The sequence below is a fragment of the Rhizobium sp. 862_C5_N1_2 genome, assembly GCF_051811205.1.
Lineage (GTDB): Bacteria > Pseudomonadota > Alphaproteobacteria > Rhizobiales > Rhizobiaceae > Rhizobium > Rhizobium leguminosarum.
Genome location: NZ_JBPWPT010000001.1, coordinates 4,723,651 through 4,779,440, shown reverse-complemented (window position 1 = coordinate 4,779,440; position 55,790 = coordinate 4,723,651). Strand labels below are relative to the sequence as shown.

Here is a 55,790-nt window from a genome sequence, read left to right as displayed (position 1 = left end):
GTTTTCCAGATCCGCCATACGCACCGCCTCCTCGGCGTTGCGAAGCTCGCTGGGATTCCTGATTTCGTATTCGATCGCGCTCATCGTTCCGTTCCGCCTCAGAAGCCGCTGTTGCTGTCGGCAACATCTTCGATGGTCGATGTCGTCGTCCGGTATTCCTGGATCGCATTATTGCGCCGCTGCGCGTCGATCGGAGTCATGCCGCGGGGTGCCACCAGATCCTCCGGATTGGCGATCTGGGCGGCCAGATTGTTCTGCGAGGCGCAGCCGAAATTATAGTAATTCTGGTTGGTTAAATCGTTCGAGATGTCCTTGGGCCACTGACCGCATTGCGTGGTGACCGCGGTGGTGCCGGTAAAACTCAGCCGGATCGGCGCCGCATCGCCGGGACCGGCGGCGGCATAGGAAGTGTTGACAATCTTCGAGCTTGCGATCCCCCGCGACGCCAGCTCGGCACGGACCTGATTGCGCAGCTGATAGGCTGCCGCCGAATTGGGCGAACCTTGCGGCGACAGCACGTAAACCGGGCCTGAGGCGCGCGAGATGTAGTTTGCGGCAAAGCCGCGTATGAGATCGCGCTGGGCAATGGTCAGGCGTCGATCGGTGGAGGCGACGGGTATATCAACCGTCTGCTCCGCCTCCGTAACGATGATCGGGTGGCGGGCGCGGTAGTCATCTGGAATGCCGCCAGTCGTCAGTTGGTCGTGCGGGCCGGCACATCCGGAAAGGACGGCCAGCGAAATGACGGCTGCGGCCAGAAGGGCCTTCGAGATACCGAGGTGGGGTGTCATCGAATTCATATGGGCCATCGCCTGATCTCTGTTTTCTGACATTGCTGCCGATCGCGTCCCGCTCATTTGTAGATGAACCCGATCGAGCCGTGGAACTGAGCGTCGGCGACGGGCGCCTCACGACGGCCATAGACCTTGTTGACACGGTTGAGGAAGAAGGTCGCACCATCATTCTCAGGGCTGAAATTGTCGTCGGGCCGGTTGAGCTGATTGCGCGCTACAGGACGCACCAGATAGGGCGTTGCGATGATGACGAGCTCGGTTTCCTGACGCTCGAAACCCTTCTGGCGGAAGAGCGTACCGAGCAGCGGGATCTTCGAGACGCCAGGGGTGCCACCCATCGTTTGAGAAACGTTGTCGCGGATAAGGCCGGCCAGCGCAATCGAACCGCCCGAGGGCAGCTCCACCGAAGTCTCGGCAGAACGGCGCTGATAGGTGGCGTTGCCGCTGCCGGCCACCGGCTCGGAGACGTTGGTCTTGATCTGCAGGCTGATGCGTCCCGATGACAACACGACCGGCTTGAAGGCAAGATTGATACCGTAGTTGAACGGCACGACGGTGACGTTGCCGTCGCTGTCGGTCGTCGAATAAAGCTGCTGGCCGCCGGAATTGAAGGTCGCGGCCTGACCCGATATCGCCGTCAGCGTCGGTTCAGCAAGCGTCTTGACGACCTTGGCCTGCTCCAGCGCGTTGAGGTAGGTCGAAATGTCATATTTGCCGATCGAGCTCTTGAAGAGCGCCGCCAGGCCACCGCCAACCGTCGATGTCGCGCTGTCGGTGCTCGGACTGCCGAGCTGGGCGACCGTCATACCGGAGGAGTTGGAAACCAAATTGTCGAAGCCGAGCTGCTTCAGCACCTCGCGGCGGACCTCGGCAATCGTCACCTTGAGCGTGACCTGGTCCTCGCCCTCAATCTGCAGGAGGTTGACGACCTGCGAGGTCTGACGGTTTTCGGCAAAGAGCGCCACCGAGCTGTCGCCGCCGGTGCCGGATGCCGTCTCGGTTCTGGTCGTCGCCTCGCCGCCCTTCAGGAAGACCTGCGCCAAATCGGCGGCCTGTGTGGCATCCTGCGGCGTGCGCACGGTGCCGGTCAGCACGATGTTGTCGGAGACGATTTCGACGTTGATGTTGGAGTCGGGAATGAAGCGACGGAGATTGACTTCGAGACCGGAGACGTCGCGCTCGATCTCGATATCGAGATTGACGATCTCCTGTCCGCCGGCGCCGAAGATGAAGATGTTCGTCTGGCCGACTTTCTTGCCGAACAGGTAAATGCGCCGCGAGGTGCGGGTGACGGCATCGGCCATGCTTGGATCGGAGACGAGGATATCATGCGCATCCTCCGGCAGATCGACGACGACAGCCTTGTTCAGCCCGAGCTTCAGCCGACGGTGAGCGTCGCGGCCGGTCTGCGAGATGCGGACCAGGCTTTCGGAATCGGCACGCGCCTCACCTACACCGAGAACCGGAACGAAAGAGGCCGGCGCCGTGCCGGAAACGCCGAGTGCCAACGAGAGGCAGCCTGTCAGGAGAAGTCCGGCGTGCCGCGTTGAATTGCCCATTTGCACGTCCTTCTACTCCGCCTTCGGTGCTGCGCTGGCATCCGTGACGATGGCGCCCGATTTGATGACCTGGATGATCGCACTGCCGTTGTCACCGCTCAGGAGGTAGTCGGCGGCGCTGGTATCCTGCTCCTGCGCATCGGCGACTGAGCGCAACGCGAGCGACAGCCGGTCCGCCATCTGCTGGGCGACGGCGAGAACCTTCGTTTGATCAGGGGTGAGTTCGAGCGTCGCGGTCGTGCCGACCACCGATTTCGAGCCGTCGTCCTTTTCCTGGATCTGCTGGTCGATGGCGAGGACGCGGACATTGCTCAACACGGTTTCAGTGATGAGCTTGTCAGCCTCAGTGCCCTTGCGGACCATGATGACATCGACGCGGTCGTTCGGCAGGATGAAACCGCCGGCGCCGGTTGCTACCGATATCTCGGTCGCGACGGCGCGCTTGCCGGCCGGCAACAGCGAGGAGAGGATACGGCTGCTGGAATCGGCGATCTTTTCCGGCCGGATCGGTTCGCCTTCGAAGATCGGCAGACGCACGACGGCGCCCTGCAGATCCCTGATCGCATCCGGCCTATCGGCTTCGCTGATGAGGCCCGGGACGACGCCGCCCTGCGGCCAGGCCATCCAGTGCACCAACTTGTCGTCCAGCCGTGCGCCGACCGGCAGATTGGCGCTCGAGACGAGGATGTTGACGGTGGGTTCCTTCTCGACGACCGAGCGGACCTGGGTGACGACACCGCCACTGCCCGCCATGCGCATTGCCAGGAGGCCGGCGAGGCCGGCTGCCACCACGGCGACAGCTAGGATTATAAGGCGGGCCGGTTTCATCGATCATTCCTCGGGGCACGATATGTTCGCCCTGTAGAATGCTCAGCAATTGGTATAATTATGGTTAATGGAACGCTTACATTTTAAGTTAACGGGCATTTAAAATGCCGTCATTTCAGGCTTTCCAGCGCGGCGATGAAGAGCGGCGAGGAGGGGAAGGCCATGAAACCGCCGATCGCGATCGCGATGCCGTAAGGAACCTTCTTGGCAAGCAGCAGCGAATTGGGGATCGGAAGGCCGATGGCCAATATCGTATTTGACTGTGACCGGATCAACAGGATCGCCAACGTGACCAAGCCGCCGATGGCACTGACATAGGCCAGAAAAGTCAGCAGAGCAGGCTCGCAACCGAACCAGAGCGCGGCTGCGCTCAAAAGTTTCGCATCTCCACCGCCCATCACATTGAGCGCAAACAGGGCAAAGCAAATGCCGAACACTATGGCGGCGCCCAGCGCATGCATTCCGATTGCCGGAAGAGCCACTCCACTCAATGGCGCCAACACGGCGAATGAAATCACTATGATCAACGATACCCTGTTCGGGATCGTCATCGTCAACAGATCGGATATGGCCGCAAAAGCAAGGCAGAGCGGAAAAACCAGAAGGATTGCGGCTACGATCATCTTCTCACCTGCCTCAAATTCTTATCTGCCCAATACAGATAGGCTCACGGCATTTCGCTCGTGAGCCCGATCTTCTAGACAGAGCTACGCTCTGGCCAATCAGGGGGTGACAGCGTCGTCCAGCTTGGTACCCAGCGTGGTGAACGTGCTGTTGAGCTTGTTACCGAGCGTGGTTGCGCCAGTAACGAGCGCTACGGAAATGAGGGCGGCGATCAGGCCGTATTCGATTGCGGTCGCGCCGGATTCGTCCTTGAGAAAACGGCTAAAAAGCTTGGTCATGGTAACTCCTAACTCCAGTTGATGTTCAGCACGTCCGCCAACTGTTTGCCGTTGATCGGATGACTGCAACCTAGCGAATGGCCGTTTCCATCGGCTTAAGGAAAAGAGTTAACGACATGTGAACGAGACAACAGGCCTTTGTAGAGTCAGTATTTCCTTACACACTTACCTCAATATTTAACAATATTCCGGGAATAATCGCTGCATTCATCCGGAAATAGCACAAATTGCGTCTCCAACCGCGGCGTGCGCCGTCCCGAAACCGTGCCAGATCGGAGCATTACGCTTCATCCTGGAACAGAGCGGCAAGCTTAAGGCTTCGTTCACCATTTTTTTCCATTCTATGCGCATATTGCGCTGTGATCGTGAAAGAGGACCAAATGTCATCGAGCGGCAAAACCATTTTCTTTGCCGGCATGATCGCCGTTTTCGGTATTTCGGGAGTTTCCGCGGCCGCAGACGATGAGATGCTGCGCGTCTATATGGATCACGCGCGCGTATTGAAGCTCGACCGCCCCGTCAGCAAGGTGATCGTCGGCAATGCCAAGGTCGCCGATGCGACCGTCGCCGACGCCAAGACCATCGTGCTGACAGGACGCAGCTTCGGCACCACCAATCTGGTCCTTCTCGATGCCGACGGCAATGCGATCCTCGACGAGCGCATCCTGGTGTCGATCGACGAGGGCAATACGGTGCGTGTCTACCGACAGACCGAGCGCTCCGTGCTGTCCTGCACGCCGAACTGCGAGCAGCATGCGCAGCAAGCGGCCACCACGACCGCCTCACCCTGAGTACTATCTGGAGCTTCCTCGACCATTCGTTAAAATCGTCGTGTCAGGTTGAAACGGAAAATCAACGAACAGACCGTAGTCTGCCGAGTGGAAATTATCGCTCGGGTCCAGGCAATGACGGCAATTGATCAGCAGACGGATAAGCGGCGCGCCTTCGCTCCGTTCCGTTCCTCACGGTTTCGCGCTCTCGCCCGTTCGCGCGACGGCGCGGCGGCGATCGAATTCGCTCTGCTCGCCATTCCCTATTTCCTGGTGATTTTCGCAATCCTCGAAACTTTCGTCGCCTTCGCCGCCGAAGAACTCGTCTCCAACGGCGTTGATACGATGAGCCGCAGGATGCGAACCGGACAGATCACCTATAATCTCGGCCGCACGACCGATATGAACCAGGCGCAATTCCGCCAGGCTTTCTGTAACGAGATCTCAATCCTGGTCCGCTGCTCGGCGAGCGAAGTCGCCACGCCGAGCAAGCTCTACCTGGATGTGCAGACGTTCAGTACCTTCTCGGCCATTCCGACGACGATCCCCAAGCTTTCCGCCGACAAATATGCCGATATCAATACGGCGGCCTTCAAATATGGGCCGGGCGGCGCCGGCACGATCAATATGGTCCGCGCCTATTACCGCTGGGAAATCATCACGGATCTGGTCCGGCCCTATATCACCACGATACGCCCCTCCGACGGTTCGATGCCGAGCCAATATCTGATCGTCGCAACCGCGGCCTTCCAGAACGAACAGTATCCATAATGGCGTTGCGCAACCCGTTCACCAGATTGGTCCTGACGGCGCGGCGACTGGCCCGAGACCGCAAGGGTGCCGGAGCGATCGAATTCGCGATCCTCTTTCCCGTGCTGATCATGCTCTATATCGGTGCTTTCGAGATCACGATCGGCCTCAGCGTCAGCAAGCGCGCGACACGCGCTGCGGGGACGGTGGCCGACCTCATCACCCAGCAACAATCCGTAACGAAGAGCACGCTCGCGCAGATGCCATCGGTCGCAACCGCGATCTTCATGCCCTACAACTCGACGTCGCTAACGCTGAAGATCACCGGCATTAGCATCGATGCCAGCGCCAATGCGAAAGTGCTTTGGTCCTGGGCACGGGACGGGACGGTGCCCTATGCCAAGAATGCCACGGTGACCAACGTGCCGTCTGATATGAAGACGGCGAACAGTTTCCTGGTCCGGACCGAGCTCAGCATCCCCTATACGATGTTCCTGTTCGCCCCGAACTTCATGCCGGACGGCATGCGCACGATCACCATCAGCCGCAGTTATTTCTACCGCCAGCGGCAAGGCGACTCGATCCCCTGCGGCGACTGCTGACGGCCCTTCCCACTTCTCGAATTTGCCAAGCCGGCCGCAGCATTATATGGCTGGATTTCAGCCGCCTCCGACATTCCAGAGGCCGGCGATCGGCTCTCTCGGGTGTAAAATGGCGCGTGCCTTTCTTTTCGTTCTGGATTCCTTCGGCGTTGGCGGAGCGCCGGATGCGTCGGCCTATGGTGACGAGGGCGCCGATACGCTCGGCCATATCGCCGAGTTCTGCGCAGCCGGCGCCGGGGACCGCGCCGGATTGCGCGAAGGGCCGCTTTCCCTGCCCAACATGTCGGAACTCGGGCTGATGCACATTGCACGGTCGGCCTCCGGCCGGTTTCCTGCCGGCATGCCCGTCCCGGAGAAGGTCTACGGCATTTATGGCGCCGCCACCGAAATCTCACGCGGCAAGGACACGCCATCGGGCCATTGGGAGATCGCGGGAACACCTGTCAATTTCGATTGGGGTTATTTCCCGATCGAGGGCGACGCCTTTCCTCAGGAATTCATCGAGGCGCTATGCAAGGAAGCCGGGGTGTCCGGCATTCTCGGCAACTGCCATGCCTCGGGAACAGAGATCATCGCCCGGCTCGGCGAGGAACATATCCGCACCGGCAAGCCGATCTGCTATACCTCCTCGGATTCGGTCTTCCAGGTCGCTGCGCACGAGGTGCATTTCGGCCTCGATCGTCTGCTCGCCTTCTGCCGTTTGGCCAGGGGGCTGCTCGATCCCTACAATATCGGCCGCGTCATCGCCCGGCCCTTCATCGGCCAGTCCGTCTCTACCTTCCAGCGCACAGGAAACCGGCGCGACTTTTCTGTGCTGCCGCCGGAGCCGACGTTGCTCGACCGGCTTATCGAGCACGGCCGGCACGTGCATGCTGTGGGAAAGATCGGCGATATCTTCGCGCATCAGGGTATCTCGCGGGTCATCAAGGCGAACGGCAACGAGGCGCTGATGGATGCGTCGCTTTCGGCGATTGACGAGGCTGAGGACGGCGATCTCGTCTTCACCAATTTCGTCGATTTCGACATGATCTACGGCCATCGCCGCGACGTGCCGGGTTATGCCGCAGCCCTCGAGGCCTTCGATGCGCGCTTACCCGAAGTCCACAAGAAACTGAAGCCCGGCGATCTCGTCGTGCTCACCGCCGATCATGGCTGCGATCCGACCTGGCGCGGCACGGACCATACGCGCGAACGCGTGCCTGTTATCGCCTATGGCCCGGGCATCCGGTCGCGTTCGATCGGCGTGCGCCGCAGCTATGCCGATATCGGCGAGAGCATCGCACGGCATCTCGGCATCACGGCCGGACCGCACGGAAGGAGCTTTCTGTGACATCGCATTTGAAGAAGGTCGAACTGCACTGCCATCTGGAGGGTGCGGCCCCTCCAGCTCTGACCGCGGCGCAGGCGCAGAAATATGGCGTCGACATCAGCGCTGAACTTCGCGACGGAGCCTATGTCTGGCATGATTTCGCAAGCTTCCTCGAATGTTACGACAAGGTTTCCGAGGTCTACAGGACCGAGGAGGACTATGCGCTTCTGACCGAAACCTATCTCGACGAACTCGCCGGCATCCATACGATCTACAGCGAACTCATCGTCTCGCCCGATCACGGCAAGCGCATCGGCCTGGGGGCCGACCCCTATATTGCGGGTATCTGCGAAGGCATCCGGCGGGCCAGGGAAAAGAGCGGCATCGAGGCCCGGCTGATCGTCACCGGCGAGCGGCATTTCGGTCCGGAGAGCGTGATTGGTGCTGCCGAATATGCTGTTAAGGCCGGCAATCCTCTGATTACCGGCTTCAACCTTGCCGGCGAGGAGCGCATGGGGCGCGTCGCCGATTATGCCCGCGCCTTCGATATCGCCCGCGATGCCGGCCTTGGGCTAACCATCCATGCCGGTGAGGTCTGCGGCGCCTTCAGCGTCGCCGACGCGCTCGATGCGGTGCGCCCCTCGCGCATCGGTCATGGCGTGCGCGCCATCGAGGATCTCGACTTGGTGAAGCGGCTTGCCGATCTCGGCACCGTGCTCGAGATCTGCCCAGGCTCCAATATCGCGCTCGGGGTCTTTCCCGATTTTGCTTCCCATCCGCTGCGCCGGCTGAAGGAAGCAGGCGTGGGGGTGACGATCAGCTCGGACGATCCGCCTTTCTTCCATACCTCGCTTAAGCAGGAATACGAATTTGCCGCAGGGGTTTTCGGTTTCAGCGACGCCGAGATCGACGCGATGACACGCACTGCGATCGAGGCGGCCTTCGTCGACGAGCAGACGCGCAAGGTCTTGCTTGCCCGGCTTTGAGGGTAGAGGTTGGGGAAGATCGGCGCAAATTGACCACCACTCTTGCGGTCAGGCCGATTTCCGTGAAAGAAACATTCGATAGAAAGAATGAAAGGCTTCCCCATGGACGGCGTCACGGTCATCGATCATCCGCTTGTGCAGCACAAGCTCACCATCATGCGGCGCAAGGAGACATCGACGGGAAGTTTCCGGCGCCTGCTGCGCGAAATTTCGACACTGCTCTGCTACGAGGTGACCCGCGATCTCGAACTGACAATGGAAACGATCGAGACACCGCTGCAGACGATGGAGTCGCCGATCCTCGAAGGCAAGAAGCTGGTCTTCGCCTCGATCCTGCGCGCCGGCAACGGATTGCTCGAAGGCATGCTCGATCTCGTGCCATCCGCGCGCGTCTCGCATATCGGCGTCTATCGCGACCACGAGACGCTGCAGCCGGTCGAATATTACTTCAAGGCGCCGGAGGACGTGGCCGAGCGACTGATCATCGTCGTCGACCCGATGCTTGCAACCGGCAATTCCTCGATCGCGGCGATCGACAAGCTCAAGGAGCGCGGCGCCCACAATATCCGCTTCCTCTGCCTGCTTGCCGCGCCGGAAGGCATCCGCAACTTCCGTGCGGCGCATCCCGATGTTCCGGTTTTCACCGCCTCGATCGACAGTCATCTCAACGAGAAGGGCTATATCGTGCCCGGTCTCGGCGATGCCGGCGACCGCATGTACGGCACCAAGTAATTTCAGCCTTCCTTTACCAAATCGAAAGACTTTACGGCCCGGTGGTTCGCTACGGGCCTTTCGGCGTCGATATTAGCAACTTATCAGCACTTGAGGTTTAGGAGGTCTGAAGCATGAGGCCCCGCATGAAGCGGGGTTTATACAGGAAGGATTTCTGTTTCATGCTCGTGCGTACCGTCCTATTCGCCAGCATCGCCGCGGTGCTCGCCACACAGGTGCCTTCCTTCTTCGGAGGCACCAGCCAGCAGCCTGCTGACGCTCTCTCCGCCAATTATGTATCGACCGAAACCGACAAACCGGCCGCACCGGAGCCCGTCTACGGCAGCAATGCGATCCGCCTGCAGGCCGATGCACAGGGCCACTATACCGGCAGCTTCAAGATCAACGGCAAGTCGGTGCAAGGCCTGATCGATACCGGCGCCACCTATGTGGCGCTCAACGAGACGCTCGCCCGCCGACTGGGCTTCACCGCCAACCAACTCGATTTCCGTTATGGGGTGAACACTGCGAACGGTCAGACGAAAGCCGCGCATGTGACACTCGACCGGGTCGAAATCGGCGGCATTCGCGTGCGCGATGTCGAAGCCTTCGTCCTGAGGGACGATGCGCTGACGACGACGCTGGTCGGCATGAGTTTCCTGCAGAAGCTCGCCTCCTATTCCGTCGCCGACGGTTCGCTCAGCCTCAAGCAGTAAACTGCGTCAAACAAGGCCTGCAATCACCGGCGTCGTCTCCGGCTTGTCGTCAGTAATGCGGTAGTGCATGGCAAGCGCCGCAGCCGCCCTCTCCGCCGCGGCTTCGTCAGCGGCATGAACGAGAGCGATCGGTTCGCCCGCGGTCACACGGGTGCCAAGCGGCAGAAGTTCGGAGAAGCCGACGCGATGGTCGATCCGATCCGACGGATGGCGTCTTCCGCCGCCGAGATCGATGACGCTGAGGCCGACACCGCGCGCATCACAAGCGGAGAGCCAGCCGGACCGGGCGGCCAGGACAGGTTTTTCCACAGGCGCCCTGACCAGATATCGGTCGGGATTTTCGATGAGATCGGCCGGGCCGCCGAGCATCGATACCATACGCGCGAAGACTTCAGCCGCCTTTCCCGATGACAGGGCCTGACGTGCCATCCCCTCGGCTTCATCAGGCGAAGCGGCGATGCCTGATTTCACCAGCATCTCGGCGGCGAAGGCGAGAACGACGATGTCAAGCCGCGTGTCTCTTTTCCTGCCTGCTAGGAAATCCAGGCAGTTGCGCATCTCGACGGCATTGCCGGCACTATCGGCGAGCGGCTGGTTCATGTCGGTGATCAGGGCCGAGGTCTTCACGCCTGCGCCATTGGCCACCTCGACCAGCGACTGCGCCAGGATCTCCGCCTGGCCGCGGTCAGCCATGAAAGCGCCGTTGCCGACCTTGACGTCGAGCACCAGCGTCTCGAGCCCGGCCGCAAGTTTCTTCGAGAGAATAGAGGCGGTGATGAGGGGAATGGAATCGACGGTGGCGGTCACATCGCGCACGGCATAGAGCCTGCCGTCGGCGGGCGCCAAGGTGCCAGTCTGGCCAATGATGGCGCATCCCGCCTTCTTCACGACCTTGTGGAACAGGTCGGCGTCCGGGGTAATCCTATAGCCGGGAATGGATTCGAGCTTATCCAGCGTGCCGCCGGTATGGCCGAGACCGCGTCCGGAGATCATCGGAACGGCGAGGCCGCAGGCGGCTGTGATCGGCGCCAGCATCAGCGAAACATTATCGCCGACGCCGCCGGTCGAATGTTTGTCGGCGATCGGACGGTCGATATCGGCCCATTGCAGCCTGTCCCCGGAATCGGCCATCGCCAGCGTCAAGGCCACGATTTCGGCCCGCGACATGCCCTTGAACCAGACGGCCATGGCGAATGCGCCGATCTGGCCTTCCGACAATTGACCGGCAGCGAGTGCCGCGATGAAGGACCTGATATCGGCGGCGTCAAGTTCGTCGCCATCGCGCTTACGCCGAATGATCTCCTGCGGAATCATTTCAGTAGCTCGACGCCGCAGCCGGTGCTGACTGTGTTCCGCTTAGAACCGCCAGGATATCGTCAAGCAGGTCGGAAGCGCCGAAGCGGAACGTCGACGGCATCGCCCAGTCCGGTGTCATGATAGTTTCGGCAAGGCTCAGATAGAGTGCGGCATCGGCCACCGAGCCGATACCGCCTGCCGGCTTGAAGCCGACCTTGCGGCCGCTTTCGCGGATAGCTCGGATCATGATGTCGGCGGCTTCGAGCGTCGCATTGACGGCGACCTTGCCGGTGGAGGTCTTGATGAAATCGGCGCCGGCTTCAATTGCGAGTTCGGAGGCACGGCGGATCAATGCCGCATCCTTCAGCTCGCCAGTCTCGATGATGACCTTCAGAAGAACCGGGCCGGCGCATTCGGCGCGCACGGCCTTGACCATGTCGGTCACCGCCTTCTCGTTGCCGGCGAGCAGCTTGCGGTAGGGAATGACCAGATCGATCTCATCGGCTCCATCGGCAATCGCCTCGCGTGCTTCAGCAGCGACATCGGCCACTTCCATATCGCCGGAGGGGAGGTTGACGACCGTCGCGATACGCACGGCGTGGCCTGTGCCAAGGATATTGCGGGCCTGAGCGACGAACCGCGGCCAGATGCAGATCGCAGCACTGTTGCCGTAGGGCGTCTGCGCGCGGGTGCAGAGCGCGTCGATCTGCGCCTCGGTGCAATCATCCTTCAAATTGGTGAGGTCGAGAAGAGAAAGGGCGACAGCCGCCGTTTCCCGGTTGGAATAGCTATTCATCTTCGCTTCCTCTAGAGCATGATGCCGAAAAGTGTGCGCGGTTTTCGGACGACATCATGCTCTAACTGTATAATTTAGAACAGGATTCAGATTTTAGGCCGACCCGGCCTAAAATCATCCTGTTCTAGCCGCAATCATGTCTTTCAGGATCGCGGCGAGACGGGCGCCGCCGATGGGCGCCATGTCCTTGGTTTCTTCATGGCTAAGCTCATTGCCGGTCATGCCTGCCCCATAGTTGGTGATAACGGAGGCGGCGGCAACCCTCAGGCCCAGCATTCTTGCGATGATCACCTCGGGCACCGTCGACATGCCGACGGCATCGGCGCCAAGGATGCGCGCCATGCGGATTTCCGCCGGCGTTTCAAAGCTTGGACCGGAGAACCACATATAGACACCCTGCGCCAGCTCGATTTTAAGCTTTGCCGCTGCCCTCTGCATCGCCGCGGCAAGTCCGGCATCATAGGCATTGGTCATGCCGACGAAACGATGATCGCTTTCCTCACCGATCAGCGGGTTCATGCCGGAATAGTTGATATGATCGGTGATCTGCATCACCGAACCGGGCGGCATGTCGTCACGCAGCGATCCGGCCGAATTGGTCAGGATCAGCGCTTCGACGCCGAGCGCCTTCAGCACCTCGATCGGCAGGCGCATGGCGTTGGCATCGCCCTTCTCGTAATAATGCACGCGGCCGGAGAGCATGACGACAGGCACGCCGCCGAGGCGGCCGGCGACGACTTCGCCTGCATGGCCGGAGACCGCGCTGACGGGAAAGCCCGGCAGGTCGCGATAGGGAACACGGACGGCGCCGTCCAGCTCACCGACGAGGGAGCCGAGACCGGAGCCGAGCACGATGCCGTGGCGCGGCTTGATTCCGCCGAGCAGTGCGGCGAGCAGGCTGACCGTCGCCTTCATCCGAGTTCAGTCTCGAAGCTGAAGGGAAGAAGCTCTTCCATCGTCATGGTCTTCTTCACGCCTGTTTCATCGCAGAGGTAAATCTTCGTCCCCTTGGAGGCGAATTCGGAGATCTTCTGGCGGCAGCCGCCGCAGGGCGGGCAGAGCGGCAGCTTCTCGGCAATGACGGCCATTTCAACGATCTTCTTCGCGCCACCCATGATCATGGCGCTGATCGCCGTCGGCTCGGCGCACCATCCTTGCGGAAAGGAGAGGTTTTCGATGTTGGCGCCGGTATAGACCTTGCCGTCCTCGGCGCGGATCGCCGCGCCGACCGGAAATTTCGAATAGGGCGCATGGGCAAAGGCCATGGCGCCGCGGGCGGCTTCGAACAGATCGTGAGACATATCAACGCTCCTTCGTATAGGGCACGCCACCGGCCTTTGGCGGAGTCGCAACGCCGATGAAGCCAGCAAGCAGGACGCAGGTCAGGACATAGGGCAGCGCCTGGAAAACCTGAACCGGCACTTCGCCGATTAGCGGCACCTGCTTTCCCTGCATGAAATTTGCCAGCGCATCGAGGAAGCCGAAGAGCAGGCAGGCAAACATGACGGGTACAGGCTTCCACTTGGCGAAGACGAGAGCTGCGAGCGCGATGTAGCCCTTGCCGGCCGACATGTCCTTGATGAAGGCGGCGGACTGAGCGATTGCCAGATAGGTGCCGGCAAAGCCGCAGAGAATGCCGGCACACATGACGGCGCGGTAACGCAGCCAGGCGACCGAGATGCCGGCCGTATCGACCGCACCCGGGTTTTCGCCGACGGCGCGCAGCCGCAGGCCGAAACGTGTGCGGTAAAGCACCCACCAGGAAAACGGCACGGCGAGGAAGGCGAGATAGGTGAGGACATTGTTGCCAGATATGACGTTGGCATAGATCGGGCCGATGATCGGTATGTCGCGAGCAGTATCGGCGCCCGGCAGGATGATCGGTGCGAAACGCGACTCCGGCGACAGCTGCGGCGTGCGTCCGCCCTGGCCAAACCAGGCCTGCCCAAGCACGATGGTGATGCCGGCGATGAAGAAGTTGATCGCGACACCGGAGACGATCTGGTTGCCACGGTTGGTGATCGAGGCAAAACCATGCACCAGGCTCAGTGCCACCGAACAGAGGATGCCGGCACCGAGCCCGAGCCAGGCCGAATCGGTGAGATAGGCAACGCAGGCGGCGGCAAAGGCCGAGCCCAGCATCTTGCCCTCAAGGCCGATATCGAAGATGCCGGCGCGCTCCGAAAACAGACCGGCAAGGGCAGTGAAGATCAGCGGGATCGACAGGCGGATGGTCGAGCTCAGAACGCTGATGAAGATGTCATAATAATCCATCGCCCGCTCCTTAACCGCGCTTGAACTGTTGGTAGAGGCGCACCATTGCCGGCCGGAACATGTATTCCAGCGCGCCGGCAAAGAGGATCACCAGACCCTGGATGACGAGGATCATCTCGCGGGTGATGTTCGGCATTTCGAAGGAAATCCAGTCACCGCCCTGGTAGAGAATACCGAAGAGGATCGCCGCCACGATGATGCCGAGCGGATGGTTGCGTCCCATCAGCGAGACGGCGATGCCGACGAACCCGGCACCACCGACGAATTCCACCTGCAGGCGGGCCGACGAGCCCATGACGGGGTTCAGCGCCATCATGCCGGCAAGCGCTCCGGAGAGCAGCATGGCGATGATCACGGTGCGGGCATAGGGGATGCCGGCATAGGCCGCCGCCGTCGGGCTGACGCCCAGCGTGCGCATCTCGAAACCGAGCTTGGTGCGCCAGACGAGCAACCAGACGAGGTAGCTGACAACGAGCGCAATGATGAAGGAGACGTTGAACGGGGCAGCCCCCAGCTTGGCGCCGAACAGCTGCATAACCCAGCCGAGCTTCGGCAATTGGCCGCCTTCGAGGAAGGTGCGGGTTTCCGGCGCCATCTTGCCGGGCACGATCAGCACATGCACCAGGAGATACACCATCAGTGTCGCGCCGATATAATTGAACATGATCGTCGTAATGACGATGTGGCTGCCGCGTTTTGCCTGCAGGAAGGCCGGGATGAAGGCCCAGGCCGCACCAAACAGGCCGGCGCCAACGACGGCGATCGGCATCGTCACATACCATGGCACGTAACGATCGAGCGCCAGCGCCACCAGCGCGCAGCCGAGGCCGCCGACATAGGCCTGGCCTTCGGAGCCGATGTTGAAGAGGCCGGAATGGATCGCCACCGCGACGGAGAGGCCGGTGAAGATGAAGCTCGTCGCGTAATACAGCGTGAAGCCGATGCCTTCGCCATTGCCGAGCGCGCCCTGGATCAGCAGCGACAGCGCATCGAGCGGGCTTTCCCCGATTATCCAGACGACGAAGCCGGAGATCAGGAAGGCGACGACGAGGTTCAAAATCGGGATGAGGCCGTAATTGATCCAGTTTGGTAGTGGAACGGAAGCAGTGCTCATAAAGGCCTCACGCGGCAATGCCGGCCATCATCAGGCCGAGGGTCTGTTCACCGGCATCGGGCGTCTTCTCGCCGACGATATGGCCGGCAAACATGACAAGGATACGGTCTGAAAGGGAGCGGATTTCATCGAGTTCGACGGAGACGAGCAGGATCGCCTTGCCTGCGTCACGCATTTCGATAATCCGGCGGTGGATGAATTCGATGGCGCCGATATCGACGCCGCGTGTCGGCTGGCCAATGATCAGCATCTTCGGATCGCGTTCGATCTCACGGGCAACGACGATCTTCTGCTGGTTGCCGCCGGAGAAATTCGCCGTCTTCAGCCGCGGGTTCGGCGGTCGGATATCGTATTTTTCGATCTTTTCCATTGCATCCTTGCGGATCGCATCGAGATCGAGCAGCGGGCCTTTGCTGTAAGCCGGGCGGCGATGGTAGCCGAGCACGGAATTTTCATATTCCTCGAATTTCAGCACTAGGCCCATATGGTGGCGATCCTCGGGAATATGAGCGAGGCCGAGATCACGCAGGCGGGCGGGATCGGCCTTGTCGATCGTCTGACCGTCGAGAAGAATTTCACCGGAGGTCGGCTTGCGGATGCCGGCAATCGCCTCCAGCAATTCGGACTGGCCATTACCGGCGACACCGGCGATGCCGACGATCTCACCGGCGCGCACGTCGAAGGAGACGTTGTCGACCATGGTGACGCCGCGATTATCCTTGACCGTGAGGTTGCGGACGGACAGCACGGCGGCTTGCGGGTTCGCCTCGCCCTTCTGCACGCGCAGCAGCACGCGGCGGCCGACCATCAGCTCGGCCAGTTCCTCCACCGTCGTCTCCGACGTCTTGCGGGTCGCGACCATTTCGCCGCGGCGCATGACCGAGACCGTATCGGTGATTGCCATGATCTCGCGCAGCTTGTGGGTGATGAGGATGATGGTCTTGCCCTGATCGCGCAGCACCTTGAGGATGCGGAAAAGGTGATCGGCCTCGGCCGGGGTCAACACGCCTGTGGGCTCGTCGAGGATCAGGATCTCGGCGCCGCGATACATGGCTTTCAGGATCTCGACACGCTGCTGCAGGCCGACCGGGAGTTCCTCGATCAGCGTGTCGGGATCGACCTCCAGGCCATATTCCGTTTCCAGCCGCTTGAGCTCGGCGCGGGCCGAGGCAACACCCTTGGCCAGCAACATGCCGCCTTCGGCGCCAAGCATGATGTTCTCGAGCACCGTGAAATTGTCGACCAGCATGAAATGCTGGTGCACCATGCCGATGCCGGTGGCGATCGCCGCCTGGCTGTCACGGATGGTGACGGGATTGCCATTGACGCGGATCTCGCCGCTGTCGGCATGGTAGAAACCATAGATGATCGACATCAAGGTCGATTTGCCGGCGCCGTTTTCGCCGATGATGCCGTGGATCGTCCCCTTGGCAACGGTGAGGTTGATGTCCTTGTTGGCGTGGACGGCACCGAATTTCTTGTCGATGCCGACAAGCTCGATAGCGGGCTTATCTGTCACTGCAGACTCCAAATAGGAAAAGGGCGTATGGCGAAAGTCCCCTCCGCCATACGCCCGATCTCAATCGTCGATCACATTCGGGCGAGGATCACTTCGGGCAAGCGTTGTCCGAGGTGTAATCGTGAACCTTGATGGTTCCCGCAATGATGTCGGCCTTGGCCTTGTCGACGGCAGCCTGCATTTCCGGCGTGATCAGAGACTTGTTGTGCTCATCGATCGCCGCGCCAACACCGTCTTCCTTGACGCCGAGCGCCTGGACGCCACCGGTGAACTTGTCGTTCTTGGTGTCGTTATAAGCATTGTAGACGGCGAGGTCGACGCGCTTGACCATCGAGGTCAGGACCGAGCCCGGATGCAGGTAGTTCTGGTTGGAGTCGACGCCGATCGACAGCTTCTTGTTGTCGGCGGCCGTCTGCAGAACGCCGAGACCGGTGGCACCAGCTGCCGCGTAAACGACGTCAGCGCCCTGGTCGATCTGGTTCTTGGTGAGCTCACCGCCGCGGACCGGGTCGTTCCAGGCAGCGCCCGTGGTGCCGGTCATGTTCTGGAAGACTTCGATATCGGCCTTGACGGAGCGTGCGCCCTGCTCGTAGCCGCATTCGAACTTGCGGATCAGCGGAATGTCCATGCCGCCGACGAAGCCGACCTTGCCTGACTTCGACGCCATGCCGGCGAGAACGCCGACGAGGTAGGAGCCTTCTTCTTCCTTGTAGACAACCGAGCGGACGTTCGGCTTGTCGACGACGGAGTCAACGATGATGAACTTGGTATCCGGGAATTCGGCTGCAACCTTCTCGATGGCCGAAGTCCAGGCGAAGGAAACAGCAACCACCGGATTGAAACCGCGGCTTGCGAAATTGCGGATGGCCTGTTCGCCCTGGGTGTCGCCCGTCGGCTCGAAGTCGCGATAGGCAATGCCCGTCTCGGCCTTGAACTTCTCGGCACCGTTATAGGCCGCCTCGTTAAAGGACTTATCGAACTTCCCGCCGGTGCCGTAAACCAGCGCCGGCTTGACATCGGCGGCAAGCGCCGTCGTCGACATGGCAGCCACGGCAAAGAGAGTGAGAAGGGATTTTTTCATTGTGCAGCCCTGTTGTTGCTATTCGTTAGGGGTCCTCCCGCAAGCCCTTTCCGGGCATGTCTGCGGAACCACCGACCTCCCCCCGGAGGCCTGGCTGCGCGCATCCTTGCATGGCTCACGGAAAAATTCACCAGAAATTTTTCAGCTGGTAAAGATTTGCAGCGATTGCCGAAAATCAGCTCTTCGGGGCTGATTTTTGGACATTCCTTGCATCAGAATGCGGATTTTCTAGCCAATCCGACGGCAGATACCGAGGTCGAAGAGCTGGCGATGCCCAACGGGATTTCCCGCCGGATCGTGCCGGTAAAACCACCTTGCTATGCGGTGAAGCGACCGGCCACCGGCGGCTTCTTGTAGCCGATCATCCACAGAAGCAGCGCGATCACCAGGAAAACGGCAAAGGCCGGCTGGAGCATCAGCCACTGGAAGATCAAGGTGTAGAAACGCGGGTGGATATAATAGGAAAGGGAGGATTGCAGCGACGTAAGGGTTGTCGGACTCACATCCTGCCAGGCATCGGAGATCGGCGTCATCACCACGGAGGACGCCGCAACCGACTGGATCGAATCGATGGTCCCGGCAATAACCGCCGCCGCAAGCGCGACAAGACTCGCCAGACGCAACAGGAAACGCATCAATTCCTCCGACGCTCGATATGCCGGACAATTCCGGCCGGCCGCGCCATTCTCCACCTTAGAGAATTACATAGTCGTCGATGAGGTGAAGCACAATGGAGTGGCCGAGGCGAGTTTTATCGGAAGAAGTCAAAAAACTGTTAGATTTCGGTTGATCGACAAAAATTCATCGGTATATATCGCGCCGTTCCGACGATTTGCTCCTATCCGGGCGCGAACGCCAAAAAAGGACAGGTGGCCGAGTGGTTTAAGGCGCACGCCTGGAACGCGTGTGTACGTGAAAGCGTACCGTGGGTTCGAATCCCACCCTGTCCGCCATATCCCTCATTTTCAATATTGATTCAAACCGTATCGAGAGCGGGACGCGGAAGCGTTGTGGCGGCACGCTTCGCTGGAACAAGCCGGTCGTCCGCATATTCTCAAGGGCGCTGAAGCAGGGCGCGTCCAATCGGCTTCGGATTCTCGCTGCGCAACACGAGAGATGTCGTCACGGCCCCAAAACGCGCGATCGTGTCAACGATCGTTTCCAGCTCTCCCGGCGACGGAACCAGCACCTTCAAGAGAAAACAGTCCTCTCCGGTGAGGCGCAATACTTCCATGACCTGCGGCATCTCCGCGAACTGTTTCAGGCAGGCTTTGATATGCTCATGCGTCGTGCGCAGGCGAAGCACAGCCGTCATTCCAATTCCCAAAGCGGTGGGGTCGATACGGGCCGAGTAACCGACAATGATGCCGCGGTCTTCCAGCCGCTTGACCCGTTCCGATGCTGCCGGCTGAGAGAGCCCGACCCTTCGACCGAGTTCGGAAATCGCAATGCGGCCATTTTCCTGCATCGCTTCGATAATGGCGATATCGGTTGGATCGAGCAGTACCCGATTGTTTTCCTGAAAAGCCATGGGATCACCTTGAAATCATCGGAGAGAGACGCGGTTTTCCGATGATCATTCATTCCGAAGCAAATGAAAATGCATCATTTTCACCTGCACGGACGATCAGAGGAAAAGACATGAAGGACATCATCATATTGCCGGGGATTGGCGGTTCGGGCGAGGCTCATTGGCAAACACGCTGGGAAAAGTCGAACCCGGAAATGCGACGTTTTCAACCAGCCGATTGGGAAAAACCCGATCTGGCGGACTGGATTTCAGCCCTGGAGCGCGCCGTCGGCGCATCGGCAACCCCTCCCCTGCTGGTCGCCCACAGCCTTGCCTGTCTGCTGGTATTGGCAGCAGGCTTCTTCGCTTGCCGTTGCCGGAGCATTTCTTGTGGCGGTCCCGGATCCGCAGTCCGCGTCATTCCCTGAGGAGGCTGCCGGATTCGCCGATCCGCCGCCGCAAAAGATGCGCTTCCCCACTCTGATCATCGCAAGCGCCGATGATCCTTTCGGCACGCTCGATCATGCCCATGCGCGAGCGGATCTGTGGGGCAGCGGTCTTGTCGCGATCGGTCCTTTCGGCCATATCAACGGGCAAAGCGGCCTTGAGGACTGGGGCCAGGGAAAGGCCTTGCTGACGGCGTTTTCCGCCGGATTGGCAAAATCTGATCGGCCTTGATCTTGTTTTCGAGATCACGATCAAATGGCCCAAACAGGCCTTACCTGTGCTGGACGTGTCGGGACGGAGCAACGAAATGCCCCGCTCGCAAGCGTGCGTTCGGGGCTCGTCGAACCCGTCGCTCCGGCGGCGCGGCGAGGTTCAAAGCGTCGAAAGATTCCTGATTTTTTACCATGCGAGTTCACCGCGTCTTTGCACGTTTGGGTTTACCTTCTGCCAAATTTAAAAAAACAGAGGTAAAACAGGTGGAAGAACTTTCGGTAAAGTCGAAGATCATCAAATCCGTCTATTTCAGCCAGGAAGACGGGCGGCTCAGGATTTGTTTCAAGAATGGCGAGGAGCGTCTGTTCGAAGGCGTTCCCTCCTCGGAAGCGCATGCGATGACGGTGGCGCCGTCTCCCGGCCATTATTATCTCGACCGGATCAGAACCCGGTTTCGCAGATTGGCAGCCTGAAAACCCGAGCGGATAGCGCCAGCACGCATTGCGGGATTGCGCGAGATCGGGACGAGGCCGGTGGATATTAACCGGCTGTTAACCCTCGATATCATCTGGGTTGGATAGCCCCTGCCGGAAAGCGGCAACCTGTCGGCGCTGCCGGCCTGTTCAAGGTCGGCCAGCCGGGAGGCTCGGCGGCGGACCCCAGCCAGGAAGTCGAGCCTCCCCGTCACGGGTGCTCGTTGTGTGCGTGATGACGAAGCGCATGAGCGGCTCGCGGACGCCGCCATGCTCTGCTTGTCTGATTGAGATGACCCCGGGCCGGTTGCGACCTAATCGTCCCCCGAACTAACGAATTGGGGCTAATCCTGTGAAAAACCCGAATTGTCGCATCCGGACTCGACAATGCTTTATTAGCATGATTGCATAAATCGGGATAAAGACGGGGGTAATGATGTTCGAGAATCTGCTTGAGATGCAGGAGCGTGGCGCACGGGACCGTGCGCGTGGCCGCAGTCTGGCCGACAATCCGATGTCGAAGCCGGATATCCTGCCGATTACCGATTTTCAGGAATGGTACTCGATGTTCGACGCCTGGCGCTTCGGTTGGTCGATCGAGGATGCGATGGCGGGGCACATCAATATGCCCCGGGATGGCGGCACATTGGCCCAGACCTACACCAGAACGGTCTGATCGATCCTGTCCTCGGCGCCGAAGAATTTCAGGTAGCGCTCGACCTCGGCCGGTTCGCCAGTCGCCTTCTGCGGATTGTCGGAGAGCTTCACCGCCGGCCGGCCGTTGGCGTCGCTGACCTTGCAAACGACGGAGATCGGGTTGAGGCCGGAGATCTCGATCGGCGCGCAACCGGAAAAATCATTCGTCAGGTTGGTGCCCCAGCCGAAGCTCATGCGCACGCGGCCTTCAAAATGCCGGTAGGTATCGATGATGGCGTCGACATCGAGGCCGTCGGAGAAGATCAGCAGCTTCTGGCGCGGATCGCGGCCCATCTTCTTCCACCAGTCGATAATCTTCTCGCCGCCTTCGATCGGCGGGGCACTGTCCGGGCGGAAACCGGTCCAGTCGGCGACCCATTCCGGCGCATCGCGCAGGAAGGCGGCGGTGCCAAAGGCATCGGGCAGCACGATCAGAAGGTTGCCGCCATAGAGCTTGTTCCAGTCGCGCAGGATCTTGTAGGGCGCGTTGCGCAACTGCTCGTCGGTTTCGGCAAGGGCGGCGGCCACCATCGGCAGCTCGTGAGCATTGGTGCCGACCGCCTCGAGATCGGAATCCATAGCCAGCAATACGTTGCTGGTACCGGCAAAAGCAGGCCCGATGCCTTCCTTCAGTGCCTCGACGCACCAGCGCTGCCAGAGGAAACTGTGACGGCGGCGGGTGCCGAAATCGGAGATCCGTAAGCCCGGCAATTCCTTCAGCCGCTCGACCTTCGACCACATCTTCGCCTTGGCCCTGGCATAGAGCACATCGAGGGTGAAGGGACCGAGCGCCTTCATCGCCGAGCGCGACCGCAGCTCGTTGACGATGGCGAGCGCGGGGATTTCCCACATGGTGGTTTCCTTCCACGATCCGTGGAAATCCAGCACATATTGCCCGTCCTTCTTCGACAGCTCGTATTCGGGCAACTGGAAATTGGAAAGCCAGGCGAGGAATTCCGGTTCGAAAATCTGGGCGCGACCATAGAAGCTGTTACCCGCAAGCCAGATCATCTCCTTCTTGGAGAGCCTCAGCGTGCGGGCATGATCGAGCTGCTCGCGCAATTCGCCTTCGTCGAGCTCCTCTGCCAGACGCACCCGTTTGGTGCGGTTAATGAGGGTGAAGGACGCGTTCACGTCAGGATAGAGCTTCCAGATCATCTGCAGCATCAGGAGCTTATAGAAGTCGGTATCGATCAGGCTGCGGATGATCGGATCGAGTTTCCAGGCGTGATTGTAGACGCGTCTTGCGATATCAGTCCTGGCCATGAAATTCCTGCCCCTGTCCACTCCGGTCAGGTGCTGCCAAATTCCCGGGTATTGCCAAGTTCCGGGCCAGCGCACGAAACCGGCTCGTGTGCCTTCTTATCGAAAAATCGGCGGCTAAAGTCCAGACAAAACAATAAACGTCCCGCCGCAGTATCACGGCGGGACGTGAACATGGTTTTGCTCACGATTATCGGGCCGGCGTTGCGGGCGCCACATTCGGAGCGGCCGGCGTGGTGTTCGGCGTTTCGGTTGGAACGGCAGTGCCGTTCTGTAGCGCCGGCGCGGCGGGCGGAGCAGGCTGCTGCGACTGAAGCTGCTGGCCCGGCTGCTGCGGCGCCACCTCGTTCGCTTCGCGCTTGCCCCAAATCTCGACCGGTATCCAAACAACGAAGGCAAGCACCAGCGCGACGATCAATACGGTCAGAATGCGATAACCCGTGCGTCCCTGCCTTGCCTTCACCGGCGGGATCAGCTCTTCCTTGTGAAGCTTGCCATCGGACTTTTCCCAGCGTGTTTCCGTCTGATGCGCCATCATCGTCTCCTTCCGCTGTCTTAACCGGCCTTGCCGGCCGCAAGAATTTCCGCAAAGGAAACGGGTGGCTGTCTGGAAGGTTCCGAAAGCTCAATAGCCGGCGGCGCGGTCGACCACGAATTGCAGCGGCTCGCCGCGCTCGAAACGGGCAATCTGCGTCTCGACATGACGGAACAGCGCATTTTCTTCGGACACCGCCGCGTCGTGCGGCGTGAGGAAGACGTTCTGCAAGTCCCACAATGGGCTGTCTGATGCAAGCGGCTCGGCCTCGAAGACATCGAGGGATGCGCCGCCGAGGGTGCCGTTGCGGATGGCGGAAACGATATCGGCCTCGACCTGGCTCTTGCCGCGGCCGGCATTGATGAAGACCGCTTGCCCAAGCGCGCCGTTGCGGCGCAGCTTCGCTAACAGCCCGGCGTCATAGAAGCCTGATGTTTCAGGCGTCAGCGGCAGCAGGCCGACGAGGATGTCGGTCCTTGCGAGGAAGTTGTCCAACTCGCTGGCATCGAAAGTTTCGACGCCGTCGATCTGTTTGCGGCTGCGCGACCAGCCGATAACGTTAAAACCCATCACCCTCAGCTTGGCGACCGCGTCCTGCCCGAGAATGCCGAGGCCCATGACGCCGACCGTCACCTCAGCCGCCTCCGGCGCGATCAGCTTGGCCCATTCACGTTGCCGCTGGTGGTTGTCATGGGCGTATTGTCCGCGCAGATGCATCAGGCATTGCATGACAACCCATTCACTCATGCGGGTCGTCAGGCTGCGATCGACGAAGCGAACGATCGGGATCTCGGGCAGGCCGGCCATGCCGATGATGTGGTCGACGCCGGCGCCTCCCGAAAAGATTACCTTGAGGTTCGGCGCCCGCGCGAAAAGGTCGGCATCCGGTTTCCAGAGAAGCGCGTATTCGACCGCGCGGAGATCGCGGGCCTGATGGCCCGGATCGGCGAGATTGATGCTGCCCCGGTCGGCAAACGCCGTCTTCAGCACGCGGGCGACGCCTTCGGGATTGAACTTGATATCGACGAGAACGGGAGGACGGGCGGACATGATCTTCTTTACTGCTGCACGGCGAGCGTCGGCACCGCCTCGATGTTGAAAGCGGCCGCCATCAGCGCCCTGGTGTAATCATTCTTCGGCGCGCGGAAGATTTCCGAGGATGGTCCCTGCTCCACCACCTTGCCGAACCGCATGACGATGACGTCGTTGGCGAGCGCCTTCACCACCTTCAGATCGTGGCTGATGAAGAGATAGGCGAGGTCGTGCTTCTTCTGCAGATCGCGAAGGAGATCGACCACCTGCGCCTGGACGCTCATGTCGAGCGCGGAGGTCGGCTCGTCGAGCATGACGAAGCGCGGTTTCAGCACCATGGCCCGGGCGATGGCGATGCGCTGGCGCTGGCCGCCGGAGAATTCGTGCGGATAACGCCAGCGGGTCAGGGGATCCAGACCCACCTCCTCCAGCGCCCAGCAGACGCGCTGGTCGCGTTCTTCCGATGTCAGGGAGCGCTCATGCACCTTCAGCCCTTCAGCGACGATATCGCCGACCGACATGCGCGGGCTGAGCGATCCGTAGGGATCCTGGAAGACGACCTGCAGCTGGTTGCGCAGCGGCCGCATCTCACTGAACGAGTAGCCGGCTATATCCTTGCCGACGAAGGCGATCCGTCCTTCTGAGGAAATCAGCCGGGTGAGCGCCAGGCCGAGCGTGGTCTTGCCGGAGCCGGACTCGCCGACGACGCCCAGCGTCTGGCCGGCGCGCAGCGAAAGGTCGATGCCGTCGACCGCCTTAACGTGATCGACGATACGGCGCATCAGCCCTGATTTGATCGGGAACCAGACGCGGATATCCGACCCTTCCATCACCATCGGTTTCGAGGGATCGGCCAGCGGTGGTTCGCCCCGCGGCTCCGAGGCGAGAAGGTGCCGGGTATATTCATGCTTCGGATTGGCGAAGACGTCTTCGACCGTTCCGGTTTCGACGATCTTGCCCTTGGTCATGACGCAGACGCGATCGGCGAATTTGCGCACGATGCCGAGATCATGGGTGATGAACAGCATCGACATGCCGTGGACGGCCTTCAACTGCCGGAGCAATTCGAGGATCTGCGCCTGCACGGTGACGTCGAGGGCGGTGGTCGGCTCGTCGGCGATCAGCAATTCCGGCCGGTTGGCGAGCGCCATGGCGATCATGACGCGCTGGCGCTGGCCGCCTGACAGTTCGTGCGGATAGGCCTTCAACCGCTTCTCCGGCTCGCGGATACCGACCTGGTTCAGCAATTCCAGGACGCGCTGGCGCGCCGGCTGGCCGGTGAGGCCCTGGTGCAAGGCCAGGATCTCGGTGATCTGCTTCTCGATCGTATGAAGCGGATTGAGCGAGGTCATCGGCTCCTGGAAGATCATGGTGATGTCGTTGCCGCGCACTTCCCGCAGTGCCCGCTCCGACGCCTTCAGGAGGTCCTTGCCCTTGAAGAGGATTTCGCCCGAGGGATGGCTTGCGGACGGATAAGGCAAAAGCCGCAGAATCGAATTGGCCGAGACCGACTTGCCGGAGCCGGACTCGCCGACGAGCGCCACGACCTCGCCTTTGGCGATATCGAAGGAGATATGATCGACGGCGAGCGAGGTCTCGCCGCCCTGATGAAAGGCAACCGAGAGATCGCGGACGGAAAGCAGCGGTTCTGGCATATCACTCATTGAAACGTCTTCCTCGGATCGAAGGCATCGCGCACGGCTTCGCCGATGAAGATCAGCAGGGAAAGCATGATCGACATGGCAAAGAAGGCCGTCAGCCCGAGCCATGGCGCCTGCAGATTGGTCTTGCCCTGCGCGATCATCTCGCCGAGCGAGGGGGAGCCCGGCGGCATGCCGAAGCCGAGGAAATCGAGCGAGGTCAGGGTGGTGATCGAGCCGGAGAGGATGAAGGGCAAGAAGGTCAGCGTCGCGACCATGGCGTTCGGCAGCAGATGGCGCCACATGATGGTGCGATTGTTGACGCCAAGCGCGCGGGCGGCGCGGACATATTCGAAATTGCGGGCGCGCAGGAATTCGGCGCGCACGATGCCGACGAAGCCGACCCAGGAGAAGAGCAGCATGATGCCGAGCAGCACGAAGAAGCCGGGCGGCAGGAGTGCGGCGATGATCAGCAGGATGTAGAGCACTGGCATCGACGACCAGATCTCGATAAAGCGCTGTAGCAGCAGATCGGTCCAGCCGCCGAAATAACCCTGCACAGCACCTGCCGTCACGCCGATGATCGCCGAGCAAATGGTCAGCACCAGGCCGAAGAGCACCGATATGCGGAAGCCGTAGATGACGCGCGCCAGCACGTCGCGCGCCTGGTCGTCGGTGCCGAGCCAGTTGAGATTGCCGAGGGTGCAATCCGGATCGTTCACCCCTTGCGGGTAGCCGGCGCAGCGCTCCTCCTTCGTCATCAGCCAGAAGGGGGCCGTGGGCGCCGAATGCGGAATGTTGGAATTGACCGAGCGGTAGGAATAGCGGATCGGCGGCCAGATCATCCAGCCATTGGCATTGATCTCGTCGGCAATGACCGAGGAACGATAGTCGGTTTCGGCCAGGAAGCCGCCGAATTTCTCCTCGGGATAATCGATGAGGACCGGAAACAGGACCTCGCCCTTGTAGGAGGCTATGATCGGCCGGTCGTTGGCGATGAACTCGGCAAACAGGCTGAGGACGAACAGCAGCATAAACAACCACAGCGACCAGTAACCGCGGCCGTTCGCCCGGAAATTATGCCAGCGGCGGATATTGGTCGGCGAGAGCAGGCCCTTGCGCGGCGGCTTGACGGGTGTTGCGACGGCAGGATTTGCGGCGGCGTCCATCAGACATCCCTCCGCTCGAAATCGATGCGCGGATCGATCCAGGTGTAGATCAGGTCGGAAACCAGGCTGACGACGAGGCCGAGCAGCGAGAAGATGTAGAGCGTGGCGAAGACAATCGGGTAGTCCCGGTTGACGACTGAGAGATAGCCGAGACGGCCGAGGCCATCCAGCGAGAAGATGTTTTCGATCAACAGCGAGCCGGTGAAGAAAGCGGAAATGAAGGCGCCGGGAAAACCGGCAATGATGATCAGCATGGCGTTGCGGAAGACATGACCGTAGAGCACCTGCCGCTGGTTTAGGCCCTTGGCGCGGGCGGTGACGACATATTGCTTCTTGATCTCCTCGATGAAGGAATTCTTGGTCAAAAGCGTCGTCGTCGCGAAGGCCGACAGGGAAAGCGAGATCAGCGGCAAGGTAAGGTGCCAGAAATAGTCGAGCGGCTTCTGCCACCAGGCCAGCTGGTCGAAATTGTCGGAGACCAGGCCGCGCAGTGGAAACCAATCGTAGAATGAGCCGCCGGCGAAAAGCACGATCAGGAGAATGCCGAAGAGGAAACTCGGTACGGCATAGCCGACGACGATGACGCCCGACGTCCAGACATCGAAGGTCGATCCATCCTTGATCGCTTTGCGGATGCCGAGCGGGATGGAGATGGCATAGGAGAAGATCAGGATCCAGATGCCGAGCGAGATCGACACCGGCAGCTTCTCCTTGATCAGTTCGAGCACGGAGGTGTTGCGGAAGAAACTCTCGCCGAAATCGAAGCGGATGTAATTCCACATCATCTCGCCGAAACGCGTCAGTGGCGGCTTGTCGAAGCCGAATTGCTTTTCAAGCTTGGCGATCAGTTCCGGATCGAGCCCCTGGGCACCGCGATATTTCGAGCCTTCGTCGCTGCCGCCGCTGAGGAGATCGCCGCCGCCGGACAGGCGCTGGTCGGCACTGTCGGCCTGACCGGTCAACTGGGCGATTACCTGCTCGACAGGACCGCCGGGGGCGAACTGAATGACGGTGAAGGAAATCGCCATAATGCCGACGATGGTCGGGATCATCAGAAGCAGGCGGCGAAGGATATAGGCGCCCATCAGCCTTCAGCCTCCGGGAATGTTCTTCTTGTCTGCCTGCCGTCCAGTCTCATGCCGCTCAATCCGCCAGCCTTCCCTTGCCGGCCCTGCCGGCTTGTCGTGATTCGCTCGCGCCATTTGGAGCCGAGGGCCCCTGCATTGCAAGCCCGCTCATTTTGCCGAGGTGGACCACCAGGCATCAGGGAAGCCAAGGCTGTACGCCGGAAACTCGGCCGGATGCGTGACCGTGTTCCAATAGGTGATGTTATAGCTATCACGGTAGAACAGCGGGATGACGTAGTGATTTGCAAGCAAGACCCGGTCCATCGCCTTGATCGCTGCGACCTGTTCATCGCGGTTCGGCGCGAAGATGATCATGCGAATGAGCTCATCAACGGCGGGGTTGGCTATGCCGGCATAATTGCGAGAACCCTGTTGGTTGACCGAACCGGATCCCCAATAGTCGGCTTGTTCGTTGCCCGGATTCATGGTCTCCGCCCAGACATTCCAGATCATATCGAAGTCGAAGCTGCGCTCGCGATTGACAGCTTGCGAGGCGTCGACTGTTCGCACCCGCGCATCGATACCGATTTTCCTGAGATTGTTTGCATATGGCACCGCCCAGCGCTCCAGCATGGGGCTCGACAACAGGATCTCGAAACTCATCGGCTGGCCAGTCTTGGTATTGACCATCCGGTTGCCCTTGAGCTCCCAGCCGGCTTCTTTCAGCAGTGCAATCGCCTTGCGGAGGTTGTCGCGACTCTTCTGCGGATCGCCGCCGACAGGATTGGTATAGGGCGTCGTGAAGACTTCGGGCGGAACCTTATCCTTCATGCCCAGCAGAATTTCCAGTTCTCTACCCTGTGGAAGGCCGGAGGAGGCGAGCTCGGTATTCCAGAAATAACTGTCGATGCGTTTGTAACTGTTAAAGGCAACGGTGCGATTCAACTCTTCGAAATCGAAGCCGTAGTTCAGGGCCTCGCGAACTCGCTCGTCCTTAAACAGGTCACGACGCATGTTGGGCACCAGCGCTTGTAGGATACCGGTGGCGCGTAGCGGGTTAGCAACCTCTTCCTTCTTGACGCGTCCTTCCTTCACCGCGGGAAAATCATACCCTGTCGCCCACCGGGCAGCCGTTGTCTCCTGCCAGTAGTCACTATTACCAGCGCGAAACGCTTCGAACTCGACATCCCGATCACCGAAATAGGTGTAGATGATGTTGCGGAAATTGTTCTGGCCGACATTTACATTGAGGTCCTTCGCCCAGTAGTCGTCACGTAATTCATAGCGGATTGTCGCGCCGGGCGAGAAGGAAGCAATCTTGTAAGGCCCCGAACCCATCACTGGCTCGAGCGTCGTCTTTGAGATATCGCGTGGCTTGCCGTCCGGTCCCTGCCCCTCCCACCAATGTTTCGGCACGACCACCAACTGGCCGAGAATATTCGGGAGCTCCCGGTTGTTCTTTTCGTCGAAGGTGAAGGTGACGTCGCGATCGCCGGTCTTTTCGGCTTTCACCACGTGGCGGTAATAGTTCGCCGTGAGGGGGTTTAATTCCTTCGTCTTATCCAGACTGAAGATGACGTCCTCGGGTATTACCGGCTGACCATCCGCCCATTTCGCTTCCTTGCGCAGGCGGAAAGTCGCGCTCGATACGTCTGCGGGAAAAGACAGTCCCTCGGCAAGCAGACCGTAGGAGACGAGGAGCTCGTCGTCGGCGGGCTTCATCAGCGTGTCGTAAACGAGCGTCAAGCCCACCGCCGCCTGACCTTTGGCAAGCAATGGGTTGAAGGTGTCGAAGGCGCCGCTTGCGGAGAGGCGCAGGTCTCCGCCTTTCGGTGCATCGGGATTGACGTAGTCGAAATGCGTAAAGCCCGGCTTGTACTTCATCTCGCTGATGACCGAGCTTCCGATCTGAAAGGGCTGGTCCTGACCCGTTGCCTGCATCGGCGCCAAAGCACCCGCAAGCGACAGAAACAAACCGATCTTCGACCACAGAACCGCCATTCACGCTTTCCCCTGATTATTGATGGGTTCGACAATACGAAAAATACGGGCGAAAAACAGGAGAGAGTTTGGTTTTTGCCGGGCGCGCGAAATTTCGAGCATCGGGTCCGTGTCGGAGTGTCGCCTCTTCGGGCCGCCTTCACAGCATGCGGCGATCCGTCACCGCCTCCCTCGATGGCGGCTGGCCAAAACATCGATTCACCAAAATCGCTTTTCACGATAGATTCGATCGCAAATCACTTCGGCAGCGGCTCAAGGGAACAGTATGGCTTTCGGCTTCGCTCAGGCTTTCAGGACAATCAGCAAACTGACGCTTGCCGGCGCAATCGGCGCAAGCCTTGCCGCCGGCGACGTCGGCGCGGAGCAGAAGACGCCGAGCCCGGGCAGCGCCAAGGGGCAGTTCGGCGCCGTCAGCCTGCCGACGCAAGGACCGGCGCAGCCGATCGGCTTTTACGCGAAGGGCTGCATGACGGGTGCGGTGGCGCTGCCGACCGACGGGCCGACCTGGGAGGCGATGCGGCTTTCGCGCAATCGCCGCTGGGGCAATCCGGCGATGATCGCGCTACTCGAACGTCTTTCGCAGGACGGGGTCAAATATGCCGGCTGGCCGGGCATTCTCGTCGGCGACATTGCGCAACCGCGCGGCGGGCCGATGTTCAACGGTCATGCCTCGCATCAGATTGGCCTCGATGCCGACGTCTGGTTTACGCCGATGCCCGCGCGCCGCATGACGGCCGAGGAGCGCGAGAATCTACCCTTCACCACCATGCTGCAAAAGGACAAGTTCCTGACCGTCGACCCCAAGGTATGGACGCAATCGCGGGCGCGGCTGCTGATGCTGGCGGCAAGCTATCCCGAGGTCGAGCGTATTTTCGTCAATCCGGCGATCAAGAAGAAGATGTGCGACACCTGGACGGGCGACCGCACCAATCTTGGCAAGCTCCGGCCGGAATACGGCCATGACTCGCATTTCCACATCCGCATCAAGTGCCCGCCCGGTGCTGCGGGCTGCACACCGCAGGCCTCTGTCGCCGCCGGCGACGGCTGTGACAAGTCGCTCGCCTGGTGGTTCACGCCGGCGCCCTGGGCACCGCCGAAGCCGCCGAAGCCCGGCGCCAAGCCGCCGAAGCCGCCGCGCGAGATGATGGTTTCCGATCTGCCCAAGGCCTGTGCCGCCGTGCTCGATGCTGCTTCCGTCTCGATACAGGCCGCCACCTATGGCGGACCTTCCGCCGCAAGCGCGCTCACCACCGCGCCGGCAGCAGCGCCTGCCGCCGACGCCGACGGCGCTTTGCCCGATGTCGGCCCGGTTCCGAACGACAAGCCGGCGATACAATGAGTAAGGCCCGGGGTGCGTTGTCTTTCAAATCGCAAACTCTTGGTATAGAAGCCATCAAATCGATTGAATTGCTCGGGCGGAGGGGTTTATGGCCGGCGGCAAATGCCTTGCATTGATTGCGCATGACCAGAAGAAGGATGACATGGCGGATTTCGCCCGCGCCAACAGGGACATTCTCTCCCGCTGGAAGATCGTCGCCACCGGCACGACAGGTGGACGCGTGCTCGACGCCGCCCCCGATCTCGACGTCACCAGGCTGAAAAGCGGGCCGCTCGGCGGCGACCAGCAGATCGGCGCGCTGATTTCGACCGGCGAGGTCGACGCCCTGATCTTCTTCGTCGACCCCTTGACGCCAATGCCGCACGATGTCGACGTGAAGGCATTGATGCGGCTGGCGATCGTCTATGATATTCCGATGGCGCTCAACCACGCGACCGCTATAAAACTTCTTCCCACACTCGAAGCCTGATCAGCACGGAACCGGCCATGCCAAAACCGAACAACAGCACCGCTCCGCTGCCTTTCCCGATCCTGATCGGCGATATCGGCGGCACCAATGCCCGCTTCTCCATCCTGACCGATGCCTATGCCGAGCCGAAGCAGTTTCCGAACGTGCGCACGGCGGATTTCGCCACGATCGACGAAGCGATCCAGAAAGGCGTGCTCGACAAGACGGCCGTGCAGCCGCGTTCGGCGATCCTCGCCGTCGCCGGCCCGATCAACGACGACGAGATCCCGCTGACCAATTGCGACTGGGTGGTGCGGCCAAAGACGATGATCGAGGGCCTCGGCATGGAGGACGTGCTCGTCGTCAACGATTTCGAGGCGCAGGCGCTGGCAATCGCCGCTCTTTCGGATGAAAACCGCGAACGCATCGGCGACGCTACCGGCGACATGATCGCCTCCCGCGTCGTGCTCGGACCCGGCACCGGCCTCGGCGTCGGCGGGCTCGTGCATGCCCAGCACACCTGGATCCCGGTTCCCGGCGAAGGCGGCCATGTCGATCTCGGACCGCGCAGCAAGCGCGACTATGATATCTTTCCGCATATAGAGACGATCGAAGGCCGGGTTTCGGCCGAGCAGATCCTCTGCGGCCGCGGCCTCGTCAACCTCTATCATGCCATCTGCATTGTCGACGGCATCCAGCCGACGATGAAGGATCCCGCCGATATCACCTCTCACGCGCTTGCCGGCAGCGACAAGGCGGCCATAGAGACCGTCTCGCTGTTTGCCACCTATCTCGGCCGCGTGGCGGGCGACATGGCGATGGTGTTCATGGCGCGCGGCGGCGTCTATCTCTCCGGCGGCATCTCGCAGAAAATCATCCCGGCGCTGAAAAAGCCGGAATTCCGCATCGCCTTCGAGGACAAGGCGCCGCATACGGCATTGCTCCGGACCATCCCGACCTATGTGGTGACGCATCCCTTAGCAGCGCTTGCCGGGCTTTCCTCCTATGCGCGCATGCCGGCGAATTTCGGCGTCTCGACGGAAGGCCGCCGCTGGCGACGCTAGCCCGGCGCGCAAAGTAAATAGAGCGTCCCTGGCGCGTCCTATCCGGACGCGCGGCGCTCTAGCCAAACCGGTCCCAACTCTTTATAGACCCCGGCAAAAGTGCGTGTCGCCCTCGCGAGGCGCTTGGTCCGAGACAGGAAATCCTATTTGGAAGCGGCGGAAAGCAGAACGCAGAGCGTCAGCAGCGATACCGTAACCGGTATCCTGAAGCGCATCATCGCTGAAAACGGCCGCGACCATCTCTGGGGCTATGTCTTTGCGATTGCCTGCCTCATCGTGGTGGCGCTTTCGACGGCGTTTACCGCCTGGATCATGCGGGCGATCATCGACGAGGCCTTCGCCAATCGGCGCGCCGACGTCGTCTGGATCATCTGTCTTTCGATCTTCATCGCCTTCGTGCTGCGCGGTTTTGCGAGCTACGGCCAGGCGGTGGCGCTTTCCAGGGTCGGCAACGATATCGTCGCCCGCTACCAGCGCCGGCTCTATGCGCATCTGATGACGCTTTCGGTCGGCTTCTTCAGCGAAGCGCGCTCGGCCCATATCGCCGCGCAGGTGAGCCAGAACGTCAGCGGCATCCGCGACGTGCTCAACCTGACAATCACCTCGACGGTGCGCGATCTGCTGACCTTCGTATCGCTGCTCGCCGTGATGATCCTGCAGGATCCGCTGCTCAGCCTTGCCGTGTTCATCATGGCGCCGCCGCTGCTTTACGCGCTGCGCTATGTTTCGAAGCGGCTGCGCTCGGCGACCCGCGAGGCCGTGCATCTGAACAGCCACGTGCTCGGCGCGATGCAGGAGACGATCCAGGGCATCGCCATCGTGAAGGCCTTCACGATGGAAGAAGAACTGGAGCGCAAGGTCAACAAACTCATCAAGGGCGCCGAAAGCCGGGCGAACCGGATTGCCCGGCTTTCCGAGCGCACGTCTCCGCTGACGGAAAGTTTCGCGGGCTTTGCCGTCGCCAGCGTGCTTGCCTATGCCGCCTACCGCTCGATCTACTTTAATGTGCCACCCGGCGCCTTTTTCTCCTTCGTGACCGCGCTGCTGCTTGCCTATGACCCGGCTCGACGGCTTGCCCGCCTGCAGGTGCAGATGGAGCGCGCCGTCGTCAACGCGCGGATGATCTACGAGTTGCTCGACATGGAGCCGCGCCAGCGCGACCTGCCAGATGCCCGGCCGCTGACCGTGACGCAGGCGAGGATCGAATTCCGCAACGTTTCCTTCGCCTATGGCAACGAAAGCGTGCTCAGCGGCGTGAGCTTCATCGCCGAGGGCGGGTCGACCACCGCACTGGTCGGTCCCTCGGGTGCCGGCAAATCCACCGTCATCAGCCTCATTCCGCGTTTCTACGATCCGCGCGAAGGCGAAATTCTGATCGACGGGCAGGACATCGCCCACATCACCAAGAAGTCGCTGCGCCAGCAACTCGCCTATGTCTCGCAGCAACCCTACCTGTTCGAGGGCACGATCCGCGACAATATCCGCTATGGCCGGCCGGAGGCGACCGATGCCGAAGTGGAAGAGGCGGCCAGGCTTGCCTATGCGCATGATTTCATCTCGGCACAGCCGCAGGGTTACGAGACGCCGGTCGGCGAAAACGGCGTGACGCTTTCGGGCGGCCAGCGCCAGCGCCTGTCGATCGCACGCGCCCTGGTGCGCAACGCGCCGATCCTGCTTCTCGACGAGGCGACCTCCGCCCTCGACACCGAATCCGAAGCCGCCGTGCAGAAGGCGCTCGACGAAGCGATGACCGGACGCACCGTCGTCGTCATCGCCCATCGGCTCTCGACCGTGGTGCGCGCCGACAAGATCGTCGTCATGCAGCAGGGCCGCGTCGTCGAGGAAGGCAATCATGAGACGCTTGCGAAGGTCAGCGACGGTCTTTACGCTCGCCTCAACAACCTGCAGAGGCCCTCGGCCTCCGATTCATACTGACCTGGTGAGACTGACATGAGCGATGCTGCGATGAAACTGGTGGTGGTTGGCGCAGCAGGACGCATGGGGCAGACGCTAGTCCGGCTCATCCATTCCATCGACGGCGTGACGCTGCATGCCGCGGTCGAGCGCGCCGGTTCGCCCTTCGTCGGCAAGGATGCCGGCGAGATCGCCGGTCTCGGCCCGACCGGCGTCATCATCGGCGACGATCCGCTCAACGCCTTTCTCGATGCCGAAGGCGTGCTCGACTTCACCTCGCCCGCTGCAACAGTGGAATTCTCAGGCCTCGCCGCGCAGGCTCGCATCGTCCATATCGTTGGAACGACGGGCTGTTTACCCGATGACAACGCCAGGATCGCCGCGGCAGCCCGCCATGCCCGCATCGTCAAATCAGGCAATATGAGCCTCGGGGTCAATCTGCTCAGCGTGCTGGCAGAGCAGGCAGCGCGGGCGCTCGACCCTGATGACTGGGATATCGAGATCCTGGAAATGCACCACAAGCACAAGGTGGATGCGCCTTCCGGCACCGCCCTTCTCTTCGGCGAGGCCGCGGCAAAGGGGCGCGGCATCGATCTGGCCTCGAAGTCGGTCCGGGTGCGCGACGGCCATACCGGCGCCCGCGAAGCCGGCACCATCGGTTTTGCGACGCTGCGCGGCGGCTCCGTCATCGGCGAGCATTCCGTGCTTTTCGCCGGAGAAGGCGAAATCGTCACCTTGTCGCACAGCGCGGCCGACCGCTCGATCTTTGCGCGCGGCGCCATCAAGGCGGCGCTCTGGGCGCGCGACAAGAAGCCGGGTCTCTATTCCATGCTCGATGTGCTCGGGCTTTCTTCCTCATAACGATACTACGGAGGCATATTCATGAGCGGTACCCTCGTCCTCGTTCGCCACGGCCAGAGTGACTGGAACCTGAAGAATCTCTTCACCGGCTGGAAGGATCCCGATCTGACGGAGCTCGGCATCCAGGAAGCCAATGCCGGCGGTACGGCACTTGCCGAATACGGGATCAAATTCGACGTCGCCTACACCTCGGTGCTGGTGCGTGCGCAGCACACGCTGAAACTCATCCTCGACAAGGTCGGCCAGCCCGATCTCCAGACGATCCGCGACCAGGCGCTGAACGAGCGCGACTATGGCGATCTCTCCGGCCTCAACAAGGACGATGCCCGCGCCAAATGGGGCGAGGAACAGGTGCACATCTGGCGCCGTTCCTATGACGTGCCGCCTCCCGGCGGCGAAAGCCTGCGCGACACCGGCGCCCGCGTCTGGCCCTACTACCTCACCGAGATCCTGCCGCGCGTGCTCAGGGGCGAGAAGGTGCTGGTGGCCGCACACGGCAATTCGCTGCGCTCGCTGGTGATGGTGCTCGACAAGCTAAACAAAGAAGGCGTGCTCGCCCTCAACCTCGCGACCGGCGTGCCGATGGTCTACAAGCTGAAGGCGGATTCCACCGTCGCTTCAAAGGAAGTGCTCGGCGACATGTCGGGCGCGCATTGATCTCAGCTGATCTTTCCCCGCTTCGGCGGGGAAAGACGCTCAGTTCTCGATGGTGAACTGCACCCGGTCGGCCGCGAAACGGCTGATCGAATATTGCACCGGCACACCGTCGAGATCGGTATTCATTGCCTTGGCGATCAGAAGGATGGCACCGGGAGTGAGTTCGAGATCGGCCATATCGGCTGCGCTCGCATGAGCGGCCGTCACCTCGGTCGTCGCCCGGACATAATCCGGCAGGCCGAGTTCGGCGAAAGCCTTGGTGATCGATTCCCCCGCCCGGTACGCCTCGCCGATACCGGCGAAGCGTTCGGCCGGAAACCAGCTCGTCGCCCTTGAAACCGGCCGCTTGTCCGCCTGGCGCAATGTTTCCAGGCGGATCACTGGCTCACCCTGCTTCAGGCCCAGCCAGCGGGCGACCTCTGCATTCGCTTCCTCTTTCGCCTCATCGAGCAGAAGGCCGCGCATTTCACGCGCCTGATCGCCAATGCCGGCGGTAAAGCGCGTGCGCCTTGTGATCGGGAAATTCAGCCGCTCCTTGCGTTCGATCAGCGTGCCGCGACCTTGTACCGCACGGACGATCCCCTCCTGCGCCAGTGCCGCCAGCGCACTGCGCACCGTATGCCGGTTGACGCCGAATTGCACCGCCAACATGGTTTCCGGCGGTACCATTCCCGTTTCGTCATAGGCTCCGTTGCTGATCGCCTCGCGAATCCGATCGGCGATCTGGCGCCACAGCGCCACGCCGGTTTGCCTTTGCACCTGCTTCAATCCCGCCATTCCACCCCTGCCCGCCATTTCTCGCCTTCTGCATAATTCGATCCTGAAAACGATCCCGATTTCAGGATCGAATTATGCAGCAATTCAAAGTGCTACAGCGTCCTTTGCGCGTCTGAAAAGACGCGCGGCGCTGTAGATGTCACACGCTTGTCACGACATCGATTTAGAGCTAAATGTATCTTGTATGGTTGTCTATATCAATAGACATTTTAAGGGAAGCGGCGATGATACCAGCGGACAGGAAAGACGCTGCGTCACAGACGGCATCCGGGCGCAAACGCGCCGCCGATCTGCTGGCGCGTGCGGAACGCAGCGAACTCACGGCGGTCTTCGATGCGCTGCCGCAAAAGCCTGTGGCCCATCGGGTGCGCGGACCGGAGACCGGGCTGGTGATGGTGCGCGGACGCATAGGCGGCGGCGGCGCTCCCTTCAATCTGGGCGAAGTGACCGTGACGCGGGCCACCGTCCGGCTCGACACCGGCTCGGTCGGCCATGCGCAGGCGCTCGGCACCGACCGCGAGAAGGCCCAGCTTGCGGCGATCTTCGACGCGCTCTGGCAGGAGGACGCGACGAAGGATTTTGTCGAACAGGCACTGCTTTTGCCGATCGCCGAACGGATCGCCGATGCCGAACGCCGCAAGACGGACGAGACGGCGGCGACACGCGTCGATTTCTTCACCATGGTGCGGGGAGACAACTGATGGGCCTGAAGACAGAAGCTCTGACCGGCGGCTTTGCCGAGCCGGTCTTCCATGCCCAGAGCGTCTTCAAGATGCTGATGGACGGCATGGCCCGCCCCGGCACGATCCAGACCGTTCAGCCCGATGTCGCTCCGCCGGCACCGCTCGGCATCGCCGCCGGCACGATCGCGCTGACGCTTTGCGACCACGACACGCCCGTCTGGCTTTCCCATGGACTGGTGAAATCCGCCGTGCCGGAATGGCTCGGCTTCCATACCGGCGCGCCGTTGACCACCGAAAAGGCCGAGGCGCGTTTTGCCTTCACCGAGGCCGGCACCGCACTTTCCTCCTTCGGCCTCTTTGCATCAGGCACGCAGGAATATCCCGACCGCTCGACGACTGTTGTCATCGAACTCGCCGAACTCGAGGGCGGCCGCAGGCTGGCCCTGATGGGTCCGGGCATCCAGAGCGTGACGGAGATCGCGCCCATCGGCCTGCCGGAGACCTTCCTGCGGCTCTGGACCGAGAACCGTGCGCTCTTTCCGCGCGGCGTCGACATCGTGCTGACGGCGGGCAGGCGTTTCCTCTGTCTGCCGCGCACCACCAAGATCACAGCAACGGAGATCTGAGCTCATGTATGTTGCCGTCAAGGGTGGCGAGGCCGCCATCGCCAATGCCCACCGCCTGCTGGCCGACCGCCGCCGCGGCGACCGTTCGCTGCCGGCGATCGGCATCGAACAGATCGTGGCGCAGCTGGCGCTCGCCGTCGATCGCGTCATGGCCGAGGCCTCGCTTTTCGACCGCACGCTCGCAGCACTTGCCATCCGCCAATCACGCGGCGATATGATCGAGGCGATCTTCCTGCTGCGCGCCTACCGCACGACGCTACCGCGTTTCGGCTATTCCAGGCCGCTCGACACGGCTGATATGACGATCGAACGCCGCATCTCGGCGACCTACAAGGATCTGCCGGGCGGCCAGCTCCTCGGCCCGACCTTCGACTATACCCACCGGCTGCTCGATCCCACACTGCTTTCGGACGAGGCAGTCGAGACGCCCGCTCAGCGTGCAGCCGAGACCGGCCGCGTCATGCGCGTCTCCGAAATCCTCGGCGAAGAGGGCCTGATCGAGGCCGACGGCGACATGCCGGAAGATCATGAGATCGGCGATCTGACCCGCGAGCCGATGGAATTCCCGATGACCCGCGATCTGCGCCTACAGGCGCTTGCCCGTGGCGACGAGGGCTTCCTGCTGGCGCTCGGTTATTCCACCCAGCGCGGCTACGGCCGCAACCACCCCTTCACCGGTGAAATCCGCATCGGCGACGTCGAGGTGGAATTCGACGTGCCGGAACTCGGTTTCGCCGTCTCGCTCGGCACGATCCAGATCACCGAATGCCAGATGGTCAACCAGTTCAAGGGTTCGGCCAAGGCGCCGCCGCAATTCACCCGCGGCTACGGCCTGGTCTTCGGCCAGAGCGAGCGCAAGGCGATGGCGATGTCGCTGGTCGACCGGGCGCTTCGCGCCGAAGAGCTCGGCGAGGATATCACCGCGCCGGCACAGGACGAGGAATTCGTCATCTCGCACTCCGACAACGTCCAGGCGACGGGCTTCGTCGAGCACCTGAAGCTTCCGCATTATGTGGATTTCCAGGCCGAACTCGATCTCGTCCGCCGCATGCGCCGCGAATTCGAAGCCACCCGCAACGGTGGCGAAGACATGAAGGAAGCCGCCGAATGACCGATCTGGCCAGCTACAACTTCGCCTATCTCGACGAACAGACCAAACGGATGATCCGCCGGGCCATCCTGAAGGCAATCGCCATTCCCGGCTACCAGGTGCCCTTCGCCTCGCGCGAAATGCCGATGCCCTACGGCTGGGGCACCGGCGGGGTGCAGGTGACGGCCTCGATCATCGGACCTGATGACGTGCTGAAGGTCATCGACCAGGGTGCCGACGATACGACCAACGCCGTTTCCATCCGCGCCTTCTTCCAGAAGGTCGCCAATGTCGCGGTGACGACGCATACCAAGGATGCGACGATCATCCAGACGCGCCACCGCATTCCCGAAGAAAAGCTTGGGGTCGGGCAGGTGCTCGTCTACCAGGTGCCGATCCCCGAGCCGCTGCGCTTCCTCGAGCCGCGCGAGACCGAGACGCGCAAGATGCACGCGCTCGAAGAATACGGTCTCATGCATGTGAAGCTCTACGAGGATATCGCCCATAACGGCCGCATCTCGCGGACTTACGCGTATCCGGTGAAGGTCCACGGCCGCTATGTCATGGACCCGTCGCCGACGCCGAAATTCGACAATCCGAAGATGCACATGTCGGACGCGCTGCAGCTCTTCGGCGCCGGACGCGAGAAGCGCATCTATGCGGTTCCGCCCTATACCGACGTCGTCAGCCTGGATTTCGAGGACTATCCCTTCGATATCCAACGTTTCGATAAACCCTGCGCCCTTTGCGGTGCGGAGGATGTCTATCTCGACGAAGTGGTTCTCGACGACAAGGGCGGGCGGATGTTCGTCTGCTCCGACACCGATCATTGCGAAGACCGCCGCGCGCACGGACATGCCGGCGAGATGCTGGCCCGGGAGGCTGCAGAATGAGCGATACTCCGCTTCTCAAAGTCCATGACGTTTCGAAATTCTACGGCAACCGCATCGGCTGCCGCGATGTCTCCTTCGAGCTCTGGCCCGGCGAAGTGCTTGCCATCGTCGGCGAGTCCGGCTCCGGCAAGACGACGCTGCTCAACTGCCTCTCCACCCGGCTGCTGCCGAGCACCGGCAGCGTCGAATATCACATGCGCGACGGCAGCTACCGCGACCTCTACCGCATGAACGAGGCCGAGCGGCGCTTCCTGATGCGCACCGATTGGGGCTTCGTGCACCAGAATCCGGCGGATGGCCTGCGCATGACGGTGTCGGCCGGCGCCAATGTCGGCGAACGGCTGATGGCGATCGGCGACCGGCACTACGGCAAGATCCGCGCTTTGGCGATCGACTGGCTCGAACGCGTCGAGATCGACGCCGACCGCATCGACGATCAGCCGCGCGCCTTTTCCGGCGGCATGCGCCAGCGCCTGCAGATCGCCCGCAACCTTGTCACCGGGCCGCGCCTCGTCTTCATGGACGAGCCGACCGGCGGCCTCGACGTCTCGGTGCAGGCGCGCCTGCTCGATCTGGTCCGCGGCCTCGTCAACGATCTTGGTCTCTCGGCCATCATCGTCACCCACGATCTCGCCGTCGCCCGCCTGCTCTCGCACCGGATGATGGTGATGAAGGACGGCTACGTCATCGAACACGGGCTTACCGACCGCGTGCTCGACGATCCGCGCGAACCCTACACGCAGTTGCTCGTCTCCTCGATCCTGCAGGTCTGAGGTCCTAAACCAAGGAAGAAGAAATCATGGCAACGCCCCTCGTCGTTTCCGAAGTCTCGAAGAGCTTCACCATGCATCTGCGCGACGGCATCAAGCTACCTGTCGTCTCCGATGTCGCCTTCTCGGTCGCATCGGGCGAATGCGTCGTGCTCGGTGGCCCATCGGGCATCGGCAAGAGCTCGCTGCTCAAGATGATCTACGGCAATTATGCCGTCGACACCGGCCAGATCCTCATCCGTCACAATGACCGCATCGTCGATCTCGCCTCCGCCGATCCGCGCACCGTGCTCAACGTCCGCCGCGATACGCTCGGCTATGTCAGCCAGTTCCTGCGCACCGTGCCGCGCGTCGCGGCGATCGACGTGGTTGCCGAACCGCTGGTGGCACGCGGCGAGGACGCCGTCACCGCGCGGGAAAAGGCGGGCGCCCTGCTTGCCAGGCTCAATCTGCCGGAAACGCTCTGGCAGCTTCCGCCCGCCACCTTCTCCGGCGGCGAGCAGCAACGCGTCAACATCGCGCGCGGCTTCATCACCGAGCATACGATCCTGCTTCTCGACGAACCCACAGCCTCACTCGATGCCAGGAACCGTGCCGTCGTCGTCGGCATGATCGCGGAAAAGAAGAAGGCGGGGGTGGCCCTTCTCGGCATCTTCCACGATGAAGAGGTGCGCGAAGCCGTCGCCGACCGCATCCTCGACGTCCAGCAATTCTCACCGAGAAAGATCGCTGCATGAGCCGCAAGCTGGATATCGAGCCCCATTTTCATGAGACGGCGTCCGTCAGCGATTCCACCTTCGGGCGCTATACGGAGGTCTCTGAACGCTGCCGCATCAGCGAGGCCACGTTCGGCGACTATTCCTACATCATGCAGGACGGGTCCGTCTGGTGTGCGACGATCGGCAAGTTCGTCAATATCGCCGCCGCCGTGCGTATCAACGCCACCAACCATCCGACCTGGCGCGCGACGCTGCATCATTTCACCTATCGCGCCGCCGACTACTGGCCGGACGGCGACATGGAGACGGACTTCTTCGCCTGGCGGCGCGCAAACCGCGTGACGATCGGCAACGACGTCTGGATCGGCCACGGGGCGACCATTCTGCCGGGCGTCAACGTCGGCAACGGCGCGGTGATCGGAGCCGGCGCCGTCGTCTCGAAGGACGTCGCGCCCTATGCGATCGTCGGCGGCGTGCCGGCAAAGCTCATCCGCGAGCGCTTTCCGAGAGAGGTCGGCGAACGGATGGACAGGCTTTCCTGGTGGGACTGGGAGCACGACCGGCTACGCCAGGCGCTCTCCGATTTCCGCAACCTGAGCGCGGAAGATTTCCTATCCCGTTACGGCGGTTAAACCCCCGATATAGGGGCGGAGAATTGTGACAGGACTTACACAAATATGACATGTGAGGTTCATCAAGCGGGACTAATGCGATGCTGACCAAGGCCTGAATCGCAAGGGAAGAGCATGATGTTCGAGCTGAAGAATGTCACACGTCGTTTCGGAAAAAAGCTCGCCGTCGATTCCGTCACGCTCGCCATTCCTCAGGGCCAGATGGTCGGCATTATCGGCCGCTCCGGCGCCGGCAAGTCGACGCTGCTGCGCATGATCAACCGCCTTCAGGAGCCGAGCTCCGGCTCCATTCATTTCGCCGGCGTCGAGGTCTCCGGGCTTCGCGGCCAGGCGTTGCGCAACTGGCAGCGCGACTGCGCGATGATCTTCCAGCAGTTCAACCTGGTGCCGCGCCTCGACGTCCTCACCAATGTCATGCTTGGCCGCCTCAATCATCGCTCGACGCTTATGAGCCTGCTCAACATCTTCACTCGCGAGGAACGCGTGCATGCCATCGCGGCTCTCGAACGCCTCGGCATCGAGCAGACGGCGCTGCAGGCAGCCGGCACGCTTTCCGGCGGCCAGCAGCAGCGCGTGGCGATTGCCCGCGCTCTGATGCAGAACCCGAAGATGGTTCTCGCCGACGAGCCGATCGCCTCGCTCGATCCGCTGAACGCCAAGATCGTCATGGATGCGCTGCGCGATATCAACGAGCGCGAGGGCATCACCGTCGTCACCAACCTTCACACGCTCGACACCGCCCGCAACTATTGTGAGCGCATCGTCGGCATGGCCGGCGGCCGCGTCGTCTTCGACGGCAAGCCCTCGGAGCTGACCGCGGAAGCGGTGAAGGAAATCTACGGGACGGACAAGGACGGCGCCGGCATCGACGAAACGGTGACCTCGACATCGATCAATATCGCCCCCGAGTGGGCAGACCATCAATCCGCCGGCACACAGCCGCTGGCGCTGGCGCTGGCCGGCCTCTGAGAGAGGCAGCCGCGATCGAGCGCCCGCGTCAAGGGCACACTTCTTCGTAACGGGAAGGCCGGGGACACCGGTCAATAGGAGAGAACATGTTGAAGAAAGCACTCTTTGCGGCAACGGCGCTCTTCGCGCTCGCCGGCGCTGCCCACGCTGCAGACCTCAAGGAATTCCGCATCGGCATCCTCGGCGGCGAAAACGAAACCGACCGCCTGCGCAACTATGCCTGCCTTGCCGACCATCTGAAGCAGGAATTCGGCTTCGAGAAGGTTTCGCTCTTCCCGGCCGCCGACTATGACGGCGTGATCCAGGGCCTGCTCGGTGGCACGCTCGACTTCGCCGAACTCGGCGCCTCCGGCTACGCCGCCGTCTACATCAAGGATTCGAAGGCTGTCACGCCGATCCTGACGACGCAGCAGAAGGACGGCTCGACGGGTTATTACTCGATCGGCCTTGCTCTGAAGTCCTCCGGCATCAAGTCCATCAAGGACGCCAAGGGCAAGAAGCTCGGCTACGCCGATCCGGATTCCACGTCCGGCTACCTCGTTCCGCTGACGCAGATCCCGAAGGACACGGGCATGCCGAACGACAAGTTCTTCGCCTCGACCCAGTTCAACGGCGGTCACGAGAACAACCTTCTCGCTGCCTATGACGGCAAGGTCGACATTGCCGTCGACGATAGCTCGGGCATCGGCGACTTCAAGGACGGCTACACCTCCGGTACCTTCCGCAAGGAAGTCGACAAGGGCGCCGTCGATCCGAACAAGCTGGTCGAAGTATGGCGTTCGCCGCTGATCCCGAACGGCCCGCTCGTCGTTCGCAATGCTCTCGGCGAAGAGTGGCAGACGAAGCTTGCAGCCTTCTTCACGGCTCTGCCGGAGAAGGATCACAAGTGCTTCGCCGCTGTCGAAGGCGGCGATTACAAGGGCTACTCGCCCGTCAAGCACGACTTCTACAACGCTGTCGTTGAAGTCCGCAAAGCTGCCATCGGGGGCTGATCGAGCCGTTTCGAATGAGGGCGGCCGGCAACGGCCGCCCTCTATCTTTTGACTACGGCGCCGCGCGTCTTAGACGCGCAAAGGACGCTGTAGCACTTTGAATTGCTGCGTAATTCTATCCTCAAATCGATTCCGATTTGAGGATAGAATTATGAAGTAGGCGAGGCGTTGATGACTATTGCCGATACACAGCCGCAGATGCAGAGCACCAAGGAGATCGGCACCGCCTGGGACCGGATGGTCGCCAAGCGCCGCTTCTATACCGTCCTCGGCCTAGTTATCCTGATTGCGGCTTTCGTCAGCTCCGTCCGCTTCGCCGACGAGAGCAATGCCGGCCATTTCTTCGACCGTCTGCCGCATCTCTTCGACTTTCTGAGCTGGCTCATCCCCAGGGATTGGCACGACGTCTGGCGCGCGCTGTTTGATATAGCGAGCGTCAACGACAAGGGCGGCGAGGAATTCAATTTCGACAGAGGCCGCGTGTATATCTGGGGCGCCTTCTACATTCCCGAATATTTCGAGCTGATGATCGTCACCATCAACGTCGCGCTGATCTCGACGATCATCGCCTTCGTCTTAGCCGTCCCATTGAGCTTCTTTGCCGCGCGCAACCTGACGAATTCATGGCCGTTGCGCATCTTCACCAAGCGGCTGATGGAGTTCCTGCGCGCCTTCCCTGAAATCGTCATAGCCGGGCTGTTTTCGGCGATCCTGTCGATCGGGCCGGTCGCCGCCATCATCGCCATCACCCTGCACACGATCGGCGCGCTCGGCAAACTCTTCTACGAAGTGGCCGAAAATATCGACATGAAGCCTCACGAGGGCATGAAAGCCGTGGGCGCCAACTGGTGGGAACGCGTGCGCTTTGCCGCCCTGCCGCAAGTGCTGCCGAATTTCACCTCCTATGCGCTGCTGCGCCTTGAGATCAACGTGCGCGCCTCGACCATCATCGGCGCCGTCGGCGGCGGCGGCATCGGCGAGGAGCTGAAGCTTTCGATTTCGCGCGGCTTCGGCGCCAAGACGGTGGCGCTCGTTCTGCTGCTGTTCGTGACGATCGTCGCCGTCGACCAGTTCTCCGCATGGCTGCGCCGCCGCCTCGTCGGCGAGCACGCCTTCCTCCTGCAACATTGAGGCCGCCATGACGGTGATCGACGCAAACCGCATGCATGAGATAGAAACGCGCTATCCGGATTATTTCCACCGGTCGTTCCGCCAGCGTTTCGGCGGGCTGATGATCCTCATCGCGACACTGCTCTACAGCCTCTATGCCGTCTGGTTCTTCGACCTGCCCAAGCTTTTTGCCGAAGCCCATTGGGAGCGCATCGGCATCTATCTCAGCCAATGGGTGAGCTACGACGTTCAGCCGGAATTCCGCATTGGGGATGACGGCTTGATCGACATCCGTTATCCGCGCTTCTCGCCGCTTGGCGACAATCCGCATCCGGACTGGCTGGTCAACAATCCCGACGGCAGCATCACCGTCTCGATCAGCGGCACCAGCGGCAGCGTCACCGTCTCGAAGAGCGAGACGATCGTCACCGCGCATGGCATCAGCGTCCCGGTGGAAGTTTCGAGCGGTGCGCCGAAAGTCGTCGGACCGGTACCCGGCTGGATGACAGTCTATGATGACAACGTGCTGGCGGATCTCGGCTTTGCCGGCAATGTCAGCATCTCAGTCGACCGGGTGAAGATCCGCAAACGTTTCATCGGTTGGGCGAATTTCATCTTCGACACGCAATCATCCTTCTTCGACAAGCCGGTCGGCGAGGTCGTCAGCCTCATCGTCTCCGGTCCGCGCATCAAGCCCAACCAATCCAACCTGTCGCTCGCCTTCGACGATATCTGGAACAACAGCGAATGGCAGCACGGCGACGTCTGGACCAAGCTTTTCCAGACGATCGTCATGGCGTTCCTCGGGACGCTGCTCGGCTCACTTACCGCCTTTCCGCTCGCCTTCCTGGCAGCGCGCAACATCACGCCGAACCGCCTGCTGAACCAGATCCTGAAGCGCTTCTTCGATTTCTTGCGCTCGGTCGATATGCTGATCTGGGCGCTGTTCCTGACGCGCGCCTTCGGCCCCGGCCCGCTCGCCGGCAGCGGTGCGATCTTCCTCACCGAGACCGGCACGCTCGGCAAGCTCTATTCCGAAGGACTCGAGAATATCGACAACAAGCCGCGGGAAGGCATCAAATCAACAGGCGCTCAGACCGTGCTCGTTCATCGTTATGGCATTATGCCGCAGATCGTTCCCGTCTTCGTCAGCCAGACGCTCTACCAATGGGAATCGAACGTGCGCGGCGCGACCATTATCGGCGCTGTCGGCGCCGGCGGCATCGGCCTCAAGCTGTGGGAGGCCATGCGCACCAACGCCAACTGGGAAAACGTCGCCTACATGGTCATTCTGATCCTGATCGTCATCTTCATTTTCGACACCGCCTCGAACGCGCTGCGCCACCGGCTGATGGGCACGAAAGCCCACTGACCCATCCATCAAAGCAGTGGCGGCGCTGCCGCCATCATCATTCTGTCACGGAAATCTTTTAGCCGGGAGCCTGCTTGCGGTTCGCCGCCAAATCACTGCACAGTGCCCTCCCCGTTTGGACGATCTCCAGGATAAACGCCTTGCGCTACGCTCTCTATTTCTCGCCGCCGAAGGATGATCCCCTGACCGGCGCGGCCTCGCTTTGGCTCGGCCGCAATGCTTTCACCGGCGAGACCTACCCTGCACCGGAATATGAGCAACTGGGGGCGGCAGAACAGTTCGAGCTGACTGCCGACCCGCGCCGCTACGGCTTTCACGCCACGATCAAGGCGCCCTTTTCCCTCGCCTCCTCGGTCACCGAGGAGGATCTCATGACCGTTGCCGAGGATTTTGCCCAGCGCACGCAAGCCTTCGAGATTCCTGAGCTCGTGCTCGGCCAGCTCGGCCGTTTTTTTGCTCTCGTTCCCGGTTCACTTCACCAACCTCTTCAGGATTTCGCCGCGAAGGTGGTAAGGTCCTTCGAACCGTTCCGGGCAGCGCTTTCCGAGGCCGATATGGCGCGGCGCAATCCGGAGAAGCTCAGCGACAGCCAGCGCGCCCATCTGCAGCGCTGGGGTTATCCTTACGTCATGGAGGATTTCGGCTTTCACATGACGCTGAGCGGCCAAGTGCCAGAGACACGTGCTCAGGTGATGAAAGCGATCCTGACAGAGCGTTTTGCCGATTTCATCGGCCGGCCGCTTTCGATTTCCGGCCTTGCCGTCTTCATCGAGGAGACGCGCGGTGCGCCGTTCAAAGTTCATTCCTGGCTGCCGCTTGCCGGCGCCAAAAGCTGAAAGACCTGACGACATGAGCAAAGAGACCGTGTTTTCCAACGCCCGCATCGTTCTCGAGGATGACATCCTCTCAGGCTCGATCCTCATCCGCGACGGCAAGATTGCCGACATCTCCGAGGGCAACTCGGTAGCCGGCGAAGATTTCGAAGGCGACTACGTCATTCCAGGCCTCGTCGAGCTGCACACCGATCATCTCGAAGGCCATTATCAACCGCGTCCCGGCATTCGCTGGAACAAGACCGCCGCAGTTCAAGCGCATGACGCCCAGATCGTCACGTCAGGCATCACCACGGTGTTCGACTGCCTGCGCATGGGTGCGGACGAGGACGGCGGCTTCGAACATGGCGAGATGCGCGAGATGGCGGACGCCATCCAATCGGCGGAGAAGGAAGGCAGGCTGCGCGCCGAGCACCTCATCCACCTGCGCTGCGAGGTCTCGGCCGACAACGTGCTCGAACACTTCGGCGATTTCGAAAACGACCGGCATGTGCGGCTCGTCTCGCTGATGGATCATGCACCCGGCCAGCGGCAATTCCAGACGATGGACCAATATATCTTCTACTACCAGAAGAAGCGGGGCCTGAGCGACGAGGCGTTCGCCCGTTTCGTTGCCAAGCGTCAGGCAGAATCGGCGCGCAATTCGACGCCGCATCGCAATGCCATCGCCAAGGTCTGCGCCGAGCGCGGCATCACCGTGGCAAGCCATGATGACGCGACGCTCTCGCATGTCGACGAGGCAATTGACAACGGTGTGCGCCTGGCCGAGTTCCCGACCAGTTTCGACGCCGCCCGGGCGTCGCACGAGCACGGCATGAGCGTGCTGATGGGCGCGCCGAACATCGTGCGGGGCAAGTCGCATTCCGGCAATATCGCCGCCCGCGACCTTGCCGAGATGGGCGTGCTCGACGTGCTTTCCTCCGACTACGTACCGCTCAGCCTGCTGCATGCGCCCTTCATCCTCGCCGACGAGGTGGAGAGCATCAGCCTACCGAAGGCGATCGCCATGGTGACGTCGACGCCCGCCCGCACCGTCAGCTTCGACGATCGCGGCCGGATCGCAACCGGGCTGCGCGCCGATCTTGTCCGCGTCCATCGTTCGCACGGCGTGCCGGTGACACGCTCCGTCTGGCGCCAGGGACGCCGTGTCGCATGATGCCGCACGAACCCCACGCAGGAGCCGGTGCCGAGCGCGGCATCATGGTCGTTGTCGTCGGTCCGAGCGGTGCTGGCAAGGACACGCTGATGAACCTCGCCGCCCGGCGTTTTGCCGGCCGTGAGAACGTGCATTTCGTCCGCCGCGTCATCACCCGCCACCGCGATGCCGGCGGCGAGGACCATCTTTCCGTCTCCCTCCAAGGGTTTGCCGCCATGGAGCAATCAGGCTCCTTCGCCGTCTGGTGGGAAGCGCACGGCCTGAAATACGGTATTCCCGCCGAGGTCTCGGTGGCGCTGTCGAGAGGACATGTCGTTGTCGCCAACGGCTCGCGCTCGGCGCTTCACCGCTTCCAGGCCGCCTTCCCGCGCCTGAAAGTCATCAACGTCACCGCCCGCCCCGAGGTGCTCGCCGGCCGGCTGGAGGCGCGCGGACGCGAGACGCATGAGGACATCATGGCCCGGCTCGCCCGCGGACCGCTGACGGTGCGCGGCGAATATGACGTGGTGGAGCTCGACAATAGCGGCTCGCTCGAAGAGGCCGAGCAGAAGATGATCGAGATCCTGGACGGATTGCTGACCAAGGCACACTGACCAAGCTCGAGGGAAAAGGCATGCGCGCCATCAAAGTGGTCGACTACGATCCCTCTTGGCCACTGCTGTTTGCTGAGATCAGCACCGAGATCTCGATCCTGCTCGGTGACCGCCTGCTTTCCATCGATCATTTCGGCAGCACATCAGTGCCTGGATTGGCGGCCAAGCCGAAGATCGACCTTGATGCCGTGATGATATCCGACGAGTTCCTGCCGACAGCGATCGAGGTGGTGCGCGCTGCCGATTTCGTCTTCCACGGCGATACCGGAGAGCAACGATGGGCTTTCACCCGTGATCATCAAGCTTATGGCTTCAGGCTCTATCTTTGCGGACCCGACAATCGCGGACATCGGGACCGCATTCTGTTTCGCGATTATCTCAGGGTTCACCCCGAGAGAGCCAAGGCTTATGCCGAGCTGAAACGCCGGCTGGCCGCAGAGGCAGGTGGCGATTGGGATTTTTACACCGCCGGAAAAACCACGTTCGTCAGCGAGACGCTGCGGTTGGCAGACTTGAGGACGTGGAGTGCGCAGTCGCACTCCGCGCCCGATTAATCGCCGTCACCCCGTCCCGATACGATCTCGCGCTTGCCGACGTGGTTGGCTGGGCCGACGAGACCTTCCTTTTCCATGCGTTCCACCAATGAAGCAGCGCGGTTGTAGCCGATGCCGAGGCGGCGTTGGATGTAGGACGTCGAGCACTTCTTGTCGCGCATGACGACTTTGACCGCCTGCTCGTAGAGTTCGTTCCCATCTTCCGAGGCCATGGCGCTCTTGTCGAAGACGGCGCCGGCTTCTTCCTCTTCCGTCTCTTCCTCCTCGTCGGCGGTGACGGTGTCGAGATATTCCGGGCGGCCCTGGGTTTTCAGATGGGCGACAACCTTTTCCACTTCCACATCCGAGACGAAAGGACCGTGGACGCGGGAAATCCGCCCGCCGCCCTGCATATGCAGCATATCTCCCTGACCGAGCAGCTGCTCGGCGCCCTGTTCGCCGAGAATGGTGCGGCTGTCGATCTTCGAGGTCACCTGGAAGGAGATGCGGGTCGGGAAGTTTGCCTTGATCGTGCCGGTGATGACGTCGACCGACGGACGCTGTGTCGCCATGATCAGATGGATGCCGGCGGCGCGGGCCATCTGGGCGAGGCGCTGGATTGCCCCTTCGATGTCCTTGCCGGCGACCATCATCAGGTCGGCCATCTCGTCGACGATGACGACGATATAAGGCATCGGCGTCAGGTCCAGCGCCTGGCTTTCCTCGATCGGAACACCGGTGCCCTTGTCGAAGCCGACCTGGACCATGACGTGGATGGTCTCGCCCTTTTCGCGGGCCTGTGCCATGCGGTCGTTATAGCCATCGATATTGCGCACGCCGAGGCGCGACATCTTGCGATAGCGCTCCTCCATTTCGCGCACGGCCCATTTCAGCGCCATGACCGCCTTCTTCGGATCGGTGACGACGGGCGTCAGCAGATGCGGGATGCCGTCATAGACGGAAAGCTCAAGCATCTTCGGATCGACCATGATCAGGCGGCACTGTTCCGGCGTCATGCGGTAGAGCAGTGACAGGATCATCGTGTTGATGGCGACCGACTTGCCGGAACCAGTGGTGCCGGCGACGAGCAGATGCGGCATCTTGGCGAGCTCGGCGATGACAGGCTCGCCGCCGATGGTCTTGCCGAGGCCGAGCGCCAGCTTGTAACCGCTCTTCTCGAAATCCTGGCTTTCGATCATCTCGCGGAAATAGACGGTTTCACGTGTCACATTCGGCAATTCGATGCCGATGACATTGCGGCCGGGGACGACGGCCACGCGGGCCGAAAGCGCCGACATCGAGCGGGCGATATCATCGGCAAGGCCGATGACGCGCGACGATTTCACGCCCGGCGCCGGCTCGAATTCATAGAGGGTGACGACAGGACCGGGTCGGACATGGATGATTTCGCCCTTGATGCCGAAATCTTCCAGCACGCTTTCCAGAAGCCCGGCATTCTGCTCCAGCGTCTCTTGCGACATGATCTCGCCGAGGCGTTCCGGCGGCTCCTGCAACAGGGCACGCGGCGGGAATTGATAGCCGGATGCGTCGATCCTTTCGGGCCTCGCGGCCAGGCGCGGCGACGGCAGGACCGCGGCGACAGGCGGCGTGCGCTGCGGCGCTGGTGCTGCCTGAGGGGCTGCTGCGATTTGAGGGGCTGGCGCGACCTGAGAGGTTGGCGCCGCCTGAGGTAAGGGCGCGACCGGTGCCTCGACAGCGATGCGCCTGGGTCTTTCCAGGGACGGGGCGGCCGGAGGGCGCACAGCGACCTTTGCGGAGATCGCAGCGGGCTGCGGGACCGGGCGGGAGGTGACGGGAGCAGGGGCCGACCGGCCGGGGCGCCATTCCATGATCCGGAACAGCGACGTGATCGATTCGGGCGAGGTCTCGGTCTTCGGGAACGATATCAAGGGCGGTGCGCGAACCGGCTCGGCCTCTTCGAAGGCCATGACTTCCCAAAAGGCGAAATCCGAAATGGAGGAAAGCTCGGCGCTGGCGCGGAAAGCCGGCGCGCCGGGCTCGTCAGGCAAAGGTGACGGCTGCAGTTCGACCCTATGCGGTGCTACGGAAATTTCGTCCGGCTCTGGCAGATAGATATCGAAGGGCACGTCGACGGCAACCGGCTCTATCCGTATCGCCTGCTGTCCAATCTGCGAATCATCGCGAACGGGCTCATTCGGCGCGCGCCGCCTGCTGATCAGCGTTTCCGGCGTGCGGGTGAAACGGACATTCGGCGCGAGGGAAAAGTTACTCTGCCAGATGGGTGCCGCCGGCTTCTCCCCTGGGTTTTCCGCCGGAAGGTCCGTTTCAATCTCGCTGGAAAAATCTCCGGCATCCGTCAAATTGGTTCTGGGAAAACGCATGCGTCCGCTACTCACTCATGCTTTGCAAATTACGACCCTACCGGGATAGAAAAGGAAGGTTAATAAGTTCCTTCCTGCCGTATCGTTCCGATACGATCCCCTGGGATAAATCGCTGCACTTTCAATGAGTTCTGGCAGTGAGAAAAATCTTTGCCAATTTTGGGGAGCCGCTCTAAAGCGCGTCGCAATCTTTTGGATTCGCTCCTGGCGCTTTAGGCTTTATTTCCACGCATGTCGTTATCGCAAAACCGCTGCACAGTTTTGCGCGACATGCCTTAGTGCGCCTCGTCCCAATTGGTGGCGGCGCGTGCATCGACCCTCAGCGGCACACGCATTTCCAGCGCCGGCATGGTGGCGTTTTCCATCACCGAGACGATGACCGGCATCGCCTTTTCGACATCTTGGTCCTCGACCTCAAAGATGAGTTCGTCGTGCACCTGCAGCAGCATGCGGACGCGATCGGCAAGGCCGACTTCAACAAGCGCCGGCTCTATCTTGATCATCGCCCGGCGGATGACGTCGGCAGCCGAACCCTGGATCGGCGCATTGATCGCCGCACGCTCGTTGAAGGCGCGCACGGATGGATTGGACGAGCGGATGTCGGGATAGTTGATGCGGCGACCGAAGATCGTTTCGACATAACCCTTGTCGCGCGCCATGGCCTTTCGGCTTTCCATATAGTCGCGGATGCCGGGGAAACGCTCGAAATACTTCTTGATATAGTCGCCGGCTTCCGAACGCTCGATCGAAAGCTGATTGGCAAGCCCGAAGGCCGAAATGCCGTAGATGATGCCGAAATTGATTGCCTTGGCGCGGCGGCGCACCTCGCCCGGCATGCCTTCCACCGGCACGCCGAACATTTCCGAAGCCGTCATGGCGTGGATGTCGACGCCATCTTCGAACGCCTTGGTCAGCTGCGGGATCTCGGCCACATGGGCAAGCACGCGCAGTTCGATCTGGCTGTAGTCGGCGGAGATCAGCTTGTGGCCAGGCGTCGAGATGAAGGCGGTGCGGATCTTGCGGCCTTCTGCGGTGCGCACCGGAATGTTCTGCAGGTTCGGCTCGGACGAGGACAGGCGCCCCGTGGTCGTCGAAGCCAGCGAGTAGGAGGTGTGGACCCGCTTTGTCTCGGGGTGAACGTAACCTGGAAGCGCGTCGGTATAGGTGGATTTCAGCTTGGTGACCTGGCGCCAGTCGACGATCTTGCGCGGCAATTCGAAACCGGCGGCGGCTAGATCCTCGAGCACCTGCGCGGAGGTGGACCATTGGCCTGTCTTTGTCTTGCTGCCGCCGGAAAGGCCCATCTTGCCGAACAGGATATCGCCCAGCTGCTTCGGCGAGCCGATGTTGAAACGTTCGCCGGCCAGCACGTAGATCTCGTCCTCCAGCCTTGCTGCACCCTGGGCCAGCTCGCCGGAGAGCCGCGACAGGATCTGCCGGTCGACGGTGATGCCGCGCGCTTCCATACGCGCAAGCACGGGCAATAGCGGCCGCTCCAGCCGTTCATAGACGCTGGTCAGCCCTGCTGCCGCCAGCCGGGGCTTCAGCACCAGCCAGAGGCGCAGAGTCACGTCGGCATCTTCGGCGGCATACTGGGTGGCGCGGTCGATGTCGACCAGATCGAAGGTGACATTCGCCTTGCCGCTGCCCGCCACGTCCTTGTAGGGGATCGGGGTATGGCCGAGGAATTTTTCCGAGAGCGGATCCATGCCATGCGCGCCGGTGCCGGCGTCGAGCACGTAGGAGATCAGCATTGTGTCGTCGAAACTCCTGGTCTCGATGCCGTAGCGCTTCAACAGCAGGTAGTCGTATTTCAGGTTCTGGGCGACCTTGAGAACCGATTCGTCCTCCAGCAATGCCTTCAGCCGCGGCAGGGCATCGCGCATCGGGATCTGGTTGTCGGCAAGGCCGCCGCCGAGCAGATCGCCGACGCCGTTCTTATGGACAAGCGGCACATAGGCGGCGCGGATCTTCGTACCGGTGGGATCGGCCGTATTGTCGGCGATCGCCAGCGAAAAGCCGACAAGTTCGGCCTGCATCGCATCCAGCGACGTGGTCTCGGTATCGAAAGCAACGAGGCCGGTAGCGCGCGCATCGGCAATCCAGCGGTCGAGCGTCGCCAGGTCGCGGATCGTGACATAGGCCGAATGATCGAAGGGCAGCGTTGCAAAGGCCTCGGCCCGCGCCTTGGCAAGATCGGCAGGCGAAAAGGCGCCTTCGACCGCGCTCTTCGCCTTCGCGCGCGGCGGCACCGGCACGGATTCGCCCGAGACATCGGGGATGCCGCCGGCAACGGGCTCGGGCTCCGCGGCATCGAGATCCGGGCCGCGGGCCGTCTCGCCCCATTCGATGCGGACGGTCGCCGGTTCGATGGCGCTCGCATCGCAATCGCAGGCCTCGGCGACGCGGCGCGTCAGCGTGGTGAATTCCATCGTCTTCAGGAAGCCGATCAGCTTGGGGCCGTTCTGCGGTTCCAGAACGAGCGCGTCGAGATCGAGATCGAGCGGCACATCGGTGCGCAGCCGCACGAGGTCGCGCGAGAGCCTGGCCATGTCGATATTGGCAAGGATCGTCTCGCGGCGTTTAACCTGCTTAATCTCGGTGGCGCGTTCGAGCAGCGTGTCGAGGTCGCCGTATTCCTCGAGCAGCTGGGCGGCGGTTTTCGGGCCGATGCCCGGAATGCCGGGAACGTTGTCGACGGAATCACCGGTCATCGCCTGCAGGTCGATCATCTTTTCCGGCGGCACGCCCCATTTCTCGATGACATCGGGAATGCCGATCTGCTTGTCCTTCATGCTGTCATACATATGGACATAGGGGCTGACGAGCTGCATCAGATCCTTGTCGGAGGAGACGATGGTGACATCGGCGCCGGTTGCCTCGGCCTGGCGGGCATAGGTGGCGATAATGTCGTCGGCTTCGAAGCCTTCGGTCTCGATGCAGGGCAGATTGAAGGCGCGGGTCGCCTCTCTTATAAGGCCGAATTGCGGGATGAGCTCTTCCGGCGGGGCGGAGCGGTTCGCCTTATAGGCGTCGTAGAGATCCTTGCGAAACGTCTTGGCGGAATAATCGAAGATGACGGCAAGATGTGTCGGCGTCACACCGACATCGGTATTGCGCGCATCCCTCAGCAGCTTCCACAGCATGTTGCAGAAACCGGACACGGCGCCGATCGGCAGGCCGTCGGTCTTGCGGGTCAGCGGCGGCAATGCATGAAACGCCCGGAAGATGAATCCGGAACCATCGACTAGGAAGAGGTGATCGCCTTTTTTCATGCGTGCATGGATAGCGCGGGCATCGGACGAGGTCCATATAGAGTTCGGCATAAAGTTCGGCGCGCGAA

At 61.4% G+C, this 55,790-nt stretch carries 56 protein-coding genes, 1 tRNA gene and 1 pseudogene (1 of these 58 running past the window's edge); 32 read left to right on the top strand and 26 right to left on the bottom strand.

The genetic code is table 11. The annotated features are described in order from the left end of the window. The 6 genes from ACD590_RS23445 to ACD590_RS23420 form a co-directional block, all read right to left on the bottom strand. Nucleotides 1-84: the beginning of an AAA family ATPase gene (locus tag ACD590_RS23445; RefSeq protein ID WP_028731802.1), read on the bottom strand. It extends 1,194 nt beyond the left edge of the window; the window shows 84 of its 1,278 coding nt (coding positions 1-84); its start codon is at nt 82-84; its stop codon lies beyond the left edge, outside the window. A gap of 14 nt (nt 85-98) precedes the next feature. Then, nucleotides 99-857: a CpaD family pilus assembly protein gene (locus tag ACD590_RS23440; RefSeq protein ID WP_028731803.1), complete on the bottom strand. Its 759-nt coding sequence runs from the start codon at nt 855-857 to the stop codon at nt 99-101. Beyond that, nucleotides 854-2,353, bottom strand: a complete 1,500-nt coding sequence (locus ACD590_RS23435) for a type II and III secretion system protein family protein (protein ID WP_032998270.1) — start codon at nt 2,351-2,353, stop codon at nt 854-856. The genes ACD590_RS23440 and ACD590_RS23435 overlap by 4 nt, the downstream gene beginning before the upstream one ends. Before the next feature lie 12 nt (nt 2,354-2,365). Next, nucleotides 2,366-3,181 carry a Flp pilus assembly protein CpaB gene (gene cpaB / locus ACD590_RS23430; protein WP_018244342.1) on the bottom strand — a complete coding sequence of 272 codons (816 nt, stop codon included), beginning with the start codon at nt 3,179-3,181 and terminating at the stop codon, nt 2,366-2,368. Between the two features lie 110 nt (nt 3,182-3,291). Then, entirely contained in the window at nt 3,292-3,804 is a 513-nt protein-coding gene (locus ACD590_RS23425) for an A24 family peptidase (RefSeq protein ID WP_026230915.1), read from the bottom strand. A 99-nt stretch (nt 3,805-3,903) separates the two neighbouring features. Continuing rightward, nucleotides 3,904-4,083 carry a Flp family type IVb pilin gene (locus ACD590_RS23420; RefSeq protein ID WP_028731805.1) on the bottom strand — a complete coding sequence of 60 codons (180 nt, stop codon included), beginning with the start codon at nt 4,081-4,083 and terminating at the stop codon, nt 3,904-3,906. 380 nt (nt 4,084-4,463) lie between these two features. Between ACD590_RS23420 and ACD590_RS23415 the strand changes: the two genes are divergently transcribed. The 7 genes from ACD590_RS23415 (at nt 4,464) to ACD590_RS23385 (ending at nt 9,927) form a co-directional block, all read left to right on the top strand. After that, nucleotides 4,464-4,874, top strand: coding sequence for a pilus assembly protein N-terminal domain-containing protein (locus tag ACD590_RS23415; RefSeq protein WP_028731806.1), 411 nt, complete (start codon nt 4,464-4,466; stop codon nt 4,872-4,874). 114 nt (nt 4,875-4,988) lie between these two features. After that, nucleotides 4,989-5,624, top strand: a complete 636-nt coding sequence (locus ACD590_RS23410) for a TadE/TadG family type IV pilus assembly protein (RefSeq protein ID WP_028731807.1) — start codon at nt 4,989-4,991, stop codon at nt 5,622-5,624. Continuing rightward, nucleotides 5,624-6,205 carry a TadE/TadG family type IV pilus assembly protein gene (locus ACD590_RS23405; RefSeq protein ID WP_247265388.1) on the top strand — a complete coding sequence of 194 codons (582 nt, stop codon included), beginning with the start codon at nt 5,624-5,626 and terminating at the stop codon, nt 6,203-6,205. The genes ACD590_RS23410 and ACD590_RS23405 overlap by 1 nt, the downstream gene beginning before the upstream one ends. A 109-nt stretch (nt 6,206-6,314) precedes the next feature. Further along, a complete protein-coding gene (locus ACD590_RS23400) occupies nt 6,315-7,535 on the top strand; it encodes a phosphopentomutase (RefSeq protein ID WP_028731809.1) in 1,221 nt (406 codons plus the stop codon). Further along, nucleotides 7,532-8,500: an adenosine deaminase gene (locus tag ACD590_RS23395; RefSeq protein WP_028731810.1), complete on the top strand. Its 969-nt coding sequence runs from the start codon at nt 7,532-7,534 to the stop codon at nt 8,498-8,500. The genes ACD590_RS23400 and ACD590_RS23395 overlap by 4 nt, the downstream gene beginning before the upstream one ends. Nucleotides 8,501-8,602: 102 nt before the next feature. Continuing rightward, nucleotides 8,603-9,232 (top strand): uracil phosphoribosyltransferase, encoded by a 630-nt coding sequence (upp, locus tag ACD590_RS23390; protein WP_012759721.1) that lies wholly within the window; start codon nt 8,603-8,605, stop codon nt 9,230-9,232. Nucleotides 9,233-9,357: 125 nt separating this feature from the next. Then, nucleotides 9,358-9,927: a TIGR02281 family clan AA aspartic protease gene (locus ACD590_RS23385; RefSeq protein ID WP_028731811.1), complete on the top strand. Its 570-nt coding sequence runs from the start codon at nt 9,358-9,360 to the stop codon at nt 9,925-9,927. 6 nt (nt 9,928-9,933) lie between these two features. On the opposite strand, the gene deoA is transcribed toward ACD590_RS23385, so the two are convergent. The 9 genes from deoA to ACD590_RS23340 form a co-directional block, all read right to left on the bottom strand. Next, nucleotides 9,934-11,241, bottom strand: a complete 1,308-nt coding sequence (gene deoA / locus ACD590_RS23380; protein ID WP_028731812.1) for a thymidine phosphorylase — start codon at nt 11,239-11,241, stop codon at nt 9,934-9,936. Between the two features lies 1 nt (nt 11,242). Continuing rightward, nucleotides 11,243-12,019, bottom strand: coding sequence for a deoxyribose-phosphate aldolase (deoC, locus tag ACD590_RS23375; RefSeq protein WP_028731813.1), 777 nt, complete (start codon nt 12,017-12,019; stop codon nt 11,243-11,245). Nucleotides 12,020-12,133: 114 nt separating this feature from the next. Further along, nucleotides 12,134-12,934, bottom strand: coding sequence for a purine-nucleoside phosphorylase (locus ACD590_RS23370; protein ID WP_028731814.1), 801 nt, complete (start codon nt 12,932-12,934; stop codon nt 12,134-12,136). Beyond that, complete coding sequence (locus tag ACD590_RS23365) at nt 12,931-13,320, bottom strand: cytidine deaminase (RefSeq protein WP_028731815.1); 390 nt, start codon at nt 13,318-13,320, stop codon at nt 12,931-12,933. The genes ACD590_RS23370 and ACD590_RS23365 overlap by 4 nt, the downstream gene beginning before the upstream one ends. A gap of 1 nt (nt 13,321) precedes the next feature. Next, nucleotides 13,322-14,293 (bottom strand): ABC transporter permease, encoded by a 972-nt coding sequence (locus ACD590_RS23360; RefSeq protein ID WP_028731816.1) that lies wholly within the window; start codon nt 14,291-14,293, stop codon nt 13,322-13,324. A 10-nt stretch (nt 14,294-14,303) separates the two neighbouring features. Beyond that, nucleotides 14,304-15,407, bottom strand: a complete 1,104-nt coding sequence (locus tag ACD590_RS23355) for an ABC transporter permease (protein ID WP_018244328.1) — start codon at nt 15,405-15,407, stop codon at nt 14,304-14,306. 7 nt (nt 15,408-15,414) lie between these two features. Further along, the gene (locus ACD590_RS23350; RefSeq protein ID WP_028731817.1) at nt 15,415-16,926 is read right to left on the bottom strand and encodes an ABC transporter ATP-binding protein; all 1,512 of its coding nucleotides are present in this window, start codon (nt 16,924-16,926) and stop codon (nt 15,415-15,417) included. Nucleotides 16,927-17,014: 88 nt separating this feature from the next. After that, nucleotides 17,015-18,007, bottom strand: a complete 993-nt coding sequence (locus tag ACD590_RS23345) for a BMP family lipoprotein (protein WP_018070332.1) — start codon at nt 18,005-18,007, stop codon at nt 17,015-17,017. A gap of 317 nt (nt 18,008-18,324) precedes the next feature. After that, nucleotides 18,325-18,642, bottom strand: a complete 318-nt coding sequence (locus ACD590_RS23340; protein ID WP_003544459.1) for a hypothetical protein — start codon at nt 18,640-18,642, stop codon at nt 18,325-18,327. Between the two features lie 228 nt (nt 18,643-18,870). Here ACD590_RS23340 and ACD590_RS23335 point away from each other — a divergent pair. Beyond that, a tRNA-Ser gene (locus ACD590_RS23335) sits at nt 18,871-18,960 on the top strand. A 101-nt stretch (nt 18,961-19,061) separates the two neighbouring features. Here ACD590_RS23335 and ACD590_RS23330 read toward each other — a convergent pair. Further along, a complete protein-coding gene (locus ACD590_RS23330; protein WP_018447980.1) occupies nt 19,062-19,538 on the bottom strand; it encodes an Lrp/AsnC family transcriptional regulator in 477 nt (158 codons plus the stop codon). Between the two features lie 41 nt (nt 19,539-19,579). Here ACD590_RS23330 and ACD590_RS23325 point away from each other — a divergent pair. The 3 genes and pseudogenes from ACD590_RS23325 to ACD590_RS23315 all read left to right on the top strand — a co-directional run bounded on the left by ACD590_RS23325 (nt 19,580) and on the right by ACD590_RS23315 (nt 21,326). Continuing rightward, a pseudogene (locus tag ACD590_RS23325) lies at nt 19,580-20,195 on the top strand (RBBP9/YdeN family alpha/beta hydrolase). 245 nt (nt 20,196-20,440) lie between these two features. Beyond that, the gene (locus tag ACD590_RS23320) at nt 20,441-20,650 is read left to right on the top strand and encodes a KTSC domain-containing protein (protein ID WP_003555857.1); all 210 of its coding nucleotides are present in this window, start codon (nt 20,441-20,443) and stop codon (nt 20,648-20,650) included. 436 nt (nt 20,651-21,086) lie between these two features. Then, nucleotides 21,087-21,326: a CrpP-related protein gene (locus ACD590_RS23315; RefSeq protein ID WP_018244322.1), complete on the top strand. Its 240-nt coding sequence runs from the start codon at nt 21,087-21,089 to the stop codon at nt 21,324-21,326. Here ACD590_RS23315 and pncB read toward each other — a convergent pair. From pncB to ACD590_RS23280, 7 genes are all read right to left on the bottom strand, one after another. Then, nucleotides 21,308-22,612 carry a nicotinate phosphoribosyltransferase gene (pncB, locus tag ACD590_RS23310; RefSeq protein ID WP_011650004.1) on the bottom strand — a complete coding sequence of 435 codons (1,305 nt, stop codon included), beginning with the start codon at nt 22,610-22,612 and terminating at the stop codon, nt 21,308-21,310. The two genes, ACD590_RS23315 and pncB, sit on opposite strands and share 19 nt — an antisense overlap. Nucleotides 22,613-22,799: 187 nt before the next feature. Then, a complete protein-coding gene (locus ACD590_RS23305; RefSeq protein ID WP_026230918.1) occupies nt 22,800-23,147 on the bottom strand; it encodes a hypothetical protein in 348 nt (115 codons plus the stop codon). 87 nt (nt 23,148-23,234) lie between these two features. Next, entirely contained in the window at nt 23,235-24,194 is a 960-nt protein-coding gene (locus tag ACD590_RS23300; protein WP_018244319.1) for a 2-hydroxyacid dehydrogenase, read from the bottom strand. Between the two features lie 8 nt (nt 24,195-24,202). Then, entirely contained in the window at nt 24,203-25,840 is a 1,638-nt protein-coding gene (locus ACD590_RS23295) for an ABC transporter ATP-binding protein (protein ID WP_028731819.1), read from the bottom strand. Further along, nucleotides 25,837-26,985, bottom strand: a complete 1,149-nt coding sequence (locus tag ACD590_RS23290) for an ABC transporter permease (RefSeq protein WP_018447985.1) — start codon at nt 26,983-26,985, stop codon at nt 25,837-25,839. The genes ACD590_RS23295 and ACD590_RS23290 overlap by 4 nt, the downstream gene beginning before the upstream one ends. Next, nucleotides 26,985-28,070 carry a microcin C ABC transporter permease YejB gene (locus ACD590_RS23285; RefSeq protein WP_028731820.1) on the bottom strand — a complete coding sequence of 362 codons (1,086 nt, stop codon included), beginning with the start codon at nt 28,068-28,070 and terminating at the stop codon, nt 26,985-26,987. Before ACD590_RS23285 ends, ACD590_RS23290 begins: the two co-directional genes overlap by 1 nt. 150 nt (nt 28,071-28,220) lie before the next feature. Beyond that, nucleotides 28,221-30,053, bottom strand: a complete 1,833-nt coding sequence (locus tag ACD590_RS23280) for an extracellular solute-binding protein (protein ID WP_247265385.1) — start codon at nt 30,051-30,053, stop codon at nt 28,221-28,223. Nucleotides 30,054-30,318: 265 nt separating this feature from the next. Between ACD590_RS23280 and mepA the strand changes: the two genes are divergently transcribed. The 6 genes from mepA (at nt 30,319) to ACD590_RS23250 (ending at nt 36,336) form a co-directional block, all read left to right on the top strand. Then, nucleotides 30,319-31,392, top strand: coding sequence for a penicillin-insensitive murein endopeptidase (gene mepA, locus ACD590_RS23275; protein ID WP_130718550.1), 1,074 nt, complete (start codon nt 30,319-30,321; stop codon nt 31,390-31,392). 88 nt (nt 31,393-31,480) lie between these two features. Beyond that, nucleotides 31,481-31,861: a methylglyoxal synthase gene (locus ACD590_RS23270; RefSeq protein ID WP_003583482.1), complete on the top strand. Its 381-nt coding sequence runs from the start codon at nt 31,481-31,483 to the stop codon at nt 31,859-31,861. A gap of 17 nt (nt 31,862-31,878) precedes the next feature. Further along, nucleotides 31,879-32,904: a glucokinase gene (locus ACD590_RS23265; RefSeq protein WP_439003423.1), complete on the top strand. Its 1,026-nt coding sequence runs from the start codon at nt 31,879-31,881 to the stop codon at nt 32,902-32,904. Nucleotides 32,905-33,051: 147 nt separating this feature from the next. Further along, nucleotides 33,052-34,839: an ABC transporter ATP-binding protein gene (locus ACD590_RS23260; RefSeq protein ID WP_018244312.1), complete on the top strand. Its 1,788-nt coding sequence runs from the start codon at nt 33,052-33,054 to the stop codon at nt 34,837-34,839. Nucleotides 34,840-34,854: 15 nt separating this feature from the next. Next, entirely contained in the window at nt 34,855-35,679 is an 825-nt protein-coding gene (gene dapB / locus ACD590_RS23255) for a 4-hydroxy-tetrahydrodipicolinate reductase (RefSeq protein WP_439003422.1), read from the top strand. 21 nt (nt 35,680-35,700) lie between these two features. Further along, nucleotides 35,701-36,336 (top strand): 2,3-bisphosphoglycerate-dependent phosphoglycerate mutase, encoded by a 636-nt coding sequence (locus tag ACD590_RS23250; RefSeq protein ID WP_028731826.1) that lies wholly within the window; start codon nt 35,701-35,703, stop codon nt 36,334-36,336. Between the two features lie 39 nt (nt 36,337-36,375). On the opposite strand, the gene phnF is transcribed toward ACD590_RS23250, so the two are convergent. Then, a complete protein-coding gene (phnF, locus tag ACD590_RS23245) occupies nt 36,376-37,113 on the bottom strand; it encodes a phosphonate metabolism transcriptional regulator PhnF (RefSeq protein ID WP_065277014.1) in 738 nt (245 codons plus the stop codon). A gap of 224 nt (nt 37,114-37,337) precedes the next feature. Between phnF and phnG the strand changes: the two genes are divergently transcribed. From phnG to ACD590_RS23170, 15 genes are all read left to right on the top strand, one after another. Next, nucleotides 37,338-37,814, top strand: coding sequence for a phosphonate C-P lyase system protein PhnG (phnG, locus tag ACD590_RS23240; protein WP_439003421.1), 477 nt, complete (start codon nt 37,338-37,340; stop codon nt 37,812-37,814). Beyond that, nucleotides 37,814-38,422, top strand: a complete 609-nt coding sequence (gene phnH / locus ACD590_RS23235; RefSeq protein WP_439003420.1) for a phosphonate C-P lyase system protein PhnH — start codon at nt 37,814-37,816, stop codon at nt 38,420-38,422. Before phnG ends, phnH begins: the two co-directional genes overlap by 1 nt. 4 nt (nt 38,423-38,426) lie before the next feature. Then, the gene (locus ACD590_RS23230) at nt 38,427-39,533 is read left to right on the top strand and encodes a carbon-phosphorus lyase complex subunit PhnI (RefSeq protein WP_439003419.1); all 1,107 of its coding nucleotides are present in this window, start codon (nt 38,427-38,429) and stop codon (nt 39,531-39,533) included. Then, a complete protein-coding gene (locus ACD590_RS23225; RefSeq protein ID WP_003544415.1) occupies nt 39,530-40,405 on the top strand; it encodes an alpha-D-ribose 1-methylphosphonate 5-phosphate C-P-lyase PhnJ in 876 nt (291 codons plus the stop codon). The genes ACD590_RS23230 and ACD590_RS23225 overlap by 4 nt, the downstream gene beginning before the upstream one ends. Continuing rightward, nucleotides 40,402-41,178 carry a phosphonate C-P lyase system protein PhnK gene (gene phnK / locus ACD590_RS23220; protein ID WP_028731831.1) on the top strand — a complete coding sequence of 259 codons (777 nt, stop codon included), beginning with the start codon at nt 40,402-40,404 and terminating at the stop codon, nt 41,176-41,178. Before ACD590_RS23225 ends, phnK begins: the two co-directional genes overlap by 4 nt. A 26-nt stretch (nt 41,179-41,204) precedes the next feature. Continuing rightward, nucleotides 41,205-41,912 (top strand): phosphonate C-P lyase system protein PhnL, encoded by a 708-nt coding sequence (phnL, locus tag ACD590_RS23215; RefSeq protein WP_026230920.1) that lies wholly within the window; start codon nt 41,205-41,207, stop codon nt 41,910-41,912. Next, nucleotides 41,909-42,526 carry a DapH/DapD/GlmU-related protein gene (locus ACD590_RS23210; RefSeq protein ID WP_439003418.1) on the top strand — a complete coding sequence of 206 codons (618 nt, stop codon included), beginning with the start codon at nt 41,909-41,911 and terminating at the stop codon, nt 42,524-42,526. Before phnL ends, ACD590_RS23210 begins: the two co-directional genes overlap by 4 nt. A gap of 117 nt (nt 42,527-42,643) precedes the next feature. Next, nucleotides 42,644-43,495: a phosphonate ABC transporter ATP-binding protein gene (phnC, locus tag ACD590_RS23205; RefSeq protein ID WP_439003417.1), complete on the top strand. Its 852-nt coding sequence runs from the start codon at nt 42,644-42,646 to the stop codon at nt 43,493-43,495. 86 nt (nt 43,496-43,581) lie between these two features. After that, on the top strand, nt 43,582-44,487 hold the full coding sequence (gene phnD / locus ACD590_RS23200) for a phosphonate ABC transporter substrate-binding protein (RefSeq protein ID WP_028731835.1): 906 nt from the start codon (nt 43,582-43,584) through the stop codon (nt 44,485-44,487). Between the two features lie 171 nt (nt 44,488-44,658). After that, complete coding sequence (gene phnE / locus ACD590_RS23195; RefSeq protein WP_028731836.1) at nt 44,659-45,618, top strand: phosphonate ABC transporter, permease protein PhnE; 960 nt, start codon at nt 44,659-44,661, stop codon at nt 45,616-45,618. A gap of 7 nt (nt 45,619-45,625) precedes the next feature. Further along, a complete protein-coding gene (phnE, locus tag ACD590_RS23190) occupies nt 45,626-46,969 on the top strand; it encodes a phosphonate ABC transporter, permease protein PhnE (RefSeq protein WP_439003416.1) in 1,344 nt (447 codons plus the stop codon). 140 nt (nt 46,970-47,109) lie between these two features. Beyond that, nucleotides 47,110-47,805, top strand: a complete 696-nt coding sequence (locus ACD590_RS23185) for a DUF1045 domain-containing protein (protein ID WP_113541782.1) — start codon at nt 47,110-47,112, stop codon at nt 47,803-47,805. Between the two features lie 13 nt (nt 47,806-47,818). Continuing rightward, nucleotides 47,819-48,958, top strand: a complete 1,140-nt coding sequence (locus tag ACD590_RS23180) for an alpha-D-ribose 1-methylphosphonate 5-triphosphate diphosphatase (RefSeq protein ID WP_439003415.1) — start codon at nt 47,819-47,821, stop codon at nt 48,956-48,958. After that, entirely contained in the window at nt 48,955-49,551 is a 597-nt protein-coding gene (gene phnN / locus ACD590_RS23175; RefSeq protein WP_018244296.1) for a phosphonate metabolism protein/1,5-bisphosphokinase (PRPP-forming) PhnN, read from the top strand. Before ACD590_RS23180 ends, phnN begins: the two co-directional genes overlap by 4 nt. Before the next feature lie 20 nt (nt 49,552-49,571). Further along, nucleotides 49,572-50,105: a GrpB family protein gene (locus ACD590_RS23170; RefSeq protein WP_439003414.1), complete on the top strand. Its 534-nt coding sequence runs from the start codon at nt 49,572-49,574 to the stop codon at nt 50,103-50,105. On the opposite strand, the gene ACD590_RS23165 is transcribed toward ACD590_RS23170, so the two are convergent. Continuing rightward, nucleotides 50,102-52,447 (bottom strand): DNA translocase FtsK, encoded by a 2,346-nt coding sequence (locus ACD590_RS23165; protein WP_439003413.1) that lies wholly within the window; start codon nt 52,445-52,447, stop codon nt 50,102-50,104. The two genes, ACD590_RS23170 and ACD590_RS23165, sit on opposite strands and share 4 nt — an antisense overlap. Before the next feature lie 275 nt (nt 52,448-52,722). Then, entirely contained in the window at nt 52,723-55,722 is a 3,000-nt protein-coding gene (gene polA, locus ACD590_RS23160; RefSeq protein WP_439003412.1) for a DNA polymerase I, read from the bottom strand. Nucleotides 55,723-55,790 lie beyond the last annotated feature (68 nt).

What these genes read in the sequence shown, in the direction of transcription:
- ACD590_RS23330 (WP_018447980.1), bottom strand. Translation starts at nt 19,538, where the DNA reads ATGGCTTTTCAGGAAAACAATCGGGTACTGCTCGATCCAACCGATATC.
- ACD590_RS23165 (WP_439003413.1), bottom strand. Translation starts at nt 52,447, where the DNA reads ATGCGTTTTCCCAGAACCAATTTGACGGATGCCGGAGATTTTTCCAGC.
- ACD590_RS23355 (WP_018244328.1), bottom strand. Translation starts at nt 15,407, where the DNA reads ATGAGCACTGCTTCCGTTCCACTACCAAACTGGATCAATTACGGCCTC.
- cpaB (WP_018244342.1), bottom strand. Translation starts at nt 3,181, where the DNA reads ATGAAACCGGCCCGCCTTATAATCCTAGCTGTCGCCGTGGTGGCAGCC.
- phnD (WP_028731835.1), top strand. Translation starts at nt 43,582, where the DNA reads ATGTTGAAGAAAGCACTCTTTGCGGCAACGGCGCTCTTCGCGCTCGCC.
- ACD590_RS23290 (WP_018447985.1), bottom strand. Translation starts at nt 26,985, where the DNA reads ATGGACGCCGCCGCAAATCCTGCCGTCGCAACACCCGTCAAGCCGCCG.
- ACD590_RS23415 (WP_028731806.1), top strand. Translation starts at nt 4,464, where the DNA reads ATGTCATCGAGCGGCAAAACCATTTTCTTTGCCGGCATGATCGCCGTT.
- ACD590_RS23425 (WP_026230915.1), bottom strand. Translation starts at nt 3,804, where the DNA reads ATGATCGTAGCCGCAATCCTTCTGGTTTTTCCGCTCTGCCTTGCTTTT.
- ACD590_RS23360 (WP_028731816.1), bottom strand. Translation starts at nt 14,293, where the DNA reads ATGGATTATTATGACATCTTCATCAGCGTTCTGAGCTCGACCATCCGC.
- ACD590_RS23400 (WP_028731809.1), top strand. Translation starts at nt 6,315, where the DNA reads ATGGCGCGTGCCTTTCTTTTCGTTCTGGATTCCTTCGGCGTTGGCGGA.
- phnN (WP_018244296.1), top strand. Translation starts at nt 48,955, where the DNA reads ATGATGCCGCACGAACCCCACGCAGGAGCCGGTGCCGAGCGCGGCATC.
- ACD590_RS23405 (WP_247265388.1), top strand. Translation starts at nt 5,624, where the DNA reads ATGGCGTTGCGCAACCCGTTCACCAGATTGGTCCTGACGGCGCGGCGA.
- dapB (WP_439003422.1), top strand. Translation starts at nt 34,855, where the DNA reads ATGAGCGATGCTGCGATGAAACTGGTGGTGGTTGGCGCAGCAGGACGC.
- phnG (WP_439003421.1), top strand. Translation starts at nt 37,338, where the DNA reads ATGATACCAGCGGACAGGAAAGACGCTGCGTCACAGACGGCATCCGGG.
- ACD590_RS23210 (WP_439003418.1), top strand. Translation starts at nt 41,909, where the DNA reads ATGAGCCGCAAGCTGGATATCGAGCCCCATTTTCATGAGACGGCGTCC.
- phnL (WP_026230920.1), top strand. Translation starts at nt 41,205, where the DNA reads ATGGCAACGCCCCTCGTCGTTTCCGAAGTCTCGAAGAGCTTCACCATG.
- ACD590_RS23270 (WP_003583482.1), top strand. Translation starts at nt 31,481, where the DNA reads ATGGCCGGCGGCAAATGCCTTGCATTGATTGCGCATGACCAGAAGAAG.
- ACD590_RS23315 (WP_018244322.1), top strand. Translation starts at nt 21,087, where the DNA reads ATGTTCGAGAATCTGCTTGAGATGCAGGAGCGTGGCGCACGGGACCGT.
- ACD590_RS23230 (WP_439003419.1), top strand. Translation starts at nt 38,427, where the DNA reads ATGTATGTTGCCGTCAAGGGTGGCGAGGCCGCCATCGCCAATGCCCAC.
- ACD590_RS23410 (WP_028731807.1), top strand. Translation starts at nt 4,989, where the DNA reads ATGACGGCAATTGATCAGCAGACGGATAAGCGGCGCGCCTTCGCTCCG.
- ACD590_RS23365 (WP_028731815.1), bottom strand. Translation starts at nt 13,320, where the DNA reads ATGTCTCACGATCTGTTCGAAGCCGCCCGCGGCGCCATGGCCTTTGCC.
- ACD590_RS23170 (WP_439003414.1), top strand. Translation starts at nt 49,572, where the DNA reads ATGCGCGCCATCAAAGTGGTCGACTACGATCCCTCTTGGCCACTGCTG.
- ACD590_RS23385 (WP_028731811.1), top strand. Translation starts at nt 9,358, where the DNA reads ATGAAGCGGGGTTTATACAGGAAGGATTTCTGTTTCATGCTCGTGCGT.
- ACD590_RS23285 (WP_028731820.1), bottom strand. Translation starts at nt 28,070, where the DNA reads ATGGGCGCCTATATCCTTCGCCGCCTGCTTCTGATGATCCCGACCATC.
- ACD590_RS23340 (WP_003544459.1), bottom strand. Translation starts at nt 18,642, where the DNA reads ATGCGTTTCCTGTTGCGTCTGGCGAGTCTTGTCGCGCTTGCGGCGGCG.
- ACD590_RS23180 (WP_439003415.1), top strand. Translation starts at nt 47,819, where the DNA reads ATGAGCAAAGAGACCGTGTTTTCCAACGCCCGCATCGTTCTCGAGGAT.
- ACD590_RS23300 (WP_018244319.1), bottom strand. Translation starts at nt 24,194, where the DNA reads ATGTCCGCCCGTCCTCCCGTTCTCGTCGATATCAAGTTCAATCCCGAA.
- phnF (WP_065277014.1), bottom strand. Translation starts at nt 37,113, where the DNA reads ATGGCGGGATTGAAGCAGGTGCAAAGGCAAACCGGCGTGGCGCTGTGG.
- ACD590_RS23435 (WP_032998270.1), bottom strand. Translation starts at nt 2,353, where the DNA reads ATGGGCAATTCAACGCGGCACGCCGGACTTCTCCTGACAGGCTGCCTC.
- pncB (WP_011650004.1), bottom strand. Translation starts at nt 22,612, where the DNA reads ATGGCCAGGACTGATATCGCAAGACGCGTCTACAATCACGCCTGGAAA.
- deoA (WP_028731812.1), bottom strand. Translation starts at nt 11,241, where the DNA reads ATGATTCCGCAGGAGATCATTCGGCGTAAGCGCGATGGCGACGAACTT.
- ACD590_RS23370 (WP_028731814.1), bottom strand. Translation starts at nt 12,934, where the DNA reads ATGAAGGCGACGGTCAGCCTGCTCGCCGCACTGCTCGGCGGAATCAAG.
- ACD590_RS23265 (WP_439003423.1), top strand. Translation starts at nt 31,879, where the DNA reads ATGCCAAAACCGAACAACAGCACCGCTCCGCTGCCTTTCCCGATCCTG.
- ACD590_RS23250 (WP_028731826.1), top strand. Translation starts at nt 35,701, where the DNA reads ATGAGCGGTACCCTCGTCCTCGTTCGCCACGGCCAGAGTGACTGGAAC.
- phnK (WP_028731831.1), top strand. Translation starts at nt 40,402, where the DNA reads ATGAGCGATACTCCGCTTCTCAAAGTCCATGACGTTTCGAAATTCTAC.
- ACD590_RS23440 (WP_028731803.1), bottom strand. Translation starts at nt 857, where the DNA reads ATGAGCGGGACGCGATCGGCAGCAATGTCAGAAAACAGAGATCAGGCG.
- ACD590_RS23280 (WP_247265385.1), bottom strand. Translation starts at nt 30,053, where the DNA reads ATGGCGGTTCTGTGGTCGAAGATCGGTTTGTTTCTGTCGCTTGCGGGT.
- phnH (WP_439003420.1), top strand. Translation starts at nt 37,814, where the DNA reads ATGGGCCTGAAGACAGAAGCTCTGACCGGCGGCTTTGCCGAGCCGGTC.
- ACD590_RS23420 (WP_028731805.1), bottom strand. Translation starts at nt 4,083, where the DNA reads ATGACCAAGCTTTTTAGCCGTTTTCTCAAGGACGAATCCGGCGCGACC.
- upp (WP_012759721.1), top strand. Translation starts at nt 8,603, where the DNA reads ATGGACGGCGTCACGGTCATCGATCATCCGCTTGTGCAGCACAAGCTC.
- mepA (WP_130718550.1), top strand. Translation starts at nt 30,319, where the DNA reads ATGGCTTTCGGCTTCGCTCAGGCTTTCAGGACAATCAGCAAACTGACG.
- ACD590_RS23345 (WP_018070332.1), bottom strand. Translation starts at nt 18,007, where the DNA reads ATGAAAAAATCCCTTCTCACTCTCTTTGCCGTGGCTGCCATGTCGACG.
- ACD590_RS23305 (WP_026230918.1), bottom strand. Translation starts at nt 23,147, where the DNA reads ATGATGGCGCATCAGACGGAAACACGCTGGGAAAAGTCCGATGGCAAG.
- phnC (WP_439003417.1), top strand. Translation starts at nt 42,644, where the DNA reads ATGTTCGAGCTGAAGAATGTCACACGTCGTTTCGGAAAAAAGCTCGCC.
- phnE (WP_439003416.1), top strand. Translation starts at nt 45,626, where the DNA reads ATGACGGTGATCGACGCAAACCGCATGCATGAGATAGAAACGCGCTAT.
- phnE (WP_028731836.1), top strand. Translation starts at nt 44,659, where the DNA reads ATGACTATTGCCGATACACAGCCGCAGATGCAGAGCACCAAGGAGATC.
- polA (WP_439003412.1), bottom strand. Translation starts at nt 55,722, where the DNA reads ATGAAAAAAGGCGATCACCTCTTCCTAGTCGATGGTTCCGGATTCATC.
- ACD590_RS23295 (WP_028731819.1), bottom strand. Translation starts at nt 25,840, where the DNA reads ATGAGTGATATGCCAGAACCGCTGCTTTCCGTCCGCGATCTCTCGGTT.
- ACD590_RS23225 (WP_003544415.1), top strand. Translation starts at nt 39,530, where the DNA reads ATGACCGATCTGGCCAGCTACAACTTCGCCTATCTCGACGAACAGACC.
- deoC (WP_028731813.1), bottom strand. Translation starts at nt 12,019, where the DNA reads ATGAATAGCTATTCCAACCGGGAAACGGCGGCTGTCGCCCTTTCTCTT.